The organism is Tanticharoenia sakaeratensis NBRC 103193 (genome assembly GCF_000963885.1).
GTDB lineage: Bacteria > Pseudomonadota > Alphaproteobacteria > Acetobacterales > Acetobacteraceae > Tanticharoenia > Tanticharoenia sakaeratensis.
Window position 1 is genome coordinate 1 of record NZ_BALE01000041.1, and the last position, 51613, is coordinate 51613.

Here is a 51613-nt window from a genome sequence, read left to right on the forward strand (position 1 = left end):
CAGATCTGGCCGGTGCTCCTGCCGTTCCTGACCCAGCACTACCCATGGATCGTGCCCGTCACCGCGGTCCTGTTTCCCATCGCCGCCGTCTTCCGGGGCCTGTCGCTCCTGCTCGGAAGCTACCGCTCGGTGCAGCAGACCGAACACGCCCGCGACGAGGACCGCTACCGCGCCATCATCGAGCAGCGTGACGCCGCCCTGCGCGATCCCGCCAGCGAGCGCGCCCGGCCGTCTGATGATCCTACGCTTGACGATCCTGTGGGGCGCCTTGGAGGTGTTCCTGACCCTTGCGGCGCTGACCGCACAAAAATGATTCTACGCCCCATCCTGCCTCCCGCAGCGCGTTCATCCGCGGCGGCGGGACTTAATGAACGCAGATACTTTCAACGGAAACATGCAGGCGATCGAGGCGGATATTCTCCCGCATCGAGGATGCGCCTGCAGTCACGTCTCCGCTCCCGTCCGGACGACCTGCTGTGTCGCAGACATGTAGGCGTGGCAGATCCGAGCGCATTTTAAGCGTCAGATGGATCTATACCATCACGCTTCGTCCACATACTTGCCGCACCTACCAGTCCGCGGCCAACCGCATCGACATGCGAGTCAGGTGCAAGTCCAGATGCAGATGGAACAACTTCATGATGGGCATCAAAAAACGAACACGCATCTCGAATGCAAGGGATCCGGGATGCTGCATGCCGGGCTCGATGTCAGCTTGAGGATGACGATGCACGGACCGGCATACGCGTTCCCCTCATCTGTCGGCCTACCCTCGCCCGTCCTGACTGGCCGCTGCAGCACATGGCGACAACACGAGTACGAGCGAAAATCTTGCCCAGTCAGCGCACAACCGGCCCGGTAAGCTCTCGGCTTATTCTGCTCTGATTTGTCGGGATAAACGGAACGCGGCACCCAAGAAATTGTTGATTTCTACCAATTTCTTGGAGCGGGCGATGGGATTCGAACCCACGACCCCAACCTTGGCAAGGTTGTTGATATCCGAAGTTTATCCTAGACTTATCAGCGTGTTAAACACTGCTGCTTTCCCTTATGCCCAGCGTGTGCCCATTTGCTTCAAGACAGACGCGCGATCGACTCGGCCATGTGATCAGCGCTGACGGCCGCATACCGCTGAACCATTTTCGGGCTTTGCCATCCCCCCAGGCGCATCAGCGTGATCAGATCGCACCCGGTCATGACCATCCAGCTCGCCCAGTGATGCCGCCAAGAATGAGGGCTGAATCCTACGATCTCCGCACGGCGACATGCAGTCGTGTGAGCTTTGGCGATCGGGTTGCCGCCCACCTGCTCCTCGGCCGTGTCCGTATAAGGGCGCCCATATCGATTGAGGAACACCCTGCCCTCCCGGGGCCTGATCTGCGCCTTCCATAGCCCAATGATCGCGGCGTGAACGCGCGGATGCAGAGGCACGGATCTCTGCCGCCCGCTCTTACTCTTGGCGACGAACAGCGATTTGCGCTCCAGATCGACATGTCGCCAATCGAGTCGCAGGGCCTCAGCCGACCGCAAGCCTTGGAAACAGAGTGTCAGCGCGATCGGCTGGACATGAGGGGCGTATGCTTCGAGTAGCCGCTCCTGCTCGTCTTTGCGCAGCCAGACGACGCCCTCCATCGTCTCTTGCTTCACAACTGACAGCGTTGGCGCGATCAGAGCCTGGGATTTCGCGCCAGCGTTGATCGCTGCTTGGAGGATGGCCCTCCAACGGGCCCGGGTGGCCGGCGCCATCTTTGCGCCTCTGGTGCCGAGCCAGTTCTGCCAGGCGCGTTCGGCATGCGCGAGCGAGTAGTGGCCGATGCGCTGCGTGAAGTCGATCAGCCGCTCAATGTCGTATGAGGCGGGAGACGCGCGCTCGATATAGACGGTGGCAGCATCAGCAATTGTAATGCGCTCAAGGCCGATGCTTGGTCCGTCTAGGCGCTCACTACGGATCCCCGCTTCTTCCGCTGCGCCAACAGCCTCCGCATCTGAGCGACTGCGGCATCCGGTGTTGTGCTCCGAGACCGCGATGACCTCGCGACCGACGCGGACGGTGCCCCTGACGTACCAGAACTCGCCACGCTTGCGGTAGGATAGGGACAACGAAGTGCTCTCTGAATATGTTCGACGTCGTGTCGATTGAAATAGATCGTGCGCCCAATGCGAATACAGGCAAGCCCCGGGACCGTCGGGAGATAGCGTCGAAGCGTCCGCTCAGACCTACCCAAAGATGCAGCCAGTTCCGCGCGAGATATCAGTTCACCCATGGCGCTCTCCCGTCTCCTGCGGCGGGATGCACGGGCCGACGTATGTCATGCCGGCTCGCGCGACCTCCGATGCCGGCTCCGTATCGGTGGCCCAACCGCACACGTGCCAATATCCATAAGCCCATTTCGCTGGCGCAAAATCCCCAAGGCTGTCTTGCAGCCAATGGTATGAGCCGTTCTGCGCGTCCTCCGGCGGTCTGCACTCAAGAGCCCCATGCTTCGTCACCGCGAGCGTGTCATGTTCATCGTTTGCCATCTTACTTCCCACTGCTCCCAAATCCGCCAACGCCCCGCGTCGTCTCGTCCAGTTCATCCACTTCAACCATCACACACTCCGGCACCGGCAGGATGAGCGCCTGGGCGATGCGCTCGCCGCCCCGGAACTCGCGCGGCTCCTCGCTGCTGTTGCGGATGATCACGCCGATCTCGCCGCGGTAGGGCGCGTCCACGATGCCGCCGAGGATCTGGATGCCCTTGGATGCCAGACCCGACCGGCCTTCCATCTTCATCATCCAGCCATCAGGGATCGCGAGCGCAATGCCGAGGCGAAACGTGTGGCGCTGCCCGGCTCCGAGCGACACGTCTGCGTGGTCCTTCGGCAGATACAGGTCGAATGCCGCATCCGTCGCGTGCGCCTTGGCCGGCAGGATCGCGTCAGGGCACAGTTTCTTCGTGGGGATGTTCATGGCGTGGCGTCCCGATTTTCTTCCTGCGGAGCGAACAGATCAGTTGCGCGCTTATAGATTGCCTTGATGGTCGTCCAAGAGACCGGCACGCGCTGCCAGACCGTGCCGGATCCTCCGCACTGCTCGCACGTGCTTTCGCCTTCGCAATGCGGCGATGCGGGGCCGAGACCATCGCCCTCGCATTCCGAGCAGGTGATTTCGACCCGCTCGCTGAACTCGCCGATCATTGCGCCCTTGGCGGCGTTCGAGAACGCCTCATAGTCCGGCATCAGGATCGTCTTCATGGCGTGTCTCCACGGGCGCGGATGGCGGAACGGACCCGATCGAGCGCACCTTCGCATTCGGTCGTGATATCGCTGTGGATGAAGTCGCAGCGTTCGCCGTCCTCGCTCTGGAGCGTTACCCATCGACCATTGCGAGCTCGGTATTGGCTAGAATGCCCATCTACGACGCTCGCAAGTGCTGCCTCCGCGACACGCAACGCCTCCCGCTCAGCCTTCACCGCCTCCGCGATCTTCGCTTCGATCTGCTCGGGGGTAAGGACAGCGCCATAGTATTCACCATCTGTGATGTCGTCTGGGACCATCCAGCGATTTTTGCTGTCCGTCCATATTCTCTCAACTGGGCACCACCGCTGCCGTGTCACGCCGCAGTCAAGATCATAAAAACAATGCCACCCATCGACCTTGTCCAGAGGCGCAGGCGGCCGTCCGTTCCATACTTCGGTCATGGCGTGGGCTCCGCGGTGGCGGATATGGCGGCGTCGATCGCAGCGCTGGGCGTTTCCCCGCACCCGAGCAAATCGTCCGGTCTCTGAAAGACGCCCCATCTATGGCGAAGGGAGAAGCTAAGGCTCACCGTCGTGTGCTTTCTCATCCACCCCAGCCGTTCCGCATCGGTGCGTCCGCCCTCATCCAGACGATACGTACGGCCGAGATGCTCGATCGTCTCGGGCAGCGTGGCGGGAGATAGGTCGGATGGGTGAAACAACCAGTCGTTTATTCTAACAAGGCATTCCTCCCCCTCGATCACTTCCTGAACGTAGAAGCACTCCCCAACCATCAGAGAAGCTTCAGGGCAAGCTGAATGAAACAGTTCGTCCGCGACCTTCACCAGATCGCCGGGCTGCGGGGGCCAACGGTGCTCGGTCATATTACCCTCTCCCATCGCTTCGTCTCCCGCACGTAGCGGGCCAGATTGGCGCGTTTCAGGCGCTGCAGTGTGTCGTGTGCCCACAGATCAGGACGGCAACGAGCGCCGTTCCAAATGAAGAGCCCCTCTACTTCCGCTCGACTAGCTGGCAGCGCTGCCAGTACCATCGCGTCGTCGCGGGGGGATTGGTCGGCGGTCATATGCCAATGCTTCGCATGGTGGCGTCATGCTTTCGCAAAATGGATTGTTGCGCGCGCTGCATTTGCACGATCATCTTGTCGGAAACCCTCTTCGCCTCTGGCGTCGAAAGGTTGTTGCTTTCGAGCAGGGAAATGATGCAGCCCAATATCCGAATATCGGAAGATGCGTGCGCTGCGCTTCTCGCATTCTCGTCAGACATCCCGCTTCTCCGGTGCTGCGGCGAGGGCGGCGCGGTCGATGCGCTCAATCTCCGCGAGGATCAGTGCAGCCGCTTTGATCAGGTCGCGTCTCGGCGTGGTCGGCTTCCACCATGTGCGGTCCCATGGCCACAAGACTGGCGGCACGCCACCGAGAATATTTGCCTCTGACGGCGTTGCACTCGCAGAGTAGGCATAGGCGGAAGCTGCGGAGGCCAACTCGCCGAGTGAATACTGATCGTCGTGCGCCTCGGTCCAGCCTTCCGCCATTTTCTGGCGCTCGCGTTCAGCGCGGACGTCGGACCATGCCGCCAGTTCCGCCTCACGGGCGACGGGCGGGTGCTTTCTGCGGCACTTCGCGCAAGAGCGCTTTGGGTCTCGGACGCCTGTAATTGTTAAGCACCACTCGCAGCCTGGCCTACCTGTCAGTGCATCCACCGGCTCCGCACCCGCGCGCAGTTCGGCGAGGGCTTCGGCACGACCACGGGCTTTGGCTTCGCGGATAAAGGATGTGATGACTGAGTCATACAGTTCAGCCGCGAGTTCTCCGCATTCTTCCACTCCAATATCTACAGTTCCACCCTCGTACGTAAGCGCGTCAATTAGAGGGTATCCAATGGGATCGTTATCTTCCTCTTTTGTGTAAAGAAGACGGTAGCTCCTCATAATGTCGACCATCTTCTCAATCTGCTCATCCCGCGTCCTCGGCGGATTCGTCTGGTCGGTCATCGCACAATCTCCAGCCCGCGCACGGAGCGCGGCGTCGTGAGCTGCTGCGTTGCACGGGTGGCGCGCAGCACTCGCAATTTCTCATTCAGCCGCGCGATCTCTTCCTCGTGGATCAGCGCGTCACCGATGTCGCCATTGCGGCGATCCAGGACGGCGCGGCCGCGGTGGAACGCGATCTGGCGCAGAAGGTCGGGTTCGGTGGGAGGCGTCATGCGGGAATTTCTTCCACATCGACCGCCGCCTGCTGCGCGCGCTCCTGCTCGATCTCGTTCGCGATCTCCGCCTCGCGATCCTGGATCGTCTGGAAGACCTTCTCCTGCACGTCCTCCGCGATCGGTCGGCCGGCGTCGGATGCCTTCGCAATGGTTTCGATCCACTGACGACGCAGGCCGCCGATATGGACTTCCGTTGTGCAGCGCTCGGCTTTTGCCCCAATCAGGCGCACGTAGTCGGTCGGCCGTTCCGTGCGGCGCGGCTGCTCAGGCGCGGGCGTGTGCTCGATCGTGGCGGTTTCCGCGAACGATTTTCCATTCATCTCGTCTTCGGTATTCGTCCCTCCTGTCTGTTCAGGGAATGCCATCCGAAGTGCCTGGGCCTCGGCGCATTTTGCCAACTGTCCGTACGCCCGCTTTTTCCACATCACATTTGGGGCGTCGCTGTCGCGCTTGGCAGTTGCATAGTTCTCAAGCCAGAATTCTTTGGCCGTAAACTTGCAGACGCGGCCGTGAACCATTCGCTCGACAGTCATTCGGCACCACTGCGGAAATGTCACAGAGACACCGCCCAGAGTAAGCGTCTGATCCGGACCAAATTCGGGCTCCGATTTTCCCACGTAGTCGCCCGTACGAGCTGCCTCGATACGGTAGAGCGCGATCCCGGGCATGACCGTGTCGATCATCCCGCCAGCGGCCTTGCTCCAGATCGGCACGATATGGACTGGCTTTTTCATCGGATCGAGGCCGGCTGCTTTGCAGTAACCAAGAACCATAGCGACGCTCTCATCCGATGCGCCGGGATAGAAGCTGTTTTTAAGAGCAGTCATGACATCCCGCTCGGAGACAGTGGCGCTCGTTGATGGCCGTGCGGTCGCGACTACATTGTTCATGGCTTGCGCCCCTTGATCTGGATGTGTCCCGGTCCGCCATTGCTCAGCGTCGCCCCGGGCAGTGTCGCCCCGTTGCGCAGGCGCTTCGCCAGCTCGGTCCGGTTAAGTTTGTCGGGTTGCGGCTCGAACAGTTCGGGCGCTGCTGCCTGAAGGGCCGCAAGATCGGTGACGGTGGCCGCCGGGCGCGGTGAGACACGCACAACCTCGTATGCGCCAGCCTCGAAGCCCGTGACGCCGCTCTCGGCCATGCTGTCGCGGACAAGCTCACGCAGGGCCGCCTCAGCTTCGCTTGCAGCGCCCTTGAGCGCATCCAGCGCTATCACCGCTTCGATAGCCGGCACGTCCGGGTCGCTTGCCTCGCGCATGGCCTTGAGAGCCGCCACGTAAGCGTCGGACGCGGGCTTGATCGCCTGCGCGTGCAGTTCGTTCATCCGGGTGAGGACGGCGCTCATACCGCCCTCCCGCCATCCGGGGACCACACACCGTCGCGCTGCACAGGCGGCAGCGGAAAAGCGACGCTCTCCACGTAGTCCGCCATGCGGTCGATCATGTCCGCGGTGCCGTTCCAGTAGGAAACCGCGCCGGGGTTTTTCGTGCCGAAGGTGCTTGCCGTGCGCCGCGCGTTATCTGCGTTGCGCCTCATGCGACGCAGCTTCTCAGTCGTCTCCGCGTTGAACCGGGGCATCACGACCCACCTCCATCACGGCGCTGGAGCCAGAAGCCCGCGAGCAGCCACGCCACGCCGAAGAGGTTCACGAGCAGTGACAGGACCAGACAGGTCGGACAAGTCGGGGGCCAGATCACCGCACACCGGCCCGGGCGCGCTCGGCGTCCCATTCCCAGATGCGTGCTTCTTCGACCTTGAGCGCGGCAAGATCGGCTTCCATCACGTCGATAGAGTCGTTGACTGGATCAAACGACTGTTCGAGAAGCGTGAAATCCCGAAGCGCCTGATACTTGTCCTCATGCTGGACAGCATCACGCATTGCCTTGGCCGCATTGACCAATGCTTCGAGCAGAAGCCTGTTTTTCTCGAATGCCTTCAGCCGCTCATCGGCTTCATTGGACAGATCCGGCGCACTCAGTGCGTCGATGTCGCTCAAGAGACAGCCGGGCGGTAGATTACCGTCACCCATCGCACCCTCCATTATCGAAAACTCTGCCGGGGAATCCGGCCATTTCTCCCGCGCGGCACTGCGGCGCGAGAGCGTATGGCGGGATCAGTCGGTTATCTTCGTATAAGTGAATGACCCGCTTACTTTATCGCCAGTTAAGAACGGACCGCGTTTTCCGAATGTCCCAACACCAAGCGCGTCGATGATGTCCTGCCCTGTGACCGGACCTTCATATTTTCCTCGAAAAACCATGGTTGACCCTGAACTTGAGTCGTAATCGTAATCGAATATCCGCCTGCCATTTCCGAGGTCTTTAGACGGTTTGCGGCAATACGACTCGAATACCCCTGCGCCAACGTGGCGATATGATAAATCTGAATTCGGTAGCACTTCCGATTCCGGCTCTTGCTCTCCGCATGCGTCACAGACCAAGAAAGACGACGTGCATCGACCGCAAGGTGCATTGATGTGGCAGCTGCATCCACCTTTTGGATAGCTAATGACCACAGTCCCACCGCATCCACTACATGGGCAATTTTCGCCCTCTTCCCATTCACTCATATCGCACCTCATGATTTGCCGGACCAACCCGGCGGCAGGGCGGCACGCGCACGCGCCGTCCCGTCGCGGGGTCAGGCGGCTTCAGTCACGCGCGCTTTTCGAGTGGAAGAGACCTTGGGCTCCGAAGCCGATACATCCTTCTGAGCCCAGGCAGGCATCTTCGGGCCGCGGAGTTCGCATCTCACAGGCATCACGACCCCGACGAAGTCGTCCTGATCGGCGATATCAACCAAAACGGGCGCCATCTGGTCGCGCGCCCACAGCCCCATCGCGGGCATGGCATTGCCGCGAAAGGTCGCCACCTTGGTGAAGCGATCCATATATCGCGCCTGAATTGCCGGCGTGCCGGACCGCTCACCAATCTCCGGGATCACGGAGATGTAGTTCGGAAACGTTCCGTCGATTATTTCGACGATCCCGGACCAAGCCTCAGCGAGCGATACAACATTGCTGAGTTCCGCCGTCAGAACGTCCGCAAGGTGTTCCTCGTCCGACAGGACATGCCGAAAAATATACCCACGACGGCGAGACCGTGCGCCTTCGTCGGTGATAACAAGCCAATGGCTCTTGCTGTCAGCTCGTTTGCTCTGGATCACCTGCAGTGCCGCCTTCGGGAGGGCGATAATCTGAGGCTCGACCGCCATGCCAACATCTTCGCGCAGGACGGCCATCGTATGGCCGTCTGTCGCCGCCACGTTGATGCCGCCTGCGTGCTGATGAACATAGACGCCGTTCAGGTAGTATCGGGTCTCTTTCTTGCCCTGGAACAGGCTGGCCAGATACATCCGATCCGCCCGGACAATCGTCGTGATCTTCATCCCATCTCTCCTGCTGCGCCGGCGTCGGCCGGGCGGGGTTGATGGGGAGACCTTAGCGATTAACGCTAATATCCGTCAACTAGCGTTTAGCGTTTTTCGCTAACTATTTTCGTGACAATGCCTCACCCATCGCAAGCCATGCCTCTATGGCCTTTGGGTCTGACTGCGAGAGAATGGTGTAGGCCCTCTTTAGGCGCTCCGGCGTCTCATTATCAGTCGGCGCGAACAGAAGCCTATCAGCAGATACGCCATAAACTCTCGCCAAAAGCTCCAAATCCTGCACCCGCACGCCGGTTTCCCCTGACTCCCACTTGGCAATCGTAGCCTGATCGACTGGCTCTATGTTGCTAAGTGTTGCCATTTTGTTCACAACATCAGGCCGTGACAAGCCTAAAGTTTCTCTCCAAGCACGGAGGAACTGCGGCGGAACGTTCGGGGATCTCTTTTTCTTAGGCATCTTGCGATCTTGGCGAAAAGGCATCGCGGGTCCGATCCTTAGAATAGCGAAATCCGCTTGACAGCGCCTTAGCTATAATGGCTAATGCACTCATGCTTATTCGAGACGCCAGACGGCTGAACGGCAAGTCGCTTCAAGAGGTCTCTTCTGAAGCGGGTGTCCATTTTACGACATGGGCCAAATGGGAGCGAGGCAGGGTGCCAGCAGTGCGGGTGCTTGATGTCGAGCGCATCACCGGCATCCCCCGCGAGGAACTGCGCCCGGACCTGTTCGCGCGCCCCAACCCGGAGGCCGCGAATGTCTGAGAGCACAAACGAGACAGCCTTTTGCGATGTCGAAAAAGGGGAAGACATGACTGCCTTCGCCCAGATGCAAAAGTTTGCCATCGAGTTCGGCGGCTATATTCTCACGCAAGACGCAAAGACATTCGTTCTGCCGCTGTCTCGTAATAGTCGTGAGCAAGCTGAAAAACGACTCTCTGAGCTAATTTCTCAATACAGAGGCGATCGTTTTCAAGCAGGGCAATTTCCGGAACCTGAACTCGAAGCTCTCCTAACATTGGAAGCGGCGACCCGGATACGGAAAGAGATAGCGAAATTTCAACGCAACCTTCTTTCCGGCCTTCGTATTCACGACATACGCTCAGAAGTTTTAGCGTCATGGCTGGCTGAGATTGAGACATCGAATTCATTCTCTGTTGCGGCAGATGGTGATAGCGGAGACTCGGGTGCCACCGATCCCCGCGCAACAAATAAGCATGGCAACCAGTTCTGGGGCGATGATTACTTTCCGCCAAAGGCAGGTGAACTGTGACCGACGTCACGATCAACCAGGCACGTTTTCTGCGGCGATACATCACATTGGCAGAACTCCCGGTCCCTGAAGTTGGTCCGCTGGCGGCTATCTCAATTCGTGCTGACTGGCTCGAAGTCACGGATGAAAAGACCATGGCATTACGCATCACCCAACAAGGACGTGCGGCGTTTTGGCGTGGCGTTCGCCTGCACGGTCGCGATGCAGTCATGAGGTCTGCTGCATACGAAGTGGGGACTTCGCCCGGGGGAGACCTCGCATGACCGACCTCATCCTCATCGCCGCATACGTCATCGCGTCCGGCCCGCTGTCATTCCTGATCGCAGACGCGATCCGCGTGATGGGGCGCTCCTGATGGCCGGCTCGTTTTCCCAAACGATCATCCTCGGCAATGTCGGGAAGGATCCGGAAATTCGCACGACGCAGGGCGGCATGAAGATTGCCAACCTGACGGTGGCCACCGCGGAGACGTGGACCGACAAAGGGTCTGGCGAGCGCAAGGAGCGCACCGAATGGCATCGCGTATCCTGCATGAACGAAGCGCTGTCCGGAATTATCGAGCGTTTCGTGCGCAAGGGATCCAAAGTTCAGATTATCGGGCAGAACCAGACCCGAAAGTGGACTGACCAGTCCGGCGTTGAACGCTACACCACTGAGATCGTGATTGGTCGTTTCAACGGCGGGATCACGCTTTGTGGCGATCGCCAGTCGTCGGATGCTGCGCCGCAGCAGAGCCGCGGCTCCGACGCGCAGTCGCGCCCCATGGGCTCTGGCGGGTCGATGTCGGACCGCTGGTCGCCCGAGGGCATGGATGACGAAATTCCATTTAGCCCCTGCTTCGACTGACCCATGCCCTACAGGCACCCCAACGCCTCCGCGACGCGCTCCACGAGCAGTTCCCGCTGCTCGAAGGTCGCGCACGGATGCAACGTGGCCCACAGTCTCGCCTGCAAAGCGATGCTGTCGGCCAGGTGCGGGGTGTCCGGGCGCAGTGTGTGGCCCGGCAGCGGGCCGTCATATGTGTGCCTGATCTCGTATACCGGCGCCTCCATCGCTGCTCCCTCTCCTCTGTGTTCGTCGCTGAACCAGAATGGAGCGGAACGATGGGAAATGATCGGCGAGATCAACACAGTTTTCAGAGATTCACTGACCGAAAGTTTCCGGAAATGAGCGCCGTTGCGATCAGCAGCGCTCGTGATCGGCTGCTCGATGCCATCAAGCGCGAGTTCATGCCGCTCCGTTTCGCGTCGGAGATGTTGGCCCGCGCGTCCGAAAAGACGCCGCGCGCCGCCCAGAACTGGCTTGCAGGAAAGAATGCGCCCGATGCCGAGGCGCTGATCAACCTGATGGCCGCCTGCAACTCGATCGCCGACGAGGTGAACGCCCTCGTGGCCGAGCGCAAAGCCGCTCGTGAAAGGCAAGCATGCCCTGGATCAGACTGACCATATGCCGGTTCGGCTTCGGCCGAGACGCCGGGCCGCCACCGTCGTGCCGCGTGACGTGGCTGCGCGTGTCGTGGCTGCCAGCCGATGTCAAAATCGCAATCGACAGAATGGAGCGCGCCATTCGGGCTGCTCGTGCGGAGTGGCGGCGGTGAACGCCCTGCCGATCGCATCGATGCGATCAGCCCTCGCGGATGCGGTCGAACTCGCGGGCGGCCAGCGCGCCTGGTCCGCGAAGACGGGCATCCATCAGTCCATCATTTCCGAAACGATCAACGGAAAGCGCGAAGTATCCGAGCCGATCATCAACGCGCTTGGATACGCCGTGCAGACCGTTTGCATCCCGATGCGGGGACAGAATGCCTATGCGGGGGCGCTGAAATGACATGCGTGTCTTCTACAACGAGTGGGACGAACCCACAGCCGCATGGCTACGAGAACTCGGCGCCAGACATCATCTGCCCGCCGGGCACGTCGATACCCGGTCAATTCGAGATGTTCGACCGGACGACGTGCGAGAGTTCGACCAGGCGCACTGGTTCGCAGGTATCGGGGGCTGGCCGCTCGCACTCAAGTTGGCCGGACACGAACGCTTGTCCTGCTGGACAGGATCACCCCCATGCCAGCCGTTCAGCATTGCTGGGCAGCAGCGCGGAAGCGACGACGAGCGGCACCTCGCTCCCGCATGGCTCGACCTCATCCGAGAGTGCCGTCCTGTCTGGATTTTTGGCGAGCAGGTTGCGGACGCAATCCGCGTCGGTTGGCTCGACGATCTATTCGATGCGCTGGAAGGCTGCGGCTACGCCTGCGGGGCGGCCGTATTGCCAGCTTGTAGCGTCGGCGCGCCGCACATCCGGAAGCGATTGTTCTTCGGAGCGGTCCGGCTGGCCCACGACGGCGGCGCGGGACTGGCGGTCGGAGAGCGCTTCCCCAGAGTTTCTCTCGCGGCATATGGCGCACCCGCGAGGCAAGACGCTGCCTATGGTAGCAACGCAGCTTTCGGGCTGGCCGACACCGTGTCAGCAGGACGGCCCGAATGGCGGCCCCAGCCAAGGAGTCGACAGGCTGCCGGGCGCGGCGGCCGTGGGGGCCTGGACCACGGAGAATGGGCCGGTGCGCATCGCGGCGGATGGTCAGGTGCTGATTGGATCGGATGCCGAGATGGCAAGTTCAGGCCAGTTGAACCCGGCTCACAGCCGCTGGCTCATGGGATACCCGCCCGAGTGGGACGACTGCGCGGTTACGGCAATGCCATCGTCCCGCAGGTCGCTGCGGCTTTCATCAAAGAATTCATCGGCGCAGTCGAGCAAGCGCTCCTGTTCCCACAAGGAAATTGAGCATGTCTGACGAAATGACCGGCCACAACTCAGGCGGCATCGCGGCCGATCGCCTGTGCTCCATCGTGGAGCGCATCGAGCGCCTGGAAGAAGAGCGCAAGGCGCTCGGGGGCGACATCAAGGATATCTTCTCCGAGGCGAAATCGGCGGGCTTCGACGTGAAAGTCATCCGCCAGATCGTCCGCATTCGGAAGCAGGAGCCGGCGGAAGTCGAGGAGCAGGAAACGCTGCTCGACATCTACATGCGCGCAATGGGGATGCGCTGATGCTGAGGCGCCTGCTGCGCGAGCGTCGCGCCATGGACGCAACTGCCCTGCTGAACGAGAACGCGCGCCTCAAGGCCGAGAACGCGCGGTTCCTGGATCACGAGCTGGCACACCGGACGCGGATCGCGGCGCTCGAGCGCGCGCTGGCCGATACGCGGGCGCAGCTTCGTGCGGAAGATCGCGTGCGCGACCGCGCCGGGCGGTTCTCATGAGAACGATCGCCTTCACCCTCCCCGAGCCCACGCCGCTGATGAACACGCTGATGCGCTCGCATTTTCGCAAGCGCGCCAAATTGAAGCGCTCTCTCGCGGCGCAGATCATTGCGGCACTCGGACCCGACAGGCCCGCAGAGCCGTTCGAGCGTGCGCACGTCACCATCCGCCGCTTCTCCTGCGGTATGCCGGACTATGACGGCGCCTATGGCGGCGTGAAGGATGTCCTGGACGTGATGACCACGCCCGCCGCACGCGAGGACGGCACGACGCGGAACAAGTTCGGCATCGGCCTGATCCGCGACGACAGCCCGAAGCATATCCGCCTCACGGTCGAGCCGCTGAAGTGCAAGCGCGCCGAGCAGCGCACCGAGATCGAGATTGTCGAGGTGACGGCATGAGCGCGCGGCGGTGGTCGAAATTCTGGTGGCAGGACTGGCAACGTGACCCAGCGTTGCGCATGTGCTCGCTCGCAGCGCGTGGGGCATGGATCGAAATGCTGTGCCTCATGGCTGACGCGGATCCTGTCGGGCATTTGCTTGTCAACGGCCGCTCGCCGTCGCCACGGCAGCTTGGGGCTGTGCTGGGCTGCGGCGAAAAGGAAGCTGCGAAGCTCCTGGGCGAGCTTGCAGATAATGGCGTGTTCAGCCGAACCGACGATGGGGTGATTTATAGTCGCCGAATGGTTCGGGATAAGGCCGTAAGCGACGAAGCATCGGCCAACGGGAAGATGGGAGGAAACCCTCGGCTTAAGAGGGGGGTTAACCCCCACCCCAAGGGTGAGCAAACCGCCCCCCTTATACACCAAGAAGCAGAAGCAGAAGCAGAAGCAGATACCTCACTTCGTTCGGTAGGCGCGGACGACGCGCCGAAACCGAAATCGGTGCGTGCTTCCCGGCTCCCCGCTGACTGGCAACCCGATCCCGAGCAGCGGCAATACGCCCTCGACCATGGCGTTGACCCCGGTCGGGAAGCCGAGAACTTCCGGGAATACTGGCTCGCCAAGGCCGGTCAGAGCGCGACGAAAACCGACTGGGGCCTGACGTGGCGGTCATGGGTTCGCCGATCGGCCGAGCGCGGACCGCAGGGATACCGGCCAGGGTTTGCTCCCAACGCCGACGACCGACGCCGCGCGTCCGACGACGCCTGGGCCAACGTCCAGATCATCCCGGGGACCTGACCGATGCAGATCGCACATCGCCCCCCGAACGCCGTCGCGGCCCCGCTCGCCTACGTCCCGGCATCCGGCGAGGTGAAGGCGCTGCTCGATGCGGCCAGCGAGGGCCTGGCCGTCTGGGCCCGGGACCTGACGCCAAGCCGCGTCGTGGCTCTCCGCGACCAGCTCGCCCGGGTCGAGGCTGCGGCAGCGCCGACGCCGCCCGAGGTCATCGCATCCTGGCTGCACCAGCTCCGGGATTTCGTGAGCAACCCTCCCGCCGATCGCGCGGCGATGAAGGTCGCGGCCATTGCCGAAACCTGCGCGGATATCCCGATCGGGGCATGGACGCCGGCCAGCCGCATGGCTTGGGTCCGGCAGCCGGATCGCAACGGCTACCCGGTCGGATCGCGCTGGCCTGCACCCGGCGAACTCCGCGGCGTGCTGCTGCCATTCGCCGAGAAAATCCGGCGCGAGGCCTCGGGACTGCGCGCGCTTCTCGCCAAGTCCGAGGCGAAGCCCGATTTTGGACGTCGCAAGCCCACGGCCGAGGAACGGGCTGCCGTTGCCGCCCGGGCCGCCGCATTCCGCGACGAGATCAGCGCCCGGGAAGCCGAGGAGCGCGCCGAGCGAGAAATCGCGGCCATGCTGCCCGACGTGTCGCTGCGTGGCGAAGCGATGATTGCCGCGCTTGAAGCAGCGCTGCCGAACATGGCACCGGCGTTACAGGCGGTCGCACAGTCGCAGATCGCGATGCACCGGAAAGCGATCGAGATGGCGGCGGCTTTTACTGGCGAAGTCGCGGAGAAAACGGCGTGATGACTACACAAAACGGTACCAATACCGCGACGGATGCGGTACGATCGCCTATGTCCACGAACGCGCTCGCCATTCGCGACGAACTGCTCCATGTCCCGCATCGGGATCGGCTGCACCTGCACGCCTCGATGATCGCGGCACCCGTCGATTGGGCTGCATCGTGCGCCAGAACGCAGCGCGAGCACGCCCCGGGCACAAATGCGCGCGCGAGAGCCCAGCAGAGCCGCGCTGAGGCCGGTGCGGGGGTGGCGATGGGTGTGACTGCCGGGCGAGGCCATAAAGGCGCTGTGCGGGCTTCTGTGAGCGTCTGTCACGTGAGCCCGGATCCCCAGAATGGAGGAGTTGCGCGATGACCGACACCCGCAAACCCTACGACCCCGCATGGCCGCACGGCTTCGAGACGCGTGACGGCAAAAAGATCGTAGCTCGCTTCTACGGGCCGTTCGGTTTTTATGCGAGGCAGTGGATGCTCGAGGACGATATGATCCTCTTAACGGATGAAAATGGCCGCTGCCCGGTCAGTGACGGGCCGTCCGATGATGACATCTTCTGCACCCCCGCGCCGGTCGAGAAGCCGCTTGAGTGCTGGGTGAACGTATATCCAAGCGGAATGGTCATGCACATGGACAGCCGCAGCAACGCTTTGGATCTCGCGGCTAAAGTTTGCCCCACACGCGTAGCCGTCCACATGCGCGAGGTCACGGACGAACCTGCAGCCAACGAGCCGGGCGCGTTGAGTGCGGAGCAGGTGACCACCTTGCGTGCAGCTTTGTCGGATTTGATAGACGCTGCGGCCGACTGTTCCGACCCGATCGACCCGCAGGCCTTTGAGTTTGCCCGCCGTGCGCTCGCTGAGACAAAGGGGCAGCCATGACCACCCTCACCGCGCCCCAGCGCCGCGCGCTTCTGTGGCTGGCCGAGACGCCGGGGGAGTGGCGTGCGGCAAATGGCGATCCACATCTTCGGTCTTTTAGCTCGGACCTCGTGGAATTTAGCGGAACCATGACCTGCTACGGCTGGGCATCCGTAGCGCGCCTCACCCCCGCAGGCATCCAGGCCGCGAAGGAATTGGCAGCATGACCCAGCGATCGCAGGACCGTCAGCACACCGGAAAGCGTGGTGCCGCGCAGAGGAAGGCGCGACGGGAGGGGTATGCTGCGGCAGCGGAATATCGGGATCGGTTTAACGCTCCCACAGAAACCGCCCTAGCTGATTGCGTGGATGACGCGGGTATTTTCTACCCGAAGAACCCGCGCATTGCTGGCGCCTTCCGTCATGGAGCCCACGATTGGGCGCGCAAACACAAGGGGCTGGCCGATGAGGTGGCGTGACATCCTCAACCCGTGGGGTGCGCTGCGGGAGGCGCGGGCGGAGATCGAGCGTCTGAACAAAGGCTACCACAGCCTAAATGAGAACTGGTTCGACGCTCAAAAAGCCGCTCTGCATGCGGGTGGTGTGGCTCGAAGCGCAATAATCGAGCGCAATGCCCTCCGCGCCGAGCTTGATCTCTGGCGGCCCAAGCAAATGAATGAGGCGCAGTCAGTCACGTCCAGCAGAGCCCAGTGTGTCGCGCCGAAGCGGGATGCGAAGGGGAGGTTCGTGGGGTGAACGATGAATGGAAGATCGCGCTGGCTACATTAGTCGGCGTCGGCGTGATGATATTTTCAATCTGCGCCGGAGTTGCGCTTCTAGGCCTAGCCTTCGGGCACGTTGCGCCATGACCGCCCTGCCCGTCGTTGCGTCGTTCTGGTCGCATCGGGCGGCGGATCGGAAGTGGGGTGTGCGGTGATCGCGTTCCCTGATGTAGACGTGATGCTGTTTCGAGCCATGCCGTTCCCTCTTCCACGCGAGACGGAAAAGCGCTTGGAACGCGCCGCGTTGCGGTGGTTACTCAATGAAAGGGCCGAGTGGTCAGCGGCTATCTTATGCGATGGCATAGATGCTCGCTTGGGGGTCATGTCTCTTTTGAGCCGAGTTCCAGACGCGGTCGAAATGCGTATGGGTGCGCTTGGGATAGAATACCGTCTTACTGATGCGGGGAAAGCTCGAGCTTGGAAGGCTCAATAAAAGCCACTCATCGTCACCGCAGACATACCGTGACAGCCGTTGCGTTTGCGAGGCGATGGGTGTGGTGCGGGGATGATGCGCGATTGTCTGTTCGTGACTTGGGTGTTCGGGATAGGAGCTGAGGTTGTTATCCCTCAGCCTCTTGAAGGCGGGATATTTCAACATGCCGTGCTTGGGTTCGCAGTGGTACTACTTGTTCGCGCGACCGCTAAAGCAGCGAAAATACCGGGCGCATGATGTGGTATTACTGTACTCTCTTTACGACATCGGGTAGAATCATCACTTCCTGACGCAGCTTTTCCCGGAGCACCGAATGCCAGCCACGCCGACACGAAAGCGCCGCGTCGAGTTTCAGCCTCGGGACGAGTTGGGGCCGACTGCGGAGCGACGCCAGCACCAGGATTTTCGCACGACGAATGGCGTGACCCGCGTGGTCACGGGCGTCGAGATCCTGCGCCAGGCGGACGATATTGATGACGATGCTCAGGACGCTGCCTATCGCTGGCTGTGCGAATTCGTCTGGTCGCAGCACGGGTATCTCGAATATCGCAACCCGCGCGATCCTGATGGCCTGAAGAATGACGCGATCTCGTGGAACCTGACACGGGCCAAGGTGGGCAAGCGGATCCAGATGATCAGCGAGAAGCTCGGGCCGCGCGCGCATGTCCGGCTGGAAATGCTTCTGGTGCAGGAGATGTCGTTCTCGCGGATCGGGGCTGCGATCTGGCCAGGGATGCTTCGGCAGAACGCGGCCCAGCGGGCTCAGGCGCAATGCGCTCTCGTGCTTGCCGAGCTCCCGGACGCATATCGTCGCGTTCGGGAGATCGAGCGTCGGGAGGAAGAAGCACGAGCGCAAAAGAAAGTGCTTGTACCTGAACTGCATGCATGAGAAGATTCAGATAGAATAGCCGAACTGCGCAGGTTTCTTGCATCCGATGCCCACCCTCTCGCCAGAACAGAGGATGGGGCGGGCGATGATCGTGCGCATGTTCGAGGATATTGCGGCCACGCACGTCGCCGAGCGCGGGAATGTCTCTTCCAAGGATCGGCGCGAGGCTATTGCTTTCCTGACCGATGAGGGCGGCCCGATGGCCCATTCCCGGCAGGACTGGTGTGATCTGATCGGGCTCGATGCGCGAAAGGTTCGCCGAGCAGCGCTGCGGATCCTTCGTCAGGGCACCACGAAGAAAGAATTGCACAGGTTGATGGATGCCCCGGCATAAGCGACTGAGAGACGGGCTGAACGAGAAGCAGATGCATTTCGTCCAGGAGTATCTCATCAGCTTCAATGCGGCAGAAGCCGCGCGGAACGCTGGGTATAGCAAGCTGTCGGCCAAGAAGATCGGGTTTGAGCTTCTTGAGCGCGAGGACGTGCAGTCCGCCATTCGGGAAGCGATCGAGGCCCGCGCTCGCCGCACCGAAATCACGCAGGACCAGGTGCTACGCGAGTATGCGAAGATCGCGTTTGGAGACATCCGCGACATCTTCGGCGCTAACGGCGAGTTGCTGTTTCCGAGAGATTTCTCGGACGGCGCGGCCGGACGAATTGCCGGGATCGAGGTCATCCTCAAGCGGAATGCGGAGACGCAGGAAGTCGAGCGCGTGGCGAAGGTCACGACCACTGACAAGCTCGGTGCGCTCAATTCGCTCGCCAAGCATCTTGGCATGTTCACAGGTAAGGGCGATGACCAGAAGACGGTAATCGTATTCGGCAAGGATGACGAAGCGCTCTGAATTCCGGCTGACGGATGTTCAGGCGCAGGCAACGAAACTGCTGGGCGGTCCGGCGCGGTCGATCCTGCTCCGCGGCGGTTCCCGGTCCGGCAAGACGTTCTGTCTGATCCGGGCGGTGGTTGTTCGAGCGCTCAAGGCGCCGGGCTCGCGGCACGGAATTTTTCGCCACACGCTTCAATCGCTCAAAAGCTCGGTTGTCAACGACACGTTTCCGAAAGTCATGGAGCTCTGCTTCAAGGGCGTTGCCTACAAGATCGACCGCCAGAACTGGGTTGCGGACTTCGCCAACGGATCGTCCATCATCTTCGGCGGTCTGGACGACAAGCAGCGGACAGAGAAGATCCTCGGTCTGGAATTCGCGACGGTCTACCTGAACGAAGCGAGCCAGATCAGTTACGGCGCGCGGATGATGCTGCTGACGCGTCTGGCGCAGAAGATCGATCGCATCGACGGTCAGCCGCTGCCGATGAAGGAGTATATCGACGCCAACCCGCCGACGACGTCGCACTGGCTATATGCGTTGTTCGAGGCCGGAATCGAGCCGAAATCGGGCGAGCCACTGGCCAATCGCAGCCTCTTTGCGACGATGCAGCTCAACCCGCAGTCGAACGCCCACAATCTTGCGGCCGGGTATCTCGACTCTCTCGAGAGTTTGTCGGAACGCGAGCGGCGTCGGTTCCTGCTAGGCGAATATCAGTCCGCGGTTGAGGGCGCGCTGTGGCGCCTGGAGATGTTTCGCCGGGCTGGCCCGGTGTCGAATACGGATCTCAAGCGCATCGTGGTCGCGGTCGATCCGTCCGGGTGCGCCGGCAAGGAAGACAGGCGCTCGGACGAGATCGGCATTTCCGTCTGCGGCATCGATCATCGGGGCATCGGGCACGTGCTCGAGGACGCCACGCTGCGCGGCGGCCCGGATGAGTGGGCGCGCGCGGCAGTCGCGGCTCATGACCGATGGGGCGCGGACAGGATTATTGCGGAGCGCAACTTCGGTGGCGCGCTGGTCGAGAGCAACATTCGGGCAGCGCGCGCAAACGTGCCGGTCAAGCTGGTCACTGCATCGCGCGGCAAAACGGCACGAGCCGAGCCTGTGGCGGCGCTCTATGAGCAGGGCCGCGTCGTGCATCACGGGCGCTTCGTGGATCTCGAGGACCAGCTGACGCAGTTCAGTGCGGCTGGATACCAGGGCGCGAAGTCGCCTGACCGGGCCGACGCGCTGGTCTGGGCGCTGACCGAACTGATGCTGGAGCAGCAGGTCGCTCCAGCACAGTGGGTGCCGACGAATTTCAATCTTGGTCGCTGAAAGGCCGCTCTGTGGACTGGCTGGAACTCAAGGCGCAGTATCCGGAACCCGCCGGCCAGCCGCCCCGATGCGCCGAGCTGCTCGCATTGCGGCGCGTGCTGGACGGCACGCAGTATGACGATCTGCCCAACCCGTTCTCGCGGGAGAAATCCGGCGCAGGCGAATACATCCCGCTCAGCAAGCGGCGCCCGAGCGTCCGGTCAAACCTGTGCAGCGCTGTCGTCGATGAATCGACGTCTCTGCTTTTCGGCGACACGCATTGGCCCACGATCAAGGCCGACCATTCGAACACGGCGGACGCCCTCGCCTGCTTCGTCAGAGAAAGCGATCTCCCGGCGCTGATGCTGGATGCGGCACGACGTGGTTCGGTCGGATCCGTGGCGCTGCTCGTCGAGACCGTGAAGCGGGTGCTGCGCGTTTCGGTGCTGGACACGGCCTATCTCACGCCGGCCTGGGATGGTGCGACGCGCGAGCTGACCCGTGTCGTCGAGCGATACATGCTGACGGGCCAGCAGCTTGCCGAGGCGGGATTCGAGATCCCGACCGAGCGCATGCAGGTCAAGTTCTGGTGGCGGCGCGAGTGGGACGACCAGGCCGTCACGGTGTATGTGCCGCAACCGGTCGCGGCAGATGCGCCGGAGCCGGTGATCGATGCGACGCGCAGCGTGACGCACGGGCTCGGGTTTGTGCCGATCGTGTGGATCCGGAATCTGGCTCCTGCCTCGCAGGTGGGTGAGCCTGATGGGCCGTGCACGTTCGGCCGCGCGATCGATACCGTGATCGAGGCCGACTATCTGCTGTCGCAGGGCAGTCGCGCGCTCAAATACATGTCCGATCCGGTGCTCGTACTGAAGTCTGGCGGGGCTCCGGGCGGAGCCGCGCACCAGGGCGGTTCGGCATCGGCCCTGAATCTCCCTCCCGAGGGTGATGCGAAGCTGCTTGAGATCAATGGCGCGGCATCCGGCGCGCTTCTCGAGATGTATCGCGAGCTCCGGGCGCTCGTACTTGAGCAGTTGCACGGCAATCGCGCGCATGCGGACAAGCTGAGTGCTGCTCAATCCGGCCGCGCCATGGAGATGATGTGCCAGTCGCTGATCTGGCTCGCGGATCGCTTGCGCCAGTCATATGGGGATGGCGGTCTGCTGCCGTTGCTCAAGATGGCCTGCCGGTTTTCCTCAGCGCTGACCGATGGCGTCCGGATAGGCGGGACCGATCGGAAGTCTCTTGATCCGACCGGGCTTGATCTGCACTGGCCGGACTGGTTCCCGCCGACCACGCCGGAACTGCTGACGCTGGCCCAGGGGCTGGTTACAGCGGTGGACGGCAACATCCTGTCGAACGAGACGGCGGTGCAGATCTATGCGGCACGCGCTGGCGTTCCGGACGGCGCCGGGGAATGGCAGCGTGTCTCGGCGCAGATCCGCGACGCAGAGGCGAAGGCAGCGCAAGCCGCTGCTGCCGCAAAGGCTTCCGATGATCGCAAGGCTGCGATCGTGGGTAACACGCTCTCGCACCAGGTCGAGGCGTAACCGCCGGCCGATGCCGGCACCACCATAACGATGAGGGACTGATGTCCGACGACCCAAACGGTTCGCCCGATGGCGGAGCCGATCCGAATACTGCGCGCGAATTGCAGCGGGCGCGGGCCGACCTGACCGCCTTGCGCTCCGAGCTCAAGGCGATCCGTGGCGAACGCGACGCTGCAGTCACCGAGCGCGACGACGCGATCAAGTCCCGCGACGGCTACAAGGGTCAGATCGAGAAGCAGCGGGCCGAGTTCGAGGGCAAGCTCGCCGATCAGACCAAGGCAGCCGACGAAGCGAAGACCGCCGCAGAGCAGGCGCTTGCAGGCGTGCGGGAAGCCTCCGATCGCGCGGTGATCGAGGCGGAAGCCAAGGCCGCCGCGACGCGACTTGGCGCGCACAATCCGGCTGATGTGGTTCGTCTGCTCGACATGTCGGGCGTGAAGCGCGGTGAGGATGGCGCGATCGCGGGCCTGGACGAGGCTCTGACGGCCGCCAAGGAAGCCCGCGCCTACATGTTCGGCGAAGCACCGAAGCCTGGCGCGATGACGGGCACGACCCAGTCGCCGGCGCCACCGAAGCCCGGTGCTCCACCGAAGGAGACGGTCCGGGAGTTGTCGACTGCGGAATATGAGGCGCGCAAGCGGCAATTTGTCGCGAACCTCTGACGATTTCTACGCCCGGCTGATGCTGGAGCGCTTACCCGCCTGATGGCGATCCCCCGAAACAGCATCAGCAAAAAAGAGAAGACGACGTGTCCATCAATAATTTTCCCGCTCAGCTTGTCGCAGCGATCCAGCAGGGCTACCTTGCACGCGAGTTTCAGACCGGCCTCCAGTCGAAGCTCGGCTTCCGTGGTGTGGCCGATCGTGAAGTGTTCCCGAATGCGATCGGTGAAACGCTGACCAAGACGCGCAAGAGCCTCAAGACGCCGGTCACCACGCCGCTCAATCCGACCGCGAATACCAATTTCGATAACGGTCTGACGTCGAGTGACTGGGGCGTCGAGCAGTATACGCTCTCAATCAACATGTATGGCGACACGATCGACCTGAACATGGTGACGAGCGGCGTGGGCATTGCCTCGCAGTTCCTGGCCAATGCGCACACCAACGGCATCCAGGCCATGCAGTCGCTGGATCGGCTGGCACGCAACACGCTGTTCGGCGGTGCTCTGAACGGTGTTGGCGGCTATCTCGGCGGCAATACGCGCGTTGTCACGACGCTCGGGTCTGCAGGCACGTCCGTCGCTGTCGACGACATTCGCGGCTTCCAGCGCATGCTGATCGAGGGGCAGGTTGTTGCGGTAGGCTCGGCCGCTGCTCTGACCGTGACGATCGGTTCGGGCGTCTACAGCCTTGTCGGCGCAACCGCTGACGCAACGAACGTTTCGACGGCGCCGGACGGCGTGTCGGGATCTCTGACGCTGAGCGCGAACGTCTCGGTGTCCGATGGCACGGCCGGCAATGCGGTCGTGGCGGCAACGGCCCCGTACGTGATCCGTCCGAACAATCGGCTGACGACGGCGGCCCTTGCAGCCGGTGACACGCTCGGTATCCAGAACGTTCTCGCCGGCGTGGCCGCGCTCCGGCGCAACAACGTGCCGATGATCAACGGCGCCTATCACTGCTACCTCGACGATCTGCAGCTGCTCGGCCTGTTCCGAGATGCGGACTTCAAATACCTCTACCGCGGTGCCTATGGATCCGAGGAGTATCGGAACGGCGAGGTCATCGAGCTTCTCGGCGTCCGCTTCATTCCGACCACCGAAGCGCCGCAGCAGGCGGCGATCAGCGCTGCGGCGGGCCCGATCCATCGCGCGCTTGTCGTCGGCCAGGGCGCTCTTGTCGAAGGCGACTTTGCCGGGACCGGTCATTCGGACATTCCCGACGCGGACCGCGCCCTGATCGAGAAGATCGACGATGTGGCCATGGTCACGCGCGAGCCGCTCGACCGCCTGCGGCAGATCATCGCGCAGTCCTGGTACTGGATCGGCGGGTTTGCGCTCCCGACGGACTCGACCGCGAACACCTCCATCATCCCGACCGCGACCAACAGCTATCTGAAGCGCGGTGTGGTGATCGAAAGCCTGGGCACCGACGGGGTGGCTGCAGCCTGATGCCTCGCGGGCACTATGACCGCACGGCGGCGCGCGCCAAACGCGCGTCGTTGGCTCCTGTCGAGGCACCGCCGTCTCCGCTCGACCTCGGTGAGGCGCCTGAAGATGCGTGCGAGCCTCGACAGAATGGCCCCATGCGCGTTGTCCAGGCGCACGGCTACCGCGAGGCGCGGTTCAATCGCGGCGTCTTCCACTGGGCCGCAGGCGAAATCATCACCAACCCCGATGAGATCGCGCATCTGATCGAGCGCGGGGCAAAACTGGAACCGGTTGCATGTCCGGAAGCACCGCACTCAGCACCAACGCCCTGACGGACGCCGAAAAGACCGATATCCGCCGTTTCATGGGGTATCCGGCGATCGGCTCAGTCGCGACTGGCCAGTCGTCGTGGCGCTTCTTCACGGCCTACGGCCAGAACGAGTGGCGCATGAACAATCTTGCGCCTGCCGAACTGCAGCAGGTGCGCCTGTATCTCGCCCAGCTCTACCCACTCGAAACCGGCGTGATCGGTGCTGCAGACAATCTCGATACGGATCAGGCGGCCGTCTGGAAACGGAACCGGTCCGAAGTCACTGACCGCATGGGTCTCTACGATATGTGGCGCCGCCGCCTGTGCGGGTTCCTGGGCATCCCGCCCGGCCCGGACCTGTGCACCGGCTCTCAGATCGTCATCTGAAAGGAAGCATCATGACCGACGTCGAAAGCCTTCGGGACGACGAACCGCGCCTGAACGCCATGGGCGTGCCGTTCCCGCGCACGGCCTGGGCACTGGTCCGAAATGGTGTCATCGCGAAGATCGTCCATACCTACGACCACGAGCATCATCCCTTCGGAGACATCGCCCAGGGCGAGGCGGAGCCCGAGCATGGCCCGGTCGCGTTGACGGGCGAGCATGTGTTGCGCGTGGACAGCTCGATCGCGGCTGTCGGCGATCTGGTCGACGCCAAGGGCAACACCACACCGGCCGAGGGCCGCGCGCGCCCGCTTATTCCCGGTGAAGCTGCCTATCGCGGGCCGACGAGCGCTCAGATCCAGCCGGCGGAGCACGAGGGCGGCGGCGCACCGGAAGCTGCCGACCCCGAGAGGCAGGATCCGGATCTACCGGCCGGGGAGTGAATCATGCCGCGCAAGCCCACAACTCTCGCGGCTTATGTGAGGTCCCAGCAGGACCGCCGCGAGGACCGCCAGAACGCCGCACTCGTCGGCATGCCGGTGAAGCAGTTCAAGCGCACCCGCGAGGCCAAGACGATCGACCGGGCTGTCGTGGCGCTCGACAACAAGATAGCGCGCTCGCGCAGGACGTAACGTGGTTAATCAGGCGCTCATCCAGAAGAAGGTCGCGGCCGGATACGCAAAGGCCGCGCTTCGGCTGGGGGCAATGGTGTCTCAATACCGTCCCGCGTCGCTGACGGAGCCGCTGGCAGCCGCGATCGCGACGCCGATGGCCGATTTCTCGAACAATCCGGCCTTCGCGTTCCGATCGCCGCCGCTCTGGGACAAGCCTGTCACATGGGCCCTGGTCGATACGACGGACGTTCTGGCCGGCGACATTTTCGTGGCGCCGATCGGCACGTATTTCGTGGCGCGCGTCGAGCCCTATCGGCCGCCGGTCTGCATGCTGACGAACCGGACGGTCACGCTGTCTGGCGATGCGGGCGCGGGCTCCACGATCGGAGCGGGCGCCACGTGCTCAATGGCAGGGTACGACAACGCCGAATACGGCCCCTCGCCTGTCTTCGGCGGCACGGCTCTCGCATCGGGCTGGCCCGCCTTCATCACGCTGAAGAACAAGGGTCAGGTGCCTGAAACCGGCATTCCGGGCGACCTGCGCGCCGGTGAATTCGAGATGTTCCTGCCGGTCATGCCGGACTTCGTGCCGGCTGTAGCCATGACGGCGGTCACCGATCTCGGAACGCCTTATCGGCTCACGGCCGTTGAGCCCTCGCCTTATGGAACGCGCTGTCAGATGGAGGTCGTGCAGATCTGATGGCTGACATCGGCAGTACGGCTTCGGCGCTCGCGATGACGGCCGCATCCGTGATCTATCCCGACGGTCTTTCGCCGGTCACCGGATCCGTCACCGGGACGCAGACGATCGTGCGCCGCGGATGGCCGACACAGCCGGATTTCTCCGGTGCCTGCGGAATGGCCAAGGGCATCGATCTGGTGAGCGTCATGCCGATCGGCGGCGCGTTTCGCCCTCTGTCCGAGCCGCTTGGCTGGCCTTGGGAGACGATCTCGCAGACTGCGGCAACAGTGACGCTCGCAGCGGATGGCGACACGCTGACGGTGGTGATCACAAGCAGCGCGATACCGTCCGGAGTTGTGGGCGCGACGCTCACTGCCATGCCCGGCAGCGTCGTGCAGCCGAACGTCGCCATTTCCTACGTCGTCCAGAGCACTGACACAGCGGACACGATCGCGGCGGCGCTCGCCGGCCAGATCCCCGGGGCCTATTCGTCGGGCGCGAGCGTCACGTTCCCGGGCGTGTCTTCCATCGCGCCTGTCACTGGCGGGACTGCAACGGCACGTCGTGTGGTGCGTCGGCAGCGGCAGATGTTCTCTGTCTCCGTCTGGTCGATTTCCTGGCAGCGCCGGGACGCACTGGGGCTTGCCCTGGACGCCGGCCTCGCTGGCACGAACTGGATCGCCAATATGGACGGCACGGCATCCCAGATCGTCGGCGCTGGCGCGATCGAAGTGGATGGTGGCCAGAACCAGGGCATCTACCGGCGCGACCTTCGATACTGGCTCGAGTTCGATACCGTGCAGACCATGACCGCGCCGCAGATGATGTTTGGCATCGGCATGTCCCGCGTGGTCGCGGAGGCCGGCGTCGTGCTGCAGCCTTTCGGACAGACGGCGCCGATCGCCGGCATCGCGACCGATTCCAATGGCGACATTCTGATCGATGCAGGCGGCAACCTGATCGGCCAGGTGCAGCAGCCCTATGCGGGGCTGTTCGTGAATTCAGGCGGCTACGTTCTTCAGGACGGCAGCGGCAATCTGGCCGGCGATCCGGCCTAAATTCCAGGAGAAAACGATGAGCGGCACATCGGCTACGAGCGCGGGCTCGTCGGCCAGCGAACCTGTGTCCGGCGGCGGCACCATCTCGTCGGGCGGGACTGCGGCGAGTGGCACGGTCGTCAGCAGCGGAGGCGCTGCAACGTCCGGCACGGGCGCGGCGCCATCCTTCGAATACGTCGTGCGGTCGCCCTTCGCTTCCTACAAGCCCGGCGACGTCATCAAGGACGCCGCAACAATCGAGGCGCTGAGCAAGACCGGACAGCTCGGCCACAACTGCGTGCGCGTTCTGTCGGCCGCCGCTCGAAAGGATGCCCCGTAATGGCGACCATCTATCAGTCCGGCGCCCTGAACACGACGGCCCTGGTCGTGCCGGGCATGTATGTCCAGATCGTTGCGCCCAGTACGCTCAACATCAACGGCGTGTCCACGAGCCGGATCGGCTTTGTCGGCACGGCAGGATGGGGCCCGGTCAACAAGCCCGTCGTGATCGGCGGCATGAACGACTACTTGAGCGCCTATGGACCGAAGCAGGCACTCACGTCCGACCTGGGGCTGGCGGTCAACGTCGCCTACCTCCAGGGCGCTGCGGACTTCCGTTGCGTGCGTGTCACGGACGGGACTGACACCGCGGCGACGCTGACAGCGAACGGCATCACGTTCACCGGGATCTATACCGGCACGCAGGGTAACGCGATTTCGGTGCAGTTCGCGCCAGCAGCAAGCGGTGCCGGTGGCACGCTGACGGTCGGCCACGCGCTGCTCGGCACGAAGGCCTATACCGGCGTCAGCTGGGCCGCAATCCAGGCGGCCGTGGCCGCAGACGCTGCGGCGCTGATCGTCATGTCCATTGGCTCGAGCCCGACCTATGCCGCGATTGCGGCGACGTCGCTGGCCGGCGGCACGGACGGCGGCACGCCTTCCACCACAGCTTTCCTCGGCTCTGCCGGGTCCAGCACCGGATCCGGCACAGGCATGTATGCCCTCGCCAGCCAGAGCTGCGCGTTCGGCGTGCTGTGCGGCCTGACGGACTCCACCTCGTGGAGCACGCAGGCGGCATTTGGACTGTCGAACGGCATCTACATGGTCACGTCCGGACCGTCCGGCGACACGATCAGCAACGGGACCACGACCTTCGCGTCGTCCGGGGCCACGTCCTATGCGCTGAAGTGCATGTTCGGAGACTGGCTGTGGTGGAACGACGACACGAACGGCCTGATGCTCATTCCGCCGTCTCTGCATGCGGTGGGTGTCATGGCGGGGCTCGGGCCGCAGCAGTCGAGCCTGAACAAGCAGCTCTACGGCGTTGTGGGCAGTCAGAAGTCCGGCCTCGCCTCAACAGGCGCGTCCCTGACCTACTCGAGCGCCGAACTCGAGGCGCTGATTGACGGCGATCTCGACGTCATCTGCTACCCGGCCCCTGGCGGCAGCTACTGGGCGTGCCGCGCCGGCATCAACACGAGCGGGACGGCCGTCGAGTCCGACGACAGCTACACGCGCCTGACCAACTATTTTGCGGAATCCTTCGCGACGAGCCTGGGCACGTATATCGGCGCCACGATCAACGCGACGCTGTTCAGCGACGTGCGATCGACGTTCCTCGCATTCCTGTCGTCCTGCCTCTCGCAGGGAATTCTCGGCACGACGGACGGCAGCACGCCTTACGCCGTGGTCTGCGACGTCTCGAACAACCCTGTCTCGCGTACGTCGCTCGGCTACCTGCAGGTCGATGTCCAGATCCAGTACCAGGGCATCGTCAAGAAGTTCATCGTCAATCTTCAGGGCGGATCGTCGGTCACCGTGACGACCTCCGCCAGCTCGTAAGGGGGCGTCGTTATGGCTCAGGCTGCCTATTCGATCGGCCGAAATTGCCGGATCACTTTCCTCTGGGGCGGCAGTCGTGTCGATCTCCGCGATGTGACGGGATTTCAGGCACGGCAGATGACGCAGACGCTCCGCGCTGCGCCGCTCAACAGTCTGCCGGTCCAGTTTAGGATCCCTGATGGCTGGGAGGGACGTTTCCAGATCGTGCGCGCTAACGCCAATCTGGACACGCTCGTTGCGTCAATCGAAAGCGGCTTCTGGTCTTCCGGCATTATCCAGCAGGGCACGCTGTACCAATACATCGATGAACCGGACGGGAGCACAACGACCTGGGAATATAGCCAGGTCGCGTTTTCGCTGAGCAGCGACGAGTGGCGTCAGGAAAACATCATCAACCAGTCGGCTGAATTCTATGCATCCCAGAGGACAAAAATTTCATGAGTAATATTCCTGATTCGATCACACTGGACGACGGGCGCAAGTTGACACTGCGCGAACTTGATCCAGGCGACCAGCTCGACCTGATCGAGGCCGCAGGCTCAGCGATGAACAGCGAGGCTGCTGGCGCGTGGATGGGTTATGCGCAGATGATCGCGAGTGTCACCGCGATCGACGACGTGCCCGAGCAGATGCCGATCACGAAAGAAGAGATCAAGAAGCTTGCCCGGAAGCTGGGCAATGCCGGCGTTCTGGCCGTGCAACGCACGCTTTACCCTGAAAAGCAGAAAGAGCCTGGCGTCGCTGACGGGTCACTCAGCGAAGAGGCAGCCACCGCAAAAAACTGAGCAGGCATCCCGTGTTTCAGGAGATGCTATTCCTCGCTGAGCACGGGGTGCCATGGGATCTGTCCAAAACGTGGTCGCGAGCCCGGAGAATGGCCGCATGTGTAGCCATATCCGAGCGCAAAGGCGCTGTGTTTTCATGGGAAACGATGACCTATCTTCAGAAGGCCGGTGAATGATGCGCCAGTTTCGAAGCCCGGACGCGTTTGCTGCCTTTCTCCGGGATCGGGTGATCGGGACACTTCCGGGCGCGGTGCACCGCGGTGTCGCCGATGGCGCTGATCTCATCAAGACTGAGACAAAGGTCCAGATCGGGCATTATCTTGAAGGGCCAGAAGCAGGACTGCCGACCGCGCCGCTTGCCGATCGCACCATCAATGAGCGGATCCGAATGGGTTATACGCCAGACGACCCGGGGCTTCGATCGGGAGACATGCGCGAGAGCTACGGAACGCGCGTCAGTGAGTCCGCGCTGCGCGTGGATGCATCCATCGGGTCAGATGACCTGCATGCGGTTTATTTCGAGTTGGGCCGCACGATATACACGGACAAGGGCGTTAATTATCAGCCGCCCCGTCCGGAGCTTTCCGTTGCTGCAATTCGCAATGAGGACAGAGTCGTCGATGGCGTTTCGCGTGCGATCGTCAGGGCCCTGGAAGGCCGACCTTTGCCCAACCGCCCGGTCACAGACGAATCAGAGAATTCGGATCTGTGAGTCGGATATCAGAAGCACTTCCAGTCGCCGGGCCATGTCTCGTGCTTGAGGAGTGAAGCCCTTCGGGGCGATGACGCAGGCGCCAGCCGTGCGGTGATAGCCCCGCCCGGCGTGCGCCTCCTGCACGGCCCTGCTCCCTGTTGGCTTGGAATATCCCTTGCATTGGATCGACATCGTTCGGCCATTGCGTGACGCGATGAGATCGCAGCCCGCGTCGCCGGAGCCTCCGACATGACGCACCGCCCATCCTGCGGCGCGGAAACTTTTTGCGCAGTGATGTTCGTACGAAGTGCCGATCTGCGCCGTCGTGGCATCCGCGCCAAGCTGTCCCCATGGCTGTGCGCCGAGCGGCGTCGCCGGAAAGGACGATTCCCACTGAGGCCATGAAAGGCTAGCACGCCTGGCCCGGAAAGCTGCAAAGCTCCAGCGCGCAAGGTCGAACAGGACCAGCCCTGCCCACCAGAACAGCAATCCGCAAATCCAAATTGTCCAGCATGCGGCAATGAACAGACCCATAATCAGGGCCGCTTCGCCACCGCCGCGTCTTGCGCGCCCGTATCGGCGCCTCATTGAATAGTCCGGATTGCCATGTCAGTCGAAGCATACCAGATCGCCGTCTCGTTTGTCGCGGATGCGACGCGCGTCAACCGCATGGTGGATGAAATCATCGCGGGGATGGCCCGGATCACGGCGGCGCAGCGCGAGGCTCAGGTGGGCTTTACGCAGATGGCTTCGGCGCTCGGCGGGTCTCGCCGGCTTGCATCCGGCATGGCTAACGATCTCGAACGCGCGGCTCGCGCAGCCCGAGATATCGCGTCGGCGAGCAGCCGATTCCGTGGCTTCGCGGGCAGCGGAGGAACCTCGGCATCAGGAAATGGCGCCTCTTCTGCACGGAACGCGCAGGCCGATAGTGCTTCCTCAGGATCCGGCGGTGCGGCTCCACTCGCTTCGCAGCGCCTTTTGCCTCCTCCACCGCTCCGTCTCAGTTATGATCCAAACGCCTTCCGCACCACTGCGACGGCGGGCATTCCCAGCAACAGCATTTTAGGAGGTGACGGCATAATCGTGGGCGCGCCTTACGGGCCGGCGCCGCTGACACCGCAAACTGTTCGATCTCAGTTGTTGCTGCCACCGCCTTCGCGCGCGCCGAGCACTGCCCTCACCGTTATCCCCGGACAGGGAGACAGCTACGGCAGCGGGCCCAACTTCCGGGGGTCAAGTTATACGCCGAATTTTGTGTTCGGAACTGCTGCGACCGCAAATGGCCCGCAGTACGGACCTGCAGTGCCTCCAGGCTTCATTCGAGCGCAGCAGAACCGTCAGACGGCGCAGGCAGTCGCGTCCGGTCTTGGCCGCGTTGCGCCTTACGTGCCTCGTATCGGTCCTTGGGCCGCGTTCGCTGGGATTTACGGAGGGGCTCACGGCATCCACGCCATGTTCCGGCAAGGTGAGCAAGCCGATGACACGCTCGCGCTGATGGCGCACGCGTATGGCCCAAACGGGCGGCTGTTTTCGGACCTCCAACTCAGCCAAGCATCAGATGCGGCGCTGGCGGCGGTCCGCAATACGCCCGGGGCGAGCTACACCGGCACGTTAGAGATGATTGCCCGCGCGTCAGGCATCACTGCGGACGCAGGTGAAGCCCTTCAGCTTGCTCCAACCTTGGCCCGAGCGGGGCAGATTTTTGCACTTCGCGGCGCTGGGCCCAATGCCGTGCAGCAGGTTGAGGCGGCTATTCAGGCAGGCGAAATTTCCGGTCTGAACGGCCCTAATGGCCAACTGGATGTCGGTAAGCTCCAGACCTTTATCAGCCGCCTTTCGCAAACAGCATATGCGATGCAGGGCACGTTCAGTCTGCCTCAATATCTGACTGGTTTGCGACAATTCGGCGTTGGCGCTTCTGGCGCGGACATGAATTTTCTGACTGCGCGTCTGCCATCCATCATGCGCGTAATGCAGGAAAGCCGAGCTGGCACGGCACTTTCGTCGCTCGACCAATTGATGCTGGCACCAGCGCCAAACACGCGCAATCGAGCCTACGCGCAGGAGCAGACACGGCTTGGACTGCGGGACCATGGTGGCAACGTCGTCAACCGAGACGAACTCGTCCGTGATCCCGCGCAATGGTATTATGACACGCTCGTTCCAGCGCTTTCATCGCACGGATACACCGATCGGAATTCCGTCATCCAAGAGATGAATCGGATATTCTCCCGATCGACGGTACAGCGCCTGGGCGCATCCTTGAGCGCTGATACGACTCTCTACAGTCGGGAGTATCAGCGGAATCTGGCGCAGCAGGCGCAGGGCGACGCGCCATTGATGGCGTATCTTCAGAATGCTCCTGGCGCACAGTTCTCGTCATTCACAGAGGCGTGGCGCGCATTCGAGGCCGTCACGTCTCAGGCCATGATGACGCCAGTCGTTAGCTCGGTACAGCTCATCACGAAGGCTCTGACCGAGGTAACGAGCTATGTGCATGAGCATCCAAATGACGTGCGCCAGTTTGGGGATGATGTGCACCTGATCACAGCGGTCATGGTCGGAGCGGCCCGTCTGATCGGAACTGCATACTCGCTGTTACCTGCTCCGCTACGGAGTGCGGCTCTCGGGGCAGCAGCTGGCGCCGTACCGGGGGCGGGTGTTGGATCCGTTGTCCCTGGCGTGGGAACTGCTGCCGGTGCCGGGACAGGCGCAGTCTTGGGCGGCTTGAGCGGCTTGGCGAGCTGGATCAACGATCGGGATGATCGCTACATCGCCGAGTTTAAGCGCGCGCTCGCGCAGAAGAACATTCAGGTCACGGTTCGGGACGATCGCCCGAGCCCCACCGCCACCACCGGGCAGTGGGACCCCCTCCAGCACCCGCCGCTGCCGGGGGCGAGTCCGGGGCATTGAGGCCCGAATGGGCCTTCTGAGTGCATCTGGGCTCAGGTAAGTCAAGTTTTCCGCTCGCGGGCGATAGAATTCGTTAAAGATTTGACAATTCTCGATATGTTAGATAGCCCAAAAGAGAAGGGTCCGTGACGAAAAATTCCTCCGACGCTGGAGATTATTCATGAATCTTAATGCGAAAAAATTTGCCGTCGATACTGCAGATTCAATACATCCCGCAAGATTCATGGGTAAAAGTTCATCATCAGCCCAGCGAATTAGATGTGCTGCGTTATGTGTAGTTAAAAACGAAAAAGAAGACATAGTGTATTGGGCTGCGTGGTACTTTGCGCTCGGGTTTGATTCCGTCATAGTTTATGACGATGCGTCAGAAGACGGAACATATGCCTCTCTGCTTTCAATGAAAGGCGATTTCGATATTCGAGTAACGCGCATCGAGTGGAGTGCTACGCGTCACGATGTCCGTCAGGTTCAAGTCTATAATCATGTAAATAAGCTATATCGCGATGAATTTGATTGGATAGCTTTTTTTGATGCCGATGAGTATCTCGATTTGTATGGGAAAAATGTCAAAGATTACGTGACCTTGTTTGATGATTATGATTGTATAGCGTTCAATTGGTGCAATTTTGGTTGTGATGGCTACATTAGGCGCCCATCTGGACCGCCATACGAGAGCTTCGCCAAGCATTCTGACAAAAATTATTTTTTGAACCGACATACGAAGGTTATGGCCCGGCCGAGGTCCATAGCTGATGACGCGATCAACTACGTCCATAGCGCTCCTGTGCCCGATGACCGCATTGCGGACGCTGCTGGTCGCCCCGTGAAATGGGCGCCTGGGCATCCTGGGTTGACGGGCGAGGCACCCGACTGGGAGGGCGCGCGCCTCATCCATTATCGCTACCGTTCCGTAGAACACTTGGTGCGCAGGCAATACTGGGGCAGCGATCTGCGACGTGAGCTGACGCACAACGCGATCGGCGATCTGTTGAGTGCTGAACTCTTGCAGATAGAGAGTGGAATCGACTCGAATTATTCTGCCGCTGTTGATAGCATACTGCGGCAGATGACAGAAAACTATGTTTCCTTTCTCGCTGAACAGATGGACGGGAGCGGAGCTCTGCTTCGTTCTATTTTTGCCCAGTCGGCTTTCGGTCGCAGCCATCGCGATAAGCTTGAGACATTCAGTGAGAGCAAAGATTTTTTCTCCCATCAGCGGGCCATGGGGTGGGCGTCGGATCACACTAGGCCTGAGAGTCTTCTAGACGCCTGTTTCCCGGACCATCAATCGGATTTGATGTTATGCAGCTTCCAAAACGAAGCTGGTGACTACATTGCAGTCCGCGACGGAAGCGTGGTTCTGGATCGCCAACCGGATCAGTTGCTTTTGGGCTTGATTGTCCGCGACGTCCCGTATTGCCTTTTCTTGACGGAAGGGTTGGCTCCCTTCCGCATTGAGCACGACGTGCGGCGTTTCCCAATCAAACCCTACCAAACATTCGTCAACCCCGGGACTGAGGCGACGGTATCCTTCCTAAACCCGAGAACCGCACGCTATCTGTGCGGTAACAGGCTTACCGAAGTCATAACCGCCGATCGGGTAATGCCAAGCGGCTGGGAGTCGTTTCGTCCGGTAGGTCCTCGTTCCTACGGGCCCGATATCGAGCGCATTGGGAGGAAAATTCTGGGATGCCCTACCGTCTTCGACATGAAAAGCGCTAGCGAGCGCGATATTGTTGCTTACGGAGCCGTAATTGGCATGATGTCCGCCGAACAGCGGCGTTTTATCGAGGGCGCGTTTGGTATGACCCCGGAGCTGCTGTAGCACAGCTTTGAGCGTGTCGTGCATCAGCAGCCATAGGAAACATCGGCTGCCAATCCGACCTCCAGTCGCATAACGGTCAAACGGGCGCCCTAAAGCGCCCCCTCCAACGTCTTCGCCTTGCGGGCAGCGAACCGGGTAATCGTCTCCTCTGCATCCAGCTCGCTCCAAAGCTGCATGATGGCGCGGGCAGCGCCGCGCAGCTTGTCGCGCTGTTCTTCAAGCGGTTTGGGGCTGCTGGCGCGAACATCAGGAAACACGTCGATGCACCGCCCGAGCGCCCGCGCGATCTCGCTGCCCGTCATGCGAGGCGCGCCGGGTTCGACCCCGGCCAGACCCGTCATGACACCGGCTCCGGGGTGCGCGCGAAAGGGACGTCACCTCCCGGCGCACTCGCCAGCCATTCCTCCACGCGCGCCACGACGTTTGCTCGCCACTTGAGCTGGCGAACCGGCGTGCCGTCCGTGTGCGCCTTCCCGGTGTCCTGCATCACAGCGTACGGCTCGCCCGCCTTAGTCGGGAGCCACACCTCATCGCGCCCGACCTTCTCCTTGGCCTGGTAGCCCATCGCCCGCAAAGCGCGATTGATCGCCTGGGCGCCGAGCCCGTTGCAGCGCTGGCCGATCGCGGTCGGTGTAAGAAGCTGGTCGGTCTCAATCGCCGTCAAGTGCGTCGTGCCGGAAATCGCCATCAGGTCGATGCCGGTCTCGCGCTTTACCGCCGCATTCGCCGCAAGGATCGCCTGATTGCGATCGAGGCCCGTCGCCTTGTTGAACGACAGCAGCGACCGGAACATGCCGTTGGCATGCTGGATGCCGGTCAGCTCCGTGCGGGGCCGACGCTTCCGGTCCGACTTCGTGACGCCCATGATCTCCAGCACGGTCGTGTCGACGAGCCGGTTCATCTGGAGCGACGCGCGCTGGATGTCCGCACGCAGCGCCGTGATCGCGATCTCCTGCTCGCGTGAGAGGGTGGTGGCGTTCGGCTGGGCGGCGCCGTGCTCCAGATCCATCCAGCGGCGGACGACTTTGAGGCGGCGAGCCGCGTCGTAGCCAAGCACAAGGTTGTAAGTCAGATCCTGCGTCAGATCGATCGACGAGGTATATCCGCGCGCGTCCTTATGACGAACATAACCCATTGAATTTGCCTGATGGATCAGATTTGAGCCATCCTTTTCAAGGGCACCAATCATTCCTTCGATGTCGCGAATGACGTTCTTGTGCTCCTTCCCCGTCAACTCTGCGATCTCACGGGACGACATTGTCAGGCCAACCGCTGCTGAAAGGATGGCGCTGGAAGCAATGGACGTGTTTGTGCTATCTGCGGTCATTGCAGTGGTCTCCTGATTCACTGTTGAGAGGCGTTGGGGGAAGTCGCCAAACCGGACCCTGACGCCTCTTTCGTTTTGGCTTGCAGTTCGCGCGCCATCGCGCAGAACTCGCCGTTCATGCTTCTGTCATTCGAAGCTGCTAAATCTCGCATAAAGCTGAGAAGTTCGCGGTCTATTCGAAGCGTGAGAAATGCTATGTCTTTCATGGCCTTTCCAAAATGAAGTCACTTTGACTTCGTATTATGAAGTCATTATGAAGTCATTATGAAGTCATTATGAAGTCAACTGGAAAGATGCGCCACTTTCCGTTAGCGATACAGCATGTCCGATGATCAACGCGCTACGTTCACATTGAGGGCCTCAAGGGATCTTCTGGATCGCCTCAAGGCGGCCTCTGACGCGCGTTCCCATTCAATGAATGCCGAGATCGTGCAGAGGCTTGAAGAGAGCCTTTATCTGTCAGGTTCTGCTCAGGTGCTTGCAGGCACCGAACTTTCAGATGCTGAACGGGCTTTGGTAGATAGCTGGCGCAAAATAGATGGCGAGGCGCGGCGCAGTCTTGGGCACCTGTTGAACGCTCTGACGCACAAGTCGGCTGAATGATCGTTCATTCAGCGTAAGGCAACACCGGATATCCCTTTACCTTGACCTTTCCCGCCTCGACAGTGTGGGTTGCCGCCGTCGCCCTCCTGTTGTCGCATTCGTGCACGGTCCGTCCGCCCTCAGCCTGCGCCGCAATGTTCGTCGGCCAGACAGCGCCAGTGTCCGGCACCGCGACCCGCATGCTCTGCAATAAAGGCTATGCGGTCGGCGTGGACCGGCACGGCGAGCCGATCTGGAGCGCAGAGCATCTTACCGAGGAAGGGCTTGAGCAGGCCGAGGCGGAGCCCGGGCGCAGCACGTTTGAGCCAGACCACCGACTCTGGCCCGGCTTCCGCTCCGAACTCGACGACTTCCGCCGATCGGGATGGACGCGCGGGCACCTGACGCCGAGCGCTGACATGCCGCATGGGCCCGAGCGAGACGAGACGTACTTGCTATCGAACGTAGTGCCGCAGGATGCCCGGCTCAACTCAGGCAAGTGGGACCGGATCGAGCACGCCGTCCGAGATCTGGCGACCGCGGACGGTGAGATCTTCGTCGTGACCGGTCCGGTGTACGGGACTGCACCGCAGACGATCGGGCCGGACCATGTGCCGGTCCCGGTCGCCGTATGGAAGGCGATCTATGACCCGGCCGATCGCGCTGGCGTGGTCATCGTGTGCGAAAACACTGACGAGGAACGCTGTCACGAAACCGGGCGCCAGGAACTGCAGGCGCTAACCGGGGTTGATCCTTTTCCGGGCGTCGCGATTGGCGCGGTCCGACTTGAGAGCGAAAGGGTTAGTCGAGCCGCCACGGAATAGAGCCACCCAGCATTGCTTGTGATGCAGGTGGTTAGCGCGTTGGTCGGCAAGGCCTTTACGCTATAGGTTGATCGATCGCGACCGTATGGCGTTCGAGCCAAGCGGCACGGTCCGGAGAGAGTTTTTGCAGCAACCAGACGACTGGCATCTTACTGACGCCCTTGCCTACGAACACGGGCGTGGCGACCCCTTCGCCGCGGCGGTCCGCGCGACGCGCATGCCTATGGTGATTACCGACCCGGCTCGCGACGACAACCCAATCGTTTATTGCAATGTCGCGTTCCAGAACCTGACGGGCTACGCGCGTGACGAAATCGTTGGACGAAACTGCCGATTTTTGCAGGGCCCGGACACCGATGTCGCGACCGTTGCGAAGATACGCCAGGCGATCGACGAGGGGCACGACGTCGAGGCCGACATCCTGAACTATCGCAAGGACGGCACCCAATTCTGGAATGCGCTGTATCTTTCCCCCGTCCGGGATAAGGAGGGCGTGATACGGTTTTTCTTCGCGTCCCAGCTTGATGTCACGGATCGCATTGAAGCCCGGAACATCATCAACCATCAGAAAGAACTGGTCGAGCGCGAGGTCGAACGACGTACGGCCGATCTGCGCTCTGCCCTCCAAGCCAAGACCATGTTGCTTCACGAGGTCGATCATCGGGTCAAAAACAATCTCACGATGATTGGATCGCTGCTGCGCCTGCAGGCCCGGAGCATCGACGACACCGCCATCACCGCGAAGCTCGAGAGCATGCTGGAGCGCGTCGACGCGCTCGCGGTGGTGCACCGCCAACTCTACCAGTCCGAAAACGTCACCCAATTTGATATTGGCACGTTCGCGGGCGGTCTTGCGCACGATGTGGTCGGTTCCAGCGGCCGATCTGACATCGACCTGCACGTCAACACGCGCCCGCTTTTTGTCGAAGCGGCTCAGGCATCAGCGTTAGGGTTGGTCATCAACGAAACCCTCACCAACGCCGTCAAACACGCCTTCGCCAGCGGCCGGAGCGGCAGGCTGACGGTTGTAGTCGCCGACGAAGATGAGCGGCCTCTCATCAGGATCTGCGATGATGGGCCAGGGATGCCCTCGGCGAAGCGCACGAAAAGTATCGGGATGTCGCTCGTCACCCGGCTTGCACGACAAGCCGGCGTTGAAGCCACATGGAGCGGAAACTCACCTGGCACCTGCGTCACCATCAGCTTTTCAAAAACGAGGAGCATGTGAATGAGCGACGTCATGGATGTCCTCATCGTCGAGGACGAGATGCTGATCGTCATGGACATGGAGGCGCTGGTTGAAGACAGCGGGAACCAGGTCATCGCTCATGCTGCCAGCGCCGACGACGTGGAAGGACTTCCTGACACCATCAACCCCACGCTCGCTTTCGTTGATATACAGCTCGCCAATGGCAGCAGCGGGCTGGACGCCTGCAAGGTGATTCAGAGACGCTGGCCCGACGCGCTGATCGTCTTCATGACGGCGAACGTCTCACTTGTGCCCAAAGACTTTCTCGGGGCACATGGCGTGATTGCCAAACCTTACTCCCACGCGGGAGTAGCGAACTCTTTGAAATATCTGTCCGAAGGCGTCTTTGACCCGCCACCGACGTCGCCGCGTCCTACCAGCCTCAGAACGTCCCCACATCTGGATGCGCGGTGGGCAGCCGGTGGCTCTTCAACGAATGCCGCGCACGGGGCATAGCCGTGACAGTGGATGATGGCGATCGCTGACACCTGACCTGCGCACGATGTCGCTGCCACACTGGTCGCGGCGATCCGTTAGCAGGCCGGTCTCAAGTGACGCGGAGAGAAGAAGCAATGCGTTATCCGATCATGATCGAATTCGGCACTGACACGACCGCATTTGGTGTGGTGCTTCCCGATCTACCGGGGTGCTTCTCGGCGGGAGACACGCTGGACGAAGCCGTGACCAATGCGACCGAAGCGGCCACGCTCTGGATCGAGGACATGATTGATCGTGGGGAGAGCATACCAGCGCCGTCGCGTCTGGATGCGATCGTTCAAACCCCTGAATGGAGCGGATCCGGATGGATGCCCGGCTTCGTCAACATTGATCCCACGATCTTCGACGAGCGTGCGGAGCGTGTGAACATCACGTTGCCGAGGCGTGTTCTGGCCAGACTTGATGCGCGCGCGAAAGACGCAGGAGAGAGCCGATCTGGGTTTATTGCCCGCCTAGCGCTTTCGGCCTAATACACAGGATCGGCTTTTCGATGATCCAGGTCATTTGGTCTGCGTGGGGTGTCCCGGCTGGCGTTTCGATCAAAGAGGGCGTGTCGGCCTGATCCCCACTCCCCCTCCGCGACAATCCGTCATAATATTGGACGGAATACAGTGGGCCGAGGGCATGCTTGTGCAGGATCAGTTCATTTACTATGAAAATGGCGTCAGCGTTACCACCACGTTGGTGCGGATTGATGAGGCGTCTTATTCTGTCGCCAATATTGGTAGCGTTTTAGTTCGCAAGGCCCACAATATATTGGGAGCGCTCTTCTCTATTATCGCAGGCCTGGCGCTTATCGGAGAAGTTTCCGATGCGTTTCAAAAACCTTCCCCCGTGGATGTGCTTTTGTCTGAGACAATGACGATTTTCGTCACGCTTGCGATATTTCTGATTTGCGGCGCAGCTTCTCTAAAACCCAAATATCATCTCATATTTCGCACATCGAGTTCCGATCAGCGTGCGCTTTCGAGCTACGACGGCAAGATGATATCCGATGTGCAGGCAGCCATTGAGCGTGCCATCACCCAGAGAGGGTAATGCGCAAAAGCAACGGACACATGCTACGTTCCCACCCCATGCGCCCGCTCCTTCTCCTCGCCGCCGTCTTGTGTCTCAGCGCCTGCGCCCAAATGGGCCGCCTGCCCGGCATGACCGACAGCCAGTGCGTGCGTTGGGAGATGGCACATGGGAGCAATATCAGCGGGCGACTGCCGTTTGATGGTGCAGCGAGCCGTTGTGAACAGTTCACTGAAGGCACAGGCTTGACCGAGTCCGGCGCGCGCCAGATTCCGCTCGATCTGCGCGACGATCCCGTCCTGCAAGCGATGGCCGAGGACCCATCAGTGAATGACGCCGGCTACGCGTTTGTTCCGCGCAATTCGACGCTGCCTCCGGCAGGCAAACGCTGGCACATCATGCAGTAGGCTACCGTTTTGCTTGTACCTCGCGAGGGCTCACGATAGATTCTCCGTAGAATCCTTTGCGGAGCAGATCTGTGGCCTTCACTGTTTTTGATATCGAGAACGCGATCGGGGCGATCACACGCGGTCAGGTCTCATCGCCCGTTTCCCTCGACAACTTTACCCTGACCGGGATGGAAGTCCCTTCTGTCCTTCGGGTCGGCGGTCAGCAGCGTCTGATCGTTCACCAGCTTCCCGGCGGCGATCGCCTGATTGACAGCGCCGGCGGCGACCCCAATCGCATCGAGATGGCGGGGACGTTTACGGGGCAGAACGCGCTCGCCCGGGCCCAGACGCTTCAAAAGTTGTATCAGCGCGGCAAGCCAATCCGCTTCATCGCCGCCGCTGTCTCCACGCAGGCCTTCATCTTCGACTATGCCTACGACTACACGGCCAAGGGTGCGGTGATCCCGTATCGGCTGACCCTGGAGATGCAGGCGGCGGCACAGAATGCGCAGGCGGCGACCGGCAAGACGCTGTCGTCACTCGTCGGGACTGATGCGGCGTCGGCGATCACATCGATCTCGGACACAGTGAGCGACGTCAGCCAGACGATCGAGAACTACGCGGGCGCGGCGCAGACGGTCATTGGGCAGGTCACGCCGATCGCGAATATCGTGGGTGTTGGCAGCCCGCTGGCGTCGGTCACGAACGACCTTCAGGTGGTCTCGGGCGCGGCGCAGGCTGGCACGGACTTCTCGACGCTTCCCGCCACAGCCGCCCAGGCTGGCGCAGCGCTGCAGAGCGCTGGCGCCGGGCTTTCGTCGGTTCTGTCCACGACAGGCGCTAACCTGGACAGCATCTCGTTCGATGGATCGGCGGCGAGCCTGAATGCGCTGGCGCAGAACGCACAGATCCAGTCGGCGGCGGCAGACGCGGCGGGCTCCGTGAACCGGGCGGCGCGCAATCTTGCGACGGCCACCGGGTCGGTGCAGGCCGCACCGATCGTGAGCGCCTGACATGGCGTCGGTCACCGTCAGCGCCGCGGACGTGTCGCTCTATCATGTTGCGGCGGCGCAGCTCGGCGATGCCACGCAGTGGTGGCGGATCGCGCAGGCAAACGGCATGACCGATCCCGATCTGGCATGGCTGACGGCCCCTGTGACGCTCCAGATCCCGATGGCAAATGCCACGCTGACGAGCGGGCTGCCGGATGCAACGTCTTGAGCCAGGCGCTTTCCTCCGGCGAGTCGATCACCGTCACGGCGACGCGTGCGCATCGCTGGTGGCGCGTGCCGCGCGCCCGGCTCCTGATCAACGGCGCGGAGCACCCCGAGACGCGCCTGGTGTCGTTTTCGACGGATCGGACGCGTTATGCACGATCCGACACGGCGCAGGTGTCGCTCGCAGTCGACCGGTCCGCGCTGGCGAAGCTGTCGCGGCCTTACTGGTTCGACCCGGCGAGCCCGACCGATGGTTCGGCACTGGCCGATATCGAGGTCGCGATCGAGATGCGCGACGAGGCGGTCTCCGGCGCGCAGTGGGAACAGGTCTTCGCGGGTATCGTGGATGCGGTGAACTGGGGGCCGGACCAGACGACGCTCGATATCGAGTGCCGCGACTATCTGGCGAAGCTGCTGGACCTGCGGGTGCAGGATTCCTGGATGAACAAGACGGGTGTCGAGCTGATCACGACGATGATCGAAGCCGCCGGGCTCACGGCAGACGTGTCGTTTCCGGCCGGGATGACGGGCCAGTTCTGGCAGATCGAGCACAAGCGCACGTCAGGATCGTCGCACCATCGCTTCCAGACGGCCTATGATCTGGCACGGCACATCGCCGACATCGCGGGCTGCGATCTCTATGCAGACGGCAGGACGATCATCTGCGCGCCGTATCCGGTGCCGGGCAGCGCAAGCGCGCCGACGACGCATCACATCCACTACAGCGATCCGGGGCCGCTGACCTCGGCATCCGGCGGACCGATCACGGTGGGCGGGACCGGCCTGCGGCTGCGCCGGAATTTCCAGGTCGCGAAAGGCGTCGTCGTGCATGCCGTGTCCTGGGACAGCCGGCAGCGGATCAAGGCGCAGTGCTTCTTCTCGGCTCTCGGAAAATCCCCGACGGCTGCCGACAGCAATGGCACGCTCTATACGCTGCGCCTGCCGCCGAACATGCCGCAGGCCGACGTCGAGGCCCGCGCGCAGGACTATTACCAGAAGATCGTGGCGCACGACCGGACCGTCACGATCGAGATTCCCGGACGGATCGGGCTCGCGCCACGGCATTTCGGGGTGATCGCCGGGACGAACTCGACGTTCGACGTGTCGGACAGCGCGCCATACACGATCGATGCGGTACAGACGCAGTATTCGCTCGACCAGATGTTCACGCAGAACATGACCATGCGCAGCCGCGAGGCATCAGACGGGTCGAACACGGACGGAGGCGACGATGACTGACATGCGCGCGCTGGTCAGCGCCGGCACCGGCCGGCTCGGCAAGTCCGTGTTCGGCATCATCTCAGCGGTTGACCCGGTGCGCTATGCGGTCAAGGCGCTGGTGCAACCCGACAATGTCGAGACGGGGTGGATGCAGTTCGGTGCGGTGCAGGCCGGTGACGTCCGGATCTGTGCACCGCCGTCGATCGGCACGCATGTCGTGCTCGATCCGATGGAGGGCGATCAGGAGAACCTGATGGTCTCCAAAGTGCTGTTCGATGCCGTCGTGACGCCCCCGACGAGCCCCGCGACGGGCGCGCCCGCGCAGCCCGGCGAGTTGCTGATCATGGCGGGATGCGGCGCGCCACCTGGAAGCCCGACCGGAACGGCGGCGGGATCGGCCGCTGCCAACGCGCCCTGGTGGCACCTGACGGCTGCAGCGCTCTACAGCGGGGCCGGCGACGCGACACAGACGATGACGAACGGGTCGCAAGTCTGGGCAGTCGGCGGGTGCACGGCGACGCTCAGCGCGTCCGGCTTTACAGTGACGGGCGGCACGATCCGGTCCGACACGGACGTGATCGCCGACACGATCAGCGGCAAGACGCACGAGCACACGAACGGCAACGACGGCGGGAACACGGGAGAGCCAATCGCATGAGTGCGATCACACACACGATGGGGGGCGATCTGTCCCTGAACAGCGCCGGCGGACTGGCAACCGTCAGCGGTGCAGACCAGACGACACAGGGCGTGCTGCACCGGCTCTGCACGAATGAGGGCGATTACATCTGGGAGCTGACCTATGGAGCGGGGCTGCCAGCACAGATCGGCCAGCCTGCAAACCTCGCCAACATCCAGGCGATCGTGTCGCAGCAGATGGCGCTGGAGGCATCGGTCGACCAGACGCAACCGGTCACGGTCGCACTGTCGCAAGTCGCCAACGGGACCTACAAGGCAGTGATCACCTACACCGATCTTGCGACACAGACAGCGCGGGCGGTTTCGTTGAGCCGCTAAAGTGCTTGTACCGCACTGCACCGCATGTTAGCTTGCGACATCATCCCAAAATACCGCTTGCCGCGCGCGTGATCTGACGCGCCAGGAACGTCATGTCCCTTTCGCTCAGGTCGTTTTCCACCGTCGTTTCGACGGCGGTTGCGGCTGCGCAGGGGGCGTGCACGACACTGCTCGATATGACCGTCGGCACGCCAGGCCGCGCGCTGATGGAAGCAGTCGGTGGCGTGACGCTCTGGCTCCAATACATCGCGATCCAGATACTGCTGACGACGCGTCTTGCAACATCGCAAGGGTCGGACTGCGACAGTTTCGTCGCGGATTTCGGCATGACCCGGCTTGCGGGCGTTGCCGCGACCGGCAGCGTCACGATGACGTCGTTCACGCCGGCAAGTGCTTCAGCGACCATCGTGCCGGGCGCGGTGGTCCGGACGGTCGGCGCGATCAACTTTCTCGTCGTCAAGGATTCTGCGCTTCCGACTTGGAGCACGACCGCCTCGGGCTATGTCCGGCCGGCCGGCACGGCGTCGATCACAGTGCCGGTGCAGGCCGAGACGGCGGGATCGTCCGGCAACGTGGCCGAGGGCGCGATCTGCCTGCTTGGCTCGTCGATCTCCGGTATCGACACGGTCACCAACGGCGCGGCCTTTGTGAATGGCGCCGATGGCGAGACGGATACCGCACTGCGCGCGCGGTTCCCGCTCTGGCTCGCCGCGAAGGCCACCGCCAGCGTTGCGGCGATCGAGAATGCGATCGAGGGCGTGCAGACGAACCTCACCTATTCGATCCAGGACGGAGCAGCGCCGGACGGCGCGGTCCGGGCCGGCTACTTCACGGCGACGGTCAATGACGGCTCCGGCGCACCTTCCGACACGGTGTTGTCGAGCGTCTATGCGGCGATCGATGCCGTGCGGGCGTGCGGTGTCGGCTTTGCTGTCGTCGATCCGACCGACCTGACGCTGACCATCTCCATGACGGTGACGGTTCCGTCCGGGTCGAGCGCTGCCGCAGTGCAGACGGCCATCGAAACAGCCATTGCCGCGGATATCGGGGCCCAGGCCGTCAGCGCGGGCTATGCCTACGCCCGGCTTGCGTATCTGGCCTATTCGTCGGCCGGCGTGACCGTGCTGTCCGTCAACGACGTGCTGCTGAATGGCGGTCAGGCCGACATTCCATCTACGACAGGTCAGGCGCTGGTTGCAGGCACGATCTCGGTGAGCGTTCTGGTGACGACCTGATGGCGACCGGCGATCAATCGGACTTCGTGCGCCGGCTGCGCAGTCTCCTGCCCAACGGCTGGTTCCCCTCACCTCCTGCGAGCGGCGAACCCGAGCAGGCACCGGTCCTCGTCGGGATCCTGACCGGATTGGCTTCAGGCCTTGCCTGGATCTGGACGCTTCTCGTCGAGGCGCAGGCGCAGACACGACTGACGACCTCAGCGGGCACCTTCATTGAGGCGTTTGCGAATGACGTCTTCGGCACGGGCGCTTTTCCGCGCGAGAGCGGCGAGACCGATGCGGCTTATATCGCGCGCATCCAGGCGTCGCTGATCGCGAAGAAGAACACACGGGCCGCGATCAGTGCAGCGGTCGAGGCGGTCACGGGGGCTGCGCCCACGATCATCGAGACGATGAACGCGGCCGACTGCCATGGTTACGGGTGCTTGGCCACGCCGGCCGTCGGCGGCGGCTACGGGACAGCCACGGCCGGTCTGCGCACCGGCACGCTGATCGGCGGCCAGTTCTTCCTGATCGCATCCAATCCGAATGCACTGACCCTGAGCACGATCTACGCCGCAGTCGCATCTGCAAAGGCAGAGGGCGTGATCGGCTGGATACAGGCCGACGCGCCTTCCGAGCTCGGAACATTCGTGGTTGGCGCCAACACCGTCTGAACAGACACCTCGCAGGATCAGCATGGACCGACGCATCATCTATCCGGGCAGCATCCCGCTCGACGCGGACCAGCTTCTGCAAGGCCAATGGACCAAGGAAGCGCTCGGTCGTGTGTTGGACACGGTGTACGGCGAGCAGGTATCGAGTGCGATCGGGTTCGCGATCACGCTGTCAGGGTCAGCGCTTTCCTTCGGTGTCGGCATCGGCGTCGTGAACGCGTGGGGCGTCGTCGACTATACGGCGGTCGGCGGCCAAGGCGGCGGTGTTGCCGCCAGTTCGGTGCCGGTGACGAACCAGTATATCAACGACACACCACAGACAGTCTCCGGCCTGTCGTCCGGAACGACCTATACGATCTACGCGGTGTGTCAGGAGACCGACACCGACGAGACCGTTCTGCCGTTCTACAACGCGACGACCCCGTCGCAGACCCAGGCAGGCCCGAACAACACCGGCTCGAACCTTCCGACGCGGCGCAATGCCAACGTGACGATCGTGGCGGCGACCGCAGCACCGTCTGCTCCGGCGACTGGCGTCGTTGTTCCGCTCTACACGCTCGTCATTCCATCCGGGGCGACGGCGGCGAGCGCGGGGACGCTCACATCACTTCAGCCGTTCTATATGACGATTCCGGAACTGCAGGCGGCCGTGAAAACGCTGCTGGCTGAGACGACCAACTATCTGCCGGCAGGATCGCCACAAGGTGCCAGTCAGCAGACCTATTTCCAGCCGACGCCGTCTTCCACAACCGGTTGGACCAATCAGCTCACTTATACGCTGATCGTTCCACATGACGGCTACATCCATGCCATCACGCACGCCAACTGCTCGAACACGCAGCCGTCGTCCTGTCAGCTGACGCTGCAGATCAACGGCAGCAGCTACAATACCAGCACGGCGAACAATCCCGGCACGGTCGCGTCCGATACGACCGTTTCGACGATGTCCCTGTCGGGCGTGATGCATGTGAAAAAAGGCGATTCGATCGAGATCGTTTCGTATTACGGCGCACCGCAGTCAGCCAATACCTTCGCCGAGGTCGGGCAGACGCTCTCCTACATGTATCACCCGTCTCTGAATAACTGAGGCCCCCATGAAAAAGCATCTCCCGTGCGCTGCGGCTTTCGCCGCGGCGGCGACCGCGCGCGCGCAGATGGCGGCGGCCGTCTGATGCTCGACCTCTTCCCCGAATGGCGCCATCGGATCGCGCGTGCGGCCGAGACATCGAGCGGCTTCACGCCGACACCGCTTGCCACGCTCGCCGAGCAGGTGGCGCCTCTTCTCAACGGGACCCCGTATATCAACGGCGCCGTGACAACGGCCACGGGTGCCGCAGCCGCCGCAGAGGCAAGCAACCAGTCCGCCGCAGGCCAGGCAGTCGCCGCAGGCCAGTCGGCCGGCCAGTCCGGCGTGAGCGCGGTCGCGGCCAAGACCGCCCAGACCGGCGCGGAGACGGCGCGGGACAGCGCCCAGAACATCGGCACGGCGGCGGCGAACATCATCGCGCAGGCGGCCTTCCGGATCTCGCAGGGCATGGGCGGGAACCTGCCGTTCGCGTGGCAGGGGTTCTGGAACGCCGCGACGAACACACCGGCGCTGACGAGCGGAGCGGGCACGAAGGGGTTTGCCTACGTCGTCACCAATGCCGGCACGACGGACCTCGACGGCAATGCCGCGTGGGAGCCGTTCGACATCGCCTACTTCAACGGCACGGAATGGCTGCGGGGTGCAGGTGCCGGCCTCCCGGTTGCGGCGCCGAAGTTCGTGGCGACGGTCGCGGCCCAGGTGGCCGGAATGCTGCTCGGCACGGCCTCGGGCGGCAACGCGTTCGAGATTGCCGACGCGCAGGGCTACCAGCTGACGACGATCGACACGCAAGGAAATCTTTCGACCGCCGGCGACACGATCCAGGCCGGGAGCATGAGGTTCGACGCCGACGCACCGGGGATGCTCCAGATCCGGGATACGAACGGATTCGTCGGCTGGGAGATCGACGCCACGGGCGCGGTGCAGTCTCCGGACGGGGCGGTGAACCCGTCGCTTGGGCCGATCGCATTCGAGATCGTCGAGGATGGCCTGACCGGCGTCCTCGTGATGGACCGCACCGGCTATGTCGCCTTCGACACCACCGGGCTGTTCGGCGCGGCTCTGGCGAACACGCCTTCCGGTTTCACGGCGGCCGAGATCGCCCGTCACGACGCGGCGAACCTTGCCCGATCCGCGCTGCTGTCCGCGCGGCGGGCCAGCGCGAATTACGCCGCGCCGGTCTGGGGCTATTCGTATTGCGACAGCGCCGGCCAGTCCGAACTGATGGGATGGTTTTCGGTCCCGCCGCGCACCGTCAACACGTCCGCAAGCCTCGGCGCGCTGATGATGGGCTCCATGGTTTACGGGGCGGAGTCGGGCACCAACGTCTCGACGGATTTTGTCCCGGGCGGTGGCTCGTCGGCGCTGCAACCGATCGTCGGCACGTCCTACAATATCACGACCGACGAGCAGATCACGCGGCCCGGCAATCAGCTGTGCGCCTACGCGCCGTCGAACGTGACGATCGTCGTCGATTCCAGCAACGCGCAACAGTGCACGCTCACCACGACCGACACCACGACCGATTTCACCAAGGGCACTTGGTCGGCCACGTCCGGGCAGTCGGGGACGTGTCCCGGATTGCAGGTGGGCGACACGATCCAGATGGACGGGTTCACCGGCGACGCGGCGTCGAACAATCTCCAGGCGCTCATCTACGGGCTGACGCAGGCCTATACGGTCAACTCGGTGTCGGCGCAGTCGCTGACGCTCACTGTCGCGAGCTACGGCAACGGCGGCTCGCAGAACCCGGTGGCCGTGTCGGGCGTGTCGGGCGTGTCGATCCAGATCCTGTGGGCGGGCGGCTACTATCTGGGCGAGGCGCAATGCGTGCAGGCGTCCGTGTCGTTCCGCCGGTTCCAGTTGCAGGCGCGCGGGCTGCTGACCGATCCGAGCCGCCAGCTCGTGACCTACTGCTCCGCTATCGGCGGCCAGTCGATCGCCGCCCTGTCGAAAGGGGCCAACCCGAACATCTACAACCGCGGCATCAGCGCGTTCCAGACGCTGGCCGGGATCGCGCAGGCCGCGAACGTGTCGTTCGGGTGCTACCTGATCGAATGGTTGCAGGGCGGCAATGACGGCAGCACGTCCTATGCGACGTATCTGGCGGCGCTTGAGGCGTATCACACCACCAAGGCTGCCGATTACATGGCGATCAGCGGGCAGACGACCCCGCCGCGCATGGAAATCGCGGTTCTGTCGCAGTTCAACGGAACCACGTTCGACAACATGGGCGTGCATCGCGCGCAGGTCGATTACTGCGAGGCCAACCCGGATCGCGCCTATTGCATCGGAGCGGTCTATCCGGCGTTCGACTATTACGCGCACGTTGCGAGTAACGGCGAGGCGTGGTTCGGTGCCATGCGCGCCAAGATGCGCGACGAGCTGTTCAACGGCGGCCGCATCCCGTTCTGCGTCCGCATGACGGCGGCCACCTCGCTCGGGCGCGAGATCCTGGTGGACTTCCAGGCCCCCGTCCCGCCGCTGACGATCAAGGCTGCGGGCGTCGGACAGGAGAGCCTCACGCTCCCCAATTACGGCCTCGTCGTCGTGGACGGGTCCGGCAATACCGTGCCGATCGCATCCACCGCGCTCGTGGGCGAACTGACGATCCTCATCACCCTGACGGCACCCCCGCCTGCGGGTGCCTGGGTCTATTGCGCCCCGGCCGGCGGATACGGCGCGGACGGGTCGAGCAACATCTTCGACAGCGACCCGACCGTGGCGTCGATCCCCTACCAGTGGACGGCAGGCGACGGCACGTCGTTCCCCGAACAGAAGGCGCGGACCAGCGGCAGCACCATGAGCCTCGCCAATCCCGCCGTGCCCTACGCGGTACAGATCACCCCCGGAGCCACAGCATGAGCCTGCGCATCACCACGCCCACCTCGTTCGCGGACAACAATATCGGCTGGAAAGCACCTGTTTCGGCGCAGCCGGCGTTCGCGTCCTTCTTCAACGGCACGCTCGCCAATCTCGCGCCAGGCGGAACGGCGATGACCGCGCTCACGGGCGCGAAACTGCCGCAGCTGAACGCCGGAACACTGGGCTCGGTGCTGCCGAGCGCGACCATTCAGACAGGCACCTACTGCGCCAACCTGAACGTGCCGCAGACGTCGCAGATGACGATCATGGCGCTCATCAATGCCCCCGCGCCGACGCAGCAGGAGCCTCTGGTTGCGACCTACGGGCAGGACGGCGCGCGCACTCTGGCGTGGGCGCCGACGAAGAACCCAGGCACGCAGATGCACGCCTTTGTCGAGACGGCGGCGAGTAACAGTCTGTTCGCGGATCTGAACGACGGCAATTTCGGCAACTGGATGTTGGCGTGCCTGACGCTGGACGTGAGCACAACGACGGGCGTCGTCATCAATGCAGACCTGACGAACGGGCTTTCAACTGACACTTCGCAGGCGATCACCGCGGATACCGGCTCCGGGCCGTCCCTGGTGCTCGGCAATTACGGCCTCACCCCGACCAGCCCCGATACTTATGCGACGCAGATTGCGTTTCTCGGGATCTGGGACAGCGTCCTGGCCTCGGCCGACCAGCAGACCATGCGCGCGTTTCTCCAGAACTACACCGCGCAATACGGCCAGACCTGCTGAGCCGGGTGCTCTGATCCGCTGCCAAGCCGCCCCTCCCTGGGCGGCTTTTTTATTGGAGGCCGCCATGGCCGAGCTGATGCGGTGCCCGGCATGATCCGGCGCGCCCGCAATTTCCTGCGCACGCTGATCCGGCGCGAGCACTGGTGGGCCGAGGCCTGGTCCGGACTAATGCTGGCCTCGTTCGGGGCGGTGTCGCTGATGGCCCGGCCGGAGCACCTGCACGCGCTGCCGTCCACGCGCTCGTTCATGCTGCTGATGCCGAACGGGATCTGGCAGGCGGTGATGGCCGCAAGCGGGATCTTCCAGATGGTCACGCTGCTGGCGGACTCGCGCTGGCGACGCTGCGCGGCGGCCTTTCTGGCGGCCTTCTTCTACGCGTGGATCACCGAGAACCAGATCCTGTTTTCATACGGCCTGCACCCGGTGATCCTGCTTTCCGCAGGCTGGATCGGCGTCAACATGTTCGCCGTCAGCCGCGCCATCGGAGGGCTCCGATGACATGCAGATCAACCAGATCTGGCCGGTGCTCCTGCCGTTCCTGACCCAGC

At 62.6% G+C, this 51613-nt stretch carries 70 protein-coding genes and 1 tRNA gene; 53 read left to right on the top strand and 18 right to left on the bottom strand.

Annotated elements, in window-relative coordinates:
- Positions 1-519 (top strand): hypothetical protein (locus B8446_RS16490; protein WP_048850180.1); only part of this gene is annotated, 519 nt, incomplete at its 5' end.
- A 423-nt stretch (positions 520-942) separates the two neighbouring features.
- Here the strand turns inward: B8446_RS16490 and B8446_RS12680 are convergent.
- From B8446_RS12680 to B8446_RS12760, 15 genes are all read right to left on the bottom strand, one after another.
- Positions 943-1059, bottom strand: a tRNA-Ser gene (locus B8446_RS12680).
- Positions 1060-1074: 15 nt separating this feature from the next.
- Entirely contained in the window at positions 1075-2100 is a 1026-nt protein-coding gene (locus B8446_RS16435; RefSeq protein WP_199484113.1) for a tyrosine-type recombinase/integrase, read from the bottom strand.
- 421 nt (positions 2101-2521) lie between these two features.
- Positions 2522-2950 carry a dUTP diphosphatase gene (gene dut / locus B8446_RS12695; protein WP_048850184.1) on the bottom strand — a complete coding sequence of 143 codons (429 nt, stop codon included), beginning with the start codon at positions 2948-2950 and terminating at the stop codon, positions 2522-2524.
- Complete coding sequence (locus tag B8446_RS12700; protein WP_048850186.1) at positions 2947-3234, bottom strand: hypothetical protein; 288 nt, start codon at positions 3232-3234, stop codon at positions 2947-2949. The genes dut and B8446_RS12700 overlap by 4 nt, the downstream gene beginning before the upstream one ends.
- A complete protein-coding gene (locus tag B8446_RS12705) occupies positions 3231-3680 on the bottom strand; it encodes a hypothetical protein (protein ID WP_148505986.1) in 450 nt (149 codons plus the stop codon). Before B8446_RS12705 ends, B8446_RS12700 begins: the two co-directional genes overlap by 4 nt.
- Positions 3677-4102, bottom strand: a complete 426-nt coding sequence (locus B8446_RS12710; RefSeq protein ID WP_148505987.1) for a hypothetical protein — start codon at positions 4100-4102, stop codon at positions 3677-3679. The genes B8446_RS12705 and B8446_RS12710 overlap by 4 nt, the downstream gene beginning before the upstream one ends.
- 196 nt (positions 4103-4298) lie before the next feature.
- Positions 4299-4502, bottom strand: coding sequence for a hypothetical protein (locus tag B8446_RS12715; RefSeq protein WP_048850191.1), 204 nt, complete (start codon positions 4500-4502; stop codon positions 4299-4301).
- Positions 4495-5229 carry a hypothetical protein gene (locus B8446_RS12720; RefSeq protein ID WP_053053867.1) on the bottom strand — a complete coding sequence of 245 codons (735 nt, stop codon included), beginning with the start codon at positions 5227-5229 and terminating at the stop codon, positions 4495-4497. Before B8446_RS12720 ends, B8446_RS12715 begins: the two co-directional genes overlap by 8 nt.
- Positions 5226-5441, bottom strand: coding sequence for a hypothetical protein (locus B8446_RS12725; RefSeq protein WP_048850192.1), 216 nt, complete (start codon positions 5439-5441; stop codon positions 5226-5228). Before B8446_RS12725 ends, B8446_RS12720 begins: the two co-directional genes overlap by 4 nt.
- Positions 5438-6334, bottom strand: coding sequence for a phage recombination protein Bet (bet, locus tag B8446_RS12730; RefSeq protein ID WP_084712324.1), 897 nt, complete (start codon positions 6332-6334; stop codon positions 5438-5440). Before bet ends, B8446_RS12725 begins: the two co-directional genes overlap by 4 nt.
- Entirely contained in the window at positions 6331-6786 is a 456-nt protein-coding gene (locus tag B8446_RS12735; RefSeq protein ID WP_048850194.1) for a siphovirus Gp157 family protein, read from the bottom strand. Before B8446_RS12735 ends, bet begins: the two co-directional genes overlap by 4 nt.
- Positions 6783-6977 (bottom strand): hypothetical protein, encoded by a 195-nt coding sequence (locus B8446_RS12740; protein ID WP_148505988.1) that lies wholly within the window; start codon positions 6975-6977, stop codon positions 6783-6785. Before B8446_RS12740 ends, B8446_RS12735 begins: the two co-directional genes overlap by 4 nt.
- Before the next feature lie 157 nt (positions 6978-7134).
- Positions 7135-7437 (bottom strand): hypothetical protein, encoded by a 303-nt coding sequence (locus B8446_RS12745; RefSeq protein WP_148505989.1) that lies wholly within the window; start codon positions 7435-7437, stop codon positions 7135-7137.
- Positions 7438-8081: 644 nt separating this feature from the next.
- The gene (locus B8446_RS12755) at positions 8082-8828 is read right to left on the bottom strand and encodes a beta clamp domain-containing protein (protein ID WP_048850200.1); all 747 of its coding nucleotides are present in this window, start codon (positions 8826-8828) and stop codon (positions 8082-8084) included.
- Positions 8829-8931: 103 nt separating this feature from the next.
- Entirely contained in the window at positions 8932-9309 is a 378-nt protein-coding gene (locus B8446_RS12760; RefSeq protein WP_084712326.1) for a helix-turn-helix domain-containing protein, read from the bottom strand.
- 273 nt (positions 9310-9582) lie between these two features.
- Here B8446_RS12760 and B8446_RS16100 point away from each other — a divergent pair, with 273 nt between their 5' ends.
- From B8446_RS16100 to B8446_RS12920, 32 genes are all read left to right on the top strand, one after another.
- On the top strand, positions 9583-10098 hold the full coding sequence (locus B8446_RS16100; RefSeq protein ID WP_148505990.1) for a hypothetical protein: 516 nt from the start codon (positions 9583-9585) through the stop codon (positions 10096-10098).
- A complete protein-coding gene (locus tag B8446_RS16105; RefSeq protein WP_148505991.1) occupies positions 10095-10361 on the top strand; it encodes a hypothetical protein in 267 nt (88 codons plus the stop codon). Before B8446_RS16100 ends, B8446_RS16105 begins: the two co-directional genes overlap by 4 nt.
- 91 nt (positions 10362-10452) lie before the next feature.
- Complete coding sequence (gene ssb, locus B8446_RS12765; protein ID WP_048850203.1) at positions 10453-10944, top strand: single-stranded DNA-binding protein; 492 nt, start codon at positions 10453-10455, stop codon at positions 10942-10944.
- A gap of 257 nt (positions 10945-11201) precedes the next feature.
- On the top strand, positions 11202-11540 hold the full coding sequence (locus B8446_RS16305) for a hypothetical protein (RefSeq protein ID WP_158507591.1): 339 nt from the start codon (positions 11202-11204) through the stop codon (positions 11538-11540).
- 151 nt (positions 11541-11691) lie between these two features.
- The gene (locus tag B8446_RS12780; protein WP_241767784.1) at positions 11692-11925 is read left to right on the top strand and encodes a helix-turn-helix domain-containing protein; all 234 of its coding nucleotides are present in this window, start codon (positions 11692-11694) and stop codon (positions 11923-11925) included.
- A 1-nt stretch (position 11926) separates the two neighbouring features.
- Positions 11927-12877 carry a DNA cytosine methyltransferase gene (locus tag B8446_RS12785; RefSeq protein ID WP_048850207.1) on the top strand — a complete coding sequence of 317 codons (951 nt, stop codon included), beginning with the start codon at positions 11927-11929 and terminating at the stop codon, positions 12875-12877.
- A gap of 2 nt (positions 12878-12879) precedes the next feature.
- Positions 12880-13143 carry a DUF2312 domain-containing protein gene (locus tag B8446_RS12790; RefSeq protein WP_048850209.1) on the top strand — a complete coding sequence of 88 codons (264 nt, stop codon included), beginning with the start codon at positions 12880-12882 and terminating at the stop codon, positions 13141-13143.
- On the top strand, positions 13143-13355 hold the full coding sequence (locus B8446_RS12795; protein WP_048850211.1) for a hypothetical protein: 213 nt from the start codon (positions 13143-13145) through the stop codon (positions 13353-13355). Before B8446_RS12790 ends, B8446_RS12795 begins: the two co-directional genes overlap by 1 nt.
- Positions 13352-13756: a hypothetical protein gene (locus B8446_RS12800; RefSeq protein WP_048850214.1), complete on the top strand. Its 405-nt coding sequence runs from the start codon at positions 13352-13354 to the stop codon at positions 13754-13756. The genes B8446_RS12795 and B8446_RS12800 overlap by 4 nt, the downstream gene beginning before the upstream one ends.
- A complete protein-coding gene (locus tag B8446_RS12805; RefSeq protein ID WP_053053870.1) occupies positions 13753-14535 on the top strand; it encodes a hypothetical protein in 783 nt (260 codons plus the stop codon). The genes B8446_RS12800 and B8446_RS12805 overlap by 4 nt, the downstream gene beginning before the upstream one ends.
- A 3-nt stretch (positions 14536-14538) precedes the next feature.
- On the top strand, positions 14539-15330 hold the full coding sequence (locus B8446_RS12810; RefSeq protein WP_053053872.1) for a hypothetical protein: 792 nt from the start codon (positions 14539-14541) through the stop codon (positions 15328-15330).
- Positions 15331-15679: 349 nt separating this feature from the next.
- Complete coding sequence (locus B8446_RS12815) at positions 15680-16204, top strand: hypothetical protein (protein WP_048850216.1); 525 nt, start codon at positions 15680-15682, stop codon at positions 16202-16204.
- Positions 16201-16410 carry a hypothetical protein gene (locus tag B8446_RS12820; RefSeq protein WP_048850219.1) on the top strand — a complete coding sequence of 70 codons (210 nt, stop codon included), beginning with the start codon at positions 16201-16203 and terminating at the stop codon, positions 16408-16410. Before B8446_RS12815 ends, B8446_RS12820 begins: the two co-directional genes overlap by 4 nt.
- On the top strand, positions 16407-16661 hold the full coding sequence (locus B8446_RS12825) for a hypothetical protein (RefSeq protein ID WP_048850221.1): 255 nt from the start codon (positions 16407-16409) through the stop codon (positions 16659-16661). Before B8446_RS12820 ends, B8446_RS12825 begins: the two co-directional genes overlap by 4 nt.
- 1049 nt (positions 16662-17710) lie before the next feature.
- Positions 17711-18286, top strand: a complete 576-nt coding sequence (locus B8446_RS12835) for a hypothetical protein (RefSeq protein ID WP_148505993.1) — start codon at positions 17711-17713, stop codon at positions 18284-18286.
- Between the two features lie 85 nt (positions 18287-18371).
- Positions 18372-18620 carry a hypothetical protein gene (locus tag B8446_RS12840; RefSeq protein ID WP_048850225.1) on the top strand — a complete coding sequence of 83 codons (249 nt, stop codon included), beginning with the start codon at positions 18372-18374 and terminating at the stop codon, positions 18618-18620.
- Positions 18607-19131 carry a terminase small subunit gene (locus B8446_RS12845; RefSeq protein ID WP_084712327.1) on the top strand — a complete coding sequence of 175 codons (525 nt, stop codon included), beginning with the start codon at positions 18607-18609 and terminating at the stop codon, positions 19129-19131. Before B8446_RS12840 ends, B8446_RS12845 begins: the two co-directional genes overlap by 14 nt.
- Positions 19115-20431, top strand: coding sequence for a phage terminase large subunit (locus B8446_RS12850; protein WP_148505994.1), 1317 nt, complete (start codon positions 19115-19117; stop codon positions 20429-20431). Before B8446_RS12845 ends, B8446_RS12850 begins: the two co-directional genes overlap by 17 nt.
- 11 nt (positions 20432-20442) lie before the next feature.
- Positions 20443-21960: a phage portal protein gene (locus B8446_RS12855; RefSeq protein WP_048850229.1), complete on the top strand. Its 1518-nt coding sequence runs from the start codon at positions 20443-20445 to the stop codon at positions 21958-21960.
- A 41-nt stretch (positions 21961-22001) separates the two neighbouring features.
- Positions 22002-22622: a phage scaffolding protein gene (locus B8446_RS12860; protein ID WP_048850230.1), complete on the top strand. Its 621-nt coding sequence runs from the start codon at positions 22002-22004 to the stop codon at positions 22620-22622.
- Between the two features lie 86 nt (positions 22623-22708).
- Positions 22709-24073, top strand: a complete 1365-nt coding sequence (locus B8446_RS12865; protein WP_048850233.1) for a hypothetical protein — start codon at positions 22709-22711, stop codon at positions 24071-24073.
- A gap of 134 nt (positions 24074-24207) precedes the next feature.
- Positions 24208-24384 carry a hypothetical protein gene (locus B8446_RS16440; protein ID WP_199484114.1) on the top strand — a complete coding sequence of 59 codons (177 nt, stop codon included), beginning with the start codon at positions 24208-24210 and terminating at the stop codon, positions 24382-24384.
- Positions 24348-24749 carry a hypothetical protein gene (locus B8446_RS12875; protein ID WP_048850237.1) on the top strand — a complete coding sequence of 134 codons (402 nt, stop codon included), beginning with the start codon at positions 24348-24350 and terminating at the stop codon, positions 24747-24749. The genes B8446_RS16440 and B8446_RS12875 overlap by 37 nt, the downstream gene beginning before the upstream one ends.
- Positions 24750-24760: 11 nt before the next feature.
- Positions 24761-25189, top strand: coding sequence for a hypothetical protein (locus B8446_RS12880; RefSeq protein WP_048850239.1), 429 nt, complete (start codon positions 24761-24763; stop codon positions 25187-25189).
- Positions 25190-25192: 3 nt separating this feature from the next.
- A complete protein-coding gene (locus tag B8446_RS12885; protein WP_048850240.1) occupies positions 25193-25378 on the top strand; it encodes a hypothetical protein in 186 nt (61 codons plus the stop codon).
- A gap of 1 nt (position 25379) precedes the next feature.
- On the top strand, positions 25380-26060 hold the full coding sequence (locus B8446_RS12890; protein ID WP_048850242.1) for a hypothetical protein: 681 nt from the start codon (positions 25380-25382) through the stop codon (positions 26058-26060).
- Complete coding sequence (locus B8446_RS12895; protein WP_048850244.1) at positions 26060-27100, top strand: hypothetical protein; 1041 nt, start codon at positions 26060-26062, stop codon at positions 27098-27100. The genes B8446_RS12890 and B8446_RS12895 overlap by 1 nt, the downstream gene beginning before the upstream one ends.
- Before the next feature lie 16 nt (positions 27101-27116).
- Positions 27117-27419: a hypothetical protein gene (locus B8446_RS12900; protein WP_048850247.1), complete on the top strand. Its 303-nt coding sequence runs from the start codon at positions 27117-27119 to the stop codon at positions 27417-27419.
- Complete coding sequence (locus tag B8446_RS12905) at positions 27419-28921, top strand: phage tail sheath protein (protein ID WP_048850248.1); 1503 nt, start codon at positions 27419-27421, stop codon at positions 28919-28921. The genes B8446_RS12900 and B8446_RS12905 overlap by 1 nt, the downstream gene beginning before the upstream one ends.
- 117 nt (positions 28922-29038) lie before the next feature.
- Positions 29039-29362 carry a hypothetical protein gene (locus B8446_RS12910; RefSeq protein ID WP_241767785.1) on the top strand — a complete coding sequence of 108 codons (324 nt, stop codon included), beginning with the start codon at positions 29039-29041 and terminating at the stop codon, positions 29360-29362.
- The gene (locus B8446_RS12915) at positions 29359-29706 is read left to right on the top strand and encodes a hypothetical protein (RefSeq protein ID WP_048850252.1); all 348 of its coding nucleotides are present in this window, start codon (positions 29359-29361) and stop codon (positions 29704-29706) included. The genes B8446_RS12910 and B8446_RS12915 overlap by 4 nt, the downstream gene beginning before the upstream one ends.
- A gap of 250 nt (positions 29707-29956) precedes the next feature.
- Positions 29957-30418 (top strand): hypothetical protein, encoded by a 462-nt coding sequence (locus tag B8446_RS12920; RefSeq protein ID WP_241767786.1) that lies wholly within the window; start codon positions 29957-29959, stop codon positions 30416-30418.
- On the opposite strand, the gene B8446_RS16785 is transcribed toward B8446_RS12920, so the two are convergent.
- A complete protein-coding gene (locus B8446_RS16785; RefSeq protein WP_084712328.1) occupies positions 30398-30988 on the bottom strand; it encodes a restriction endonuclease in 591 nt (196 codons plus the stop codon). The genes B8446_RS12920 and B8446_RS16785 overlap by 21 nt on opposite strands.
- Before the next feature lie 18 nt (positions 30989-31006).
- Here B8446_RS16785 and B8446_RS16445 point away from each other — a divergent pair, with 18 nt between their 5' ends.
- Positions 31007-33313, top strand: a complete 2307-nt coding sequence (locus tag B8446_RS16445; protein ID WP_199484115.1) for a hypothetical protein — start codon at positions 31007-31009, stop codon at positions 33311-33313.
- 160 nt (positions 33314-33473) lie between these two features.
- Positions 33474-35138: a glycosyltransferase family 2 protein gene (locus B8446_RS12935; protein ID WP_084712329.1), complete on the top strand. Its 1665-nt coding sequence runs from the start codon at positions 33474-33476 to the stop codon at positions 35136-35138.
- Positions 35139-35227: 89 nt separating this feature from the next.
- Here B8446_RS12935 and B8446_RS12940 read toward each other — a convergent pair whose 3' ends face one another.
- Together B8446_RS12940 and B8446_RS12945 are read right to left on the bottom strand one after the other, a co-directional pair.
- On the bottom strand, positions 35228-35479 hold the full coding sequence (locus B8446_RS12940) for a hypothetical protein (RefSeq protein ID WP_048850261.1): 252 nt from the start codon (positions 35477-35479) through the stop codon (positions 35228-35230).
- Positions 35476-36465, bottom strand: a complete 990-nt coding sequence (locus tag B8446_RS12945) for a Rha family transcriptional regulator (RefSeq protein ID WP_053053874.1) — start codon at positions 36463-36465, stop codon at positions 35476-35478. Before B8446_RS12945 ends, B8446_RS12940 begins: the two co-directional genes overlap by 4 nt.
- A gap of 321 nt (positions 36466-36786) precedes the next feature.
- On the opposite strand from B8446_RS12945, the gene B8446_RS12955 reads away from it, so the two are divergent.
- The 18 genes from B8446_RS12955 to B8446_RS13040 all read left to right on the top strand — a co-directional run bounded on the left by B8446_RS12955 (position 36787) and on the right by B8446_RS13040 (position 51563).
- Positions 36787-37068: an Arc family DNA-binding protein gene (locus tag B8446_RS12955; RefSeq protein ID WP_048850265.1), complete on the top strand. Its 282-nt coding sequence runs from the start codon at positions 36787-36789 to the stop codon at positions 37066-37068.
- Between the two features lie 158 nt (positions 37069-37226).
- The gene (locus B8446_RS12960; RefSeq protein WP_158507592.1) at positions 37227-37871 is read left to right on the top strand and encodes a DNA/RNA non-specific endonuclease; all 645 of its coding nucleotides are present in this window, start codon (positions 37227-37229) and stop codon (positions 37869-37871) included.
- A 67-nt stretch (positions 37872-37938) separates the two neighbouring features.
- A complete protein-coding gene (locus tag B8446_RS12965) occupies positions 37939-39099 on the top strand; it encodes a histidine kinase dimerization/phosphoacceptor domain -containing protein (protein WP_199484116.1) in 1161 nt (386 codons plus the stop codon).
- Complete coding sequence (locus B8446_RS12970) at positions 39100-39576, top strand: response regulator (protein WP_048850268.1); 477 nt, start codon at positions 39100-39102, stop codon at positions 39574-39576.
- Positions 39577-39692: 116 nt separating this feature from the next.
- A complete protein-coding gene (locus B8446_RS12975; protein WP_048850270.1) occupies positions 39693-40088 on the top strand; it encodes a type II toxin-antitoxin system HicB family antitoxin in 396 nt (131 codons plus the stop codon).
- A gap of 154 nt (positions 40089-40242) precedes the next feature.
- Entirely contained in the window at positions 40243-40656 is a 414-nt protein-coding gene (locus B8446_RS12980; protein WP_148505996.1) for a DUF6232 family protein, read from the top strand.
- Positions 40656-41042, top strand: a complete 387-nt coding sequence (locus B8446_RS12985; RefSeq protein ID WP_148505997.1) for a hypothetical protein — start codon at positions 40656-40658, stop codon at positions 41040-41042. The genes B8446_RS12980 and B8446_RS12985 overlap by 1 nt, the downstream gene beginning before the upstream one ends.
- Positions 41043-41113: 71 nt before the next feature.
- Positions 41114-42037: a hypothetical protein gene (locus tag B8446_RS12990; protein WP_048850277.1), complete on the top strand. Its 924-nt coding sequence runs from the start codon at positions 41114-41116 to the stop codon at positions 42035-42037.
- 1 nt (position 42038) lies between these two features.
- Entirely contained in the window at positions 42039-42245 is a 207-nt protein-coding gene (locus tag B8446_RS12995; RefSeq protein WP_048850279.1) for a hypothetical protein, read from the top strand.
- Positions 42242-43480, top strand: a complete 1239-nt coding sequence (locus B8446_RS13000) for a hypothetical protein (protein ID WP_048850280.1) — start codon at positions 42242-42244, stop codon at positions 43478-43480. Before B8446_RS12995 ends, B8446_RS13000 begins: the two co-directional genes overlap by 4 nt.
- Entirely contained in the window at positions 43473-44120 is a 648-nt protein-coding gene (locus tag B8446_RS13005; RefSeq protein ID WP_048850282.1) for a phage baseplate assembly protein V, read from the top strand. The genes B8446_RS13000 and B8446_RS13005 overlap by 8 nt, the downstream gene beginning before the upstream one ends.
- On the top strand, positions 44117-44479 hold the full coding sequence (locus B8446_RS13010; protein ID WP_048850283.1) for a hypothetical protein: 363 nt from the start codon (positions 44117-44119) through the stop codon (positions 44477-44479). The genes B8446_RS13005 and B8446_RS13010 overlap by 4 nt, the downstream gene beginning before the upstream one ends.
- A gap of 92 nt (positions 44480-44571) precedes the next feature.
- Positions 44572-45714, top strand: coding sequence for a baseplate J/gp47 family protein (locus B8446_RS13015; protein ID WP_048850285.1), 1143 nt, complete (start codon positions 44572-44574; stop codon positions 45712-45714).
- Positions 45714-46370: a hypothetical protein gene (locus B8446_RS13020; RefSeq protein WP_048850287.1), complete on the top strand. Its 657-nt coding sequence runs from the start codon at positions 45714-45716 to the stop codon at positions 46368-46370. The genes B8446_RS13015 and B8446_RS13020 overlap by 1 nt, the downstream gene beginning before the upstream one ends.
- A 22-nt stretch (positions 46371-46392) precedes the next feature.
- Positions 46393-47457 carry a hypothetical protein gene (locus B8446_RS13025; RefSeq protein ID WP_053053878.1) on the top strand — a complete coding sequence of 355 codons (1065 nt, stop codon included), beginning with the start codon at positions 46393-46395 and terminating at the stop codon, positions 47455-47457.
- Between the two features lie 84 nt (positions 47458-47541).
- Positions 47542-50322 (top strand): hypothetical protein, encoded by a 2781-nt coding sequence (locus B8446_RS13030; protein WP_148505998.1) that lies wholly within the window; start codon positions 47542-47544, stop codon positions 50320-50322.
- Positions 50319-51065, top strand: coding sequence for a hypothetical protein (locus B8446_RS13035; RefSeq protein ID WP_048850291.1), 747 nt, complete (start codon positions 50319-50321; stop codon positions 51063-51065). The genes B8446_RS13030 and B8446_RS13035 overlap by 4 nt, the downstream gene beginning before the upstream one ends.
- A gap of 90 nt (positions 51066-51155) precedes the next feature.
- A complete protein-coding gene (locus tag B8446_RS13040) occupies positions 51156-51563 on the top strand; it encodes a hypothetical protein (RefSeq protein WP_048850293.1) in 408 nt (135 codons plus the stop codon).
- Positions 51564-51613 lie beyond the last annotated feature (50 nt).

What these genes read in the sequence shown, in the direction of transcription:
- dut (WP_048850184.1), bottom strand. Translation starts at nt 2,950, where the DNA reads ATGAACATCCCCACGAAGAAACTGTGCCCTGACGCGATCCTGCCGGCC.
- B8446_RS12700 (WP_048850186.1), bottom strand. Translation starts at nt 3,234, where the DNA reads ATGAAGACGATCCTGATGCCGGACTATGAGGCGTTCTCGAACGCCGCC.
- B8446_RS12705 (WP_148505986.1), bottom strand. Translation starts at nt 3,680, where the DNA reads ATGACCGAAGTATGGAACGGACGGCCGCCTGCGCCTCTGGACAAGGTC.
- B8446_RS12710 (WP_148505987.1), bottom strand. Translation starts at nt 4,102, where the DNA reads ATGACCGAGCACCGTTGGCCCCCGCAGCCCGGCGATCTGGTGAAGGTC.
- B8446_RS12715 (WP_048850191.1), bottom strand. Translation starts at nt 4,502, where the DNA reads ATGTCTGACGAGAATGCGAGAAGCGCAGCGCACGCATCTTCCGATATT.
- B8446_RS12720 (WP_053053867.1), bottom strand. Translation starts at nt 5,229, where the DNA reads ATGACCGACCAGACGAATCCGCCGAGGACGCGGGATGAGCAGATTGAG.
- B8446_RS12725 (WP_048850192.1), bottom strand. Translation starts at nt 5,441, where the DNA reads ATGACGCCTCCCACCGAACCCGACCTTCTGCGCCAGATCGCGTTCCAC.
- bet (WP_084712324.1), bottom strand. Translation starts at nt 6,334, where the DNA reads ATGAACAATGTAGTCGCGACCGCACGGCCATCAACGAGCGCCACTGTC.
- B8446_RS12735 (WP_048850194.1), bottom strand. Translation starts at nt 6,786, where the DNA reads ATGAGCGCCGTCCTCACCCGGATGAACGAACTGCACGCGCAGGCGATC.
- B8446_RS12740 (WP_148505988.1), bottom strand. Translation starts at nt 6,977, where the DNA reads ATGAGGCGCAACGCAGATAACGCGCGGCGCACGGCAAGCACCTTCGGC.
- B8446_RS12755 (WP_048850200.1), bottom strand. Translation starts at nt 8,828, where the DNA reads ATGAAGATCACGACGATTGTCCGGGCGGATCGGATGTATCTGGCCAGC.
- B8446_RS12760 (WP_084712326.1), bottom strand. Translation starts at nt 9,309, where the DNA reads ATGCCTTTTCGCCAAGATCGCAAGATGCCTAAGAAAAAGAGATCCCCG.
- B8446_RS16100 (WP_148505990.1), top strand. Translation starts at nt 9,583, where the DNA reads ATGTCTGAGAGCACAAACGAGACAGCCTTTTGCGATGTCGAAAAAGGG.
- ssb (WP_048850203.1), top strand. Translation starts at nt 10,453, where the DNA reads ATGGCCGGCTCGTTTTCCCAAACGATCATCCTCGGCAATGTCGGGAAG.
- B8446_RS16305 (WP_158507591.1), top strand. Translation starts at nt 11,202, where the DNA reads ATGGGAAATGATCGGCGAGATCAACACAGTTTTCAGAGATTCACTGAC.
- B8446_RS12785 (WP_048850207.1), top strand. Translation starts at nt 11,927, where the DNA reads ATGCGTGTCTTCTACAACGAGTGGGACGAACCCACAGCCGCATGGCTA.
- B8446_RS12790 (WP_048850209.1), top strand. Translation starts at nt 12,880, where the DNA reads ATGTCTGACGAAATGACCGGCCACAACTCAGGCGGCATCGCGGCCGAT.
- B8446_RS12795 (WP_048850211.1), top strand. Translation starts at nt 13,143, where the DNA reads ATGCTGAGGCGCCTGCTGCGCGAGCGTCGCGCCATGGACGCAACTGCC.
- B8446_RS12800 (WP_048850214.1), top strand. Translation starts at nt 13,352, where the DNA reads ATGAGAACGATCGCCTTCACCCTCCCCGAGCCCACGCCGCTGATGAAC.
- B8446_RS12805 (WP_053053870.1), top strand. Translation starts at nt 13,753, where the DNA reads ATGAGCGCGCGGCGGTGGTCGAAATTCTGGTGGCAGGACTGGCAACGT.
- B8446_RS12810 (WP_053053872.1), top strand. Translation starts at nt 14,539, where the DNA reads ATGCAGATCGCACATCGCCCCCCGAACGCCGTCGCGGCCCCGCTCGCC.
- B8446_RS12815 (WP_048850216.1), top strand. Translation starts at nt 15,680, where the DNA reads ATGACCGACACCCGCAAACCCTACGACCCCGCATGGCCGCACGGCTTC.
- B8446_RS12820 (WP_048850219.1), top strand. Translation starts at nt 16,201, where the DNA reads ATGACCACCCTCACCGCGCCCCAGCGCCGCGCGCTTCTGTGGCTGGCC.
- B8446_RS12825 (WP_048850221.1), top strand. Translation starts at nt 16,407, where the DNA reads ATGACCCAGCGATCGCAGGACCGTCAGCACACCGGAAAGCGTGGTGCC.
- B8446_RS12835 (WP_148505993.1), top strand. Translation starts at nt 17,711, where the DNA reads ATGCCAGCCACGCCGACACGAAAGCGCCGCGTCGAGTTTCAGCCTCGG.
- B8446_RS12840 (WP_048850225.1), top strand. Translation starts at nt 18,372, where the DNA reads ATGATCGTGCGCATGTTCGAGGATATTGCGGCCACGCACGTCGCCGAG.
- B8446_RS12845 (WP_084712327.1), top strand. Translation starts at nt 18,607, where the DNA reads ATGCCCCGGCATAAGCGACTGAGAGACGGGCTGAACGAGAAGCAGATG.
- B8446_RS12850 (WP_148505994.1), top strand. Translation starts at nt 19,115, where the DNA reads ATGACGAAGCGCTCTGAATTCCGGCTGACGGATGTTCAGGCGCAGGCA.
- B8446_RS12860 (WP_048850230.1), top strand. Translation starts at nt 22,002, where the DNA reads ATGTCCGACGACCCAAACGGTTCGCCCGATGGCGGAGCCGATCCGAAT.
- B8446_RS16440 (WP_199484114.1), top strand. Translation starts at nt 24,208, where the DNA reads ATGCGCGTTGTCCAGGCGCACGGCTACCGCGAGGCGCGGTTCAATCGC.
- B8446_RS12875 (WP_048850237.1), top strand. Translation starts at nt 24,348, where the DNA reads ATGTCCGGAAGCACCGCACTCAGCACCAACGCCCTGACGGACGCCGAA.
- B8446_RS12880 (WP_048850239.1), top strand. Translation starts at nt 24,761, where the DNA reads ATGACCGACGTCGAAAGCCTTCGGGACGACGAACCGCGCCTGAACGCC.
- B8446_RS12885 (WP_048850240.1), top strand. Translation starts at nt 25,193, where the DNA reads ATGCCGCGCAAGCCCACAACTCTCGCGGCTTATGTGAGGTCCCAGCAG.
- B8446_RS12895 (WP_048850244.1), top strand. Translation starts at nt 26,060, where the DNA reads ATGGCTGACATCGGCAGTACGGCTTCGGCGCTCGCGATGACGGCCGCA.
- B8446_RS12900 (WP_048850247.1), top strand. Translation starts at nt 27,117, where the DNA reads ATGAGCGGCACATCGGCTACGAGCGCGGGCTCGTCGGCCAGCGAACCT.
- B8446_RS12905 (WP_048850248.1), top strand. Translation starts at nt 27,419, where the DNA reads ATGGCGACCATCTATCAGTCCGGCGCCCTGAACACGACGGCCCTGGTC.
- B8446_RS12910 (WP_241767785.1), top strand. Translation starts at nt 29,039, where the DNA reads ATGACGCAGACGCTCCGCGCTGCGCCGCTCAACAGTCTGCCGGTCCAG.
- B8446_RS12915 (WP_048850252.1), top strand. Translation starts at nt 29,359, where the DNA reads ATGAGTAATATTCCTGATTCGATCACACTGGACGACGGGCGCAAGTTG.
- B8446_RS16785 (WP_084712328.1), bottom strand. Translation starts at nt 30,988, where the DNA reads ATGAGGCGCCGATACGGGCGCGCAAGACGCGGCGGTGGCGAAGCGGCC.
- B8446_RS16445 (WP_199484115.1), top strand. Translation starts at nt 31,007, where the DNA reads ATGTCAGTCGAAGCATACCAGATCGCCGTCTCGTTTGTCGCGGATGCG.
- B8446_RS12935 (WP_084712329.1), top strand. Translation starts at nt 33,474, where the DNA reads ATGAATCTTAATGCGAAAAAATTTGCCGTCGATACTGCAGATTCAATA.
- B8446_RS12940 (WP_048850261.1), bottom strand. Translation starts at nt 35,479, where the DNA reads ATGACGGGTCTGGCCGGGGTCGAACCCGGCGCGCCTCGCATGACGGGC.
- B8446_RS12945 (WP_053053874.1), bottom strand. Translation starts at nt 36,465, where the DNA reads ATGACCGCAGATAGCACAAACACGTCCATTGCTTCCAGCGCCATCCTT.
- B8446_RS12955 (WP_048850265.1), top strand. Translation starts at nt 36,787, where the DNA reads ATGTCCGATGATCAACGCGCTACGTTCACATTGAGGGCCTCAAGGGAT.
- B8446_RS12970 (WP_048850268.1), top strand. Translation starts at nt 39,100, where the DNA reads ATGAGCGACGTCATGGATGTCCTCATCGTCGAGGACGAGATGCTGATC.
- B8446_RS12975 (WP_048850270.1), top strand. Translation starts at nt 39,693, where the DNA reads ATGCGTTATCCGATCATGATCGAATTCGGCACTGACACGACCGCATTT.
- B8446_RS12980 (WP_148505996.1), top strand. Translation starts at nt 40,243, where the DNA reads ATGCTTGTGCAGGATCAGTTCATTTACTATGAAAATGGCGTCAGCGTT.
- B8446_RS12985 (WP_148505997.1), top strand. Translation starts at nt 40,656, where the DNA reads ATGCGCAAAAGCAACGGACACATGCTACGTTCCCACCCCATGCGCCCG.
- B8446_RS12995 (WP_048850279.1), top strand. Translation starts at nt 42,039, where the DNA reads ATGGCGTCGGTCACCGTCAGCGCCGCGGACGTGTCGCTCTATCATGTT.
- B8446_RS13005 (WP_048850282.1), top strand. Translation starts at nt 43,473, where the DNA reads ATGACTGACATGCGCGCGCTGGTCAGCGCCGGCACCGGCCGGCTCGGC.
- B8446_RS13010 (WP_048850283.1), top strand. Translation starts at nt 44,117, where the DNA reads ATGAGTGCGATCACACACACGATGGGGGGCGATCTGTCCCTGAACAGC.
- B8446_RS13015 (WP_048850285.1), top strand. Translation starts at nt 44,572, where the DNA reads ATGTCCCTTTCGCTCAGGTCGTTTTCCACCGTCGTTTCGACGGCGGTT.
- B8446_RS13020 (WP_048850287.1), top strand. Translation starts at nt 45,714, where the DNA reads ATGGCGACCGGCGATCAATCGGACTTCGTGCGCCGGCTGCGCAGTCTC.
- B8446_RS13025 (WP_053053878.1), top strand. Translation starts at nt 46,393, where the DNA reads ATGGACCGACGCATCATCTATCCGGGCAGCATCCCGCTCGACGCGGAC.
- B8446_RS13030 (WP_148505998.1), top strand. Translation starts at nt 47,542, where the DNA reads ATGCTCGACCTCTTCCCCGAATGGCGCCATCGGATCGCGCGTGCGGCC.
- B8446_RS13035 (WP_048850291.1), top strand. Translation starts at nt 50,319, where the DNA reads ATGAGCCTGCGCATCACCACGCCCACCTCGTTCGCGGACAACAATATC.
- B8446_RS13040 (WP_048850293.1), top strand. Translation starts at nt 51,156, where the DNA reads ATGATCCGGCGCGCCCGCAATTTCCTGCGCACGCTGATCCGGCGCGAG.